At 61.1% G+C, this 56255-nt stretch carries 55 protein-coding genes (1 of these 55 running past the window's edge); 40 read left to right on the top strand and 15 right to left on the bottom strand.

All coding sequences use genetic code 11. The features are described 5' to 3' along the window. Both NX778_RS16980 and NX778_RS16975 read left to right on the top strand, forming a co-directional pair. Nucleotides 1-1162, top strand: the 3' end of a protein-coding gene (locus NX778_RS16980) for an RNaseH domain-containing protein (RefSeq protein ID WP_258812963.1). It extends 1574 nt beyond the left edge of the window; the window shows 1162 of its 2736 coding nt (coding positions 1575-2736); its start codon lies off the left edge, out of view; it ends in the stop codon at nt 1160-1162. 154 nt (nt 1163-1316) lie between these two features. Further along, complete coding sequence (locus NX778_RS16975) at nt 1317-3029, top strand: TnsD family Tn7-like transposition protein (protein WP_258812962.1); 1713 nt, start codon at nt 1317-1319, stop codon at nt 3027-3029. A gap of 91 nt (nt 3030-3120) precedes the next feature. On the opposite strand, the gene NX778_RS16970 is transcribed toward NX778_RS16975, so the two are convergent. From NX778_RS16970 to NX778_RS16955, 4 genes are all read right to left on the bottom strand, one after another. After that, a complete protein-coding gene (locus tag NX778_RS16970) occupies nt 3121-4920 on the bottom strand; it encodes a TnsD family Tn7-like transposition protein (protein WP_258812961.1) in 1800 nt (599 codons plus the stop codon). Nucleotides 4921-4935: 15 nt separating this feature from the next. Beyond that, on the bottom strand, nt 4936-6345 hold the full coding sequence (locus tag NX778_RS16965; RefSeq protein ID WP_258812960.1) for an ATP-binding protein: 1410 nt from the start codon (nt 6343-6345) through the stop codon (nt 4936-4938). Nucleotides 6346-6410: 65 nt separating this feature from the next. Beyond that, the gene (locus NX778_RS16960; RefSeq protein ID WP_258812959.1) at nt 6411-8603 is read right to left on the bottom strand and encodes a TnsB C-terminal domain-containing protein; all 2193 of its coding nucleotides are present in this window, start codon (nt 8601-8603) and stop codon (nt 6411-6413) included. A gap of 2 nt (nt 8604-8605) precedes the next feature. Then, on the bottom strand, nt 8606-9466 hold the full coding sequence (locus tag NX778_RS16955) for a TnsA endonuclease N-terminal domain-containing protein (RefSeq protein ID WP_258812958.1): 861 nt from the start codon (nt 9464-9466) through the stop codon (nt 8606-8608). A gap of 259 nt (nt 9467-9725) precedes the next feature. On the opposite strand from NX778_RS16955, the gene NX778_RS16950 reads away from it, so the two are divergent. Genes NX778_RS16950 through NX778_RS16940 form a run of 3 tightly spaced genes read left to right on the top strand, consistent with a single transcriptional unit; the run spans nt 9726 to nt 11172 of the window. Further along, entirely contained in the window at nt 9726-10223 is a 498-nt protein-coding gene (locus NX778_RS16950) for an Hcp family type VI secretion system effector (RefSeq protein WP_258812957.1), read from the top strand. A 3-nt stretch (nt 10224-10226) separates the two neighbouring features. Beyond that, on the top strand, nt 10227-10697 hold the full coding sequence (locus NX778_RS16945; RefSeq protein WP_258812956.1) for a hypothetical protein: 471 nt from the start codon (nt 10227-10229) through the stop codon (nt 10695-10697). Between the two features lie 28 nt (nt 10698-10725). Next, the gene (locus NX778_RS16940; protein ID WP_258812955.1) at nt 10726-11172 is read left to right on the top strand and encodes a T6SS effector amidase Tae4 family protein; all 447 of its coding nucleotides are present in this window, start codon (nt 10726-10728) and stop codon (nt 11170-11172) included. A 38-nt stretch (nt 11173-11210) separates the two neighbouring features. Here the strand turns inward: NX778_RS16940 and NX778_RS16935 are convergent, their stop codons facing one another. After that, nucleotides 11211-11540 carry a hypothetical protein gene (locus tag NX778_RS16935; protein WP_258812954.1) on the bottom strand — a complete coding sequence of 110 codons (330 nt, stop codon included), beginning with the start codon at nt 11538-11540 and terminating at the stop codon, nt 11211-11213. Nucleotides 11541-11716: 176 nt separating this feature from the next. Here NX778_RS16935 and NX778_RS16930 point away from each other — a divergent pair, with 176 nt between their 5' ends. After that, nucleotides 11717-13153, top strand: coding sequence for a Shedu immune nuclease family protein (locus NX778_RS16930; protein WP_258812953.1), 1437 nt, complete (start codon nt 11717-11719; stop codon nt 13151-13153). A gap of 323 nt (nt 13154-13476) precedes the next feature. Here NX778_RS16930 and glmS read toward each other — a convergent pair whose 3' ends face one another. Further along, on the bottom strand, nt 13477-15306 hold the full coding sequence (glmS, locus tag NX778_RS16925; RefSeq protein WP_258812952.1) for a glutamine--fructose-6-phosphate transaminase (isomerizing): 1830 nt from the start codon (nt 15304-15306) through the stop codon (nt 13477-13479). 159 nt (nt 15307-15465) lie between these two features. On the opposite strand from glmS, the gene NX778_RS16920 reads away from it, so the two are divergent. From NX778_RS16920 to NX778_RS16910, 3 genes are all read left to right on the top strand, one after another. Continuing rightward, complete coding sequence (locus NX778_RS16920) at nt 15466-15939, top strand: Lrp/AsnC family transcriptional regulator (RefSeq protein WP_258812951.1); 474 nt, start codon at nt 15466-15468, stop codon at nt 15937-15939. An 81-nt stretch (nt 15940-16020) separates the two neighbouring features. Further along, nucleotides 16021-16740: an ABC transporter ATP-binding protein gene (locus NX778_RS16915; protein ID WP_258812950.1), complete on the top strand. Its 720-nt coding sequence runs from the start codon at nt 16021-16023 to the stop codon at nt 16738-16740. Beyond that, nucleotides 16737-17582, top strand: coding sequence for an ABC transporter permease (locus tag NX778_RS16910; protein WP_258812949.1), 846 nt, complete (start codon nt 16737-16739; stop codon nt 17580-17582). The genes NX778_RS16915 and NX778_RS16910 overlap by 4 nt, the downstream gene beginning before the upstream one ends. Before the next feature lie 145 nt (nt 17583-17727). Here the strand turns inward: NX778_RS16910 and glmU are convergent, their stop codons facing one another. After that, a complete protein-coding gene (gene glmU, locus NX778_RS16905; RefSeq protein WP_258812948.1) occupies nt 17728-19104 on the bottom strand; it encodes a bifunctional UDP-N-acetylglucosamine diphosphorylase/glucosamine-1-phosphate N-acetyltransferase GlmU in 1377 nt (458 codons plus the stop codon). Nucleotides 19105-19175: 71 nt separating this feature from the next. On the opposite strand from glmU, the gene NX778_RS16900 reads away from it, so the two are divergent. The 4 genes from NX778_RS16900 (at nt 19176) to NX778_RS16885 (ending at nt 21887) form a co-directional block, all read left to right on the top strand. Continuing rightward, entirely contained in the window at nt 19176-20024 is an 849-nt protein-coding gene (locus NX778_RS16900; protein WP_258812947.1) for a DUF6279 family lipoprotein, read from the top strand. A gap of 286 nt (nt 20025-20310) precedes the next feature. Beyond that, nucleotides 20311-20997: a 16S rRNA (guanine(966)-N(2))-methyltransferase RsmD gene (rsmD, locus tag NX778_RS16895; protein ID WP_370661344.1), complete on the top strand. Its 687-nt coding sequence runs from the start codon at nt 20311-20313 to the stop codon at nt 20995-20997. A 110-nt stretch (nt 20998-21107) separates the two neighbouring features. Then, nucleotides 21108-21611 carry a pantetheine-phosphate adenylyltransferase gene (coaD, locus tag NX778_RS16890; RefSeq protein WP_258812946.1) on the top strand — a complete coding sequence of 168 codons (504 nt, stop codon included), beginning with the start codon at nt 21108-21110 and terminating at the stop codon, nt 21609-21611. Between the two features lie 15 nt (nt 21612-21626). After that, nucleotides 21627-21887, top strand: a complete 261-nt coding sequence (locus NX778_RS16885) for a YfhL family 4Fe-4S dicluster ferredoxin (RefSeq protein WP_258812945.1) — start codon at nt 21627-21629, stop codon at nt 21885-21887. A gap of 1 nt (nt 21888) precedes the next feature. Here the strand turns inward: NX778_RS16885 and NX778_RS16880 are convergent, their stop codons facing one another. The 4 genes from NX778_RS16880 to NX778_RS16865 form a co-directional block, all read right to left on the bottom strand. Beyond that, complete coding sequence (locus tag NX778_RS16880; RefSeq protein ID WP_258812944.1) at nt 21889-22110, bottom strand: ChaB family protein; 222 nt, start codon at nt 22108-22110, stop codon at nt 21889-21891. A 62-nt stretch (nt 22111-22172) separates the two neighbouring features. Then, nucleotides 22173-22511 carry an ArsR/SmtB family transcription factor gene (locus tag NX778_RS16875; protein ID WP_258812943.1) on the bottom strand — a complete coding sequence of 113 codons (339 nt, stop codon included), beginning with the start codon at nt 22509-22511 and terminating at the stop codon, nt 22173-22175. Beyond that, nucleotides 22504-22986, bottom strand: coding sequence for an SRPBCC family protein (locus NX778_RS16870; protein WP_258812942.1), 483 nt, complete (start codon nt 22984-22986; stop codon nt 22504-22506). Before NX778_RS16870 ends, NX778_RS16875 begins: the two co-directional genes overlap by 8 nt. Before the next feature lie 155 nt (nt 22987-23141). Further along, nucleotides 23142-23366, bottom strand: coding sequence for a hypothetical protein (locus tag NX778_RS16865; RefSeq protein WP_258812941.1), 225 nt, complete (start codon nt 23364-23366; stop codon nt 23142-23144). A gap of 149 nt (nt 23367-23515) precedes the next feature. Between NX778_RS16865 and NX778_RS16860 the strand changes: the two genes are divergently transcribed. After that, on the top strand, nt 23516-24469 hold the full coding sequence (locus NX778_RS16860; protein WP_258812940.1) for a LysR family transcriptional regulator: 954 nt from the start codon (nt 23516-23518) through the stop codon (nt 24467-24469). 148 nt (nt 24470-24617) lie between these two features. On the opposite strand, the gene NX778_RS16855 is transcribed toward NX778_RS16860, so the two are convergent. After that, nucleotides 24618-25073 (bottom strand): Lrp/AsnC ligand binding domain-containing protein, encoded by a 456-nt coding sequence (locus NX778_RS16855; protein ID WP_258812939.1) that lies wholly within the window; start codon nt 25071-25073, stop codon nt 24618-24620. A 208-nt stretch (nt 25074-25281) separates the two neighbouring features. Here NX778_RS16855 and putA point away from each other — a divergent pair, with 208 nt between their 5' ends. Further along, nucleotides 25282-28941, top strand: coding sequence for a trifunctional transcriptional regulator/proline dehydrogenase/L-glutamate gamma-semialdehyde dehydrogenase (gene putA / locus NX778_RS16850; protein WP_258812938.1), 3660 nt, complete (start codon nt 25282-25284; stop codon nt 28939-28941). Between the two features lie 39 nt (nt 28942-28980). Beyond that, on the top strand, nt 28981-30096 hold the full coding sequence (gene ald, locus NX778_RS16845) for an alanine dehydrogenase (protein WP_258812937.1): 1116 nt from the start codon (nt 28981-28983) through the stop codon (nt 30094-30096). Here ald and NX778_RS16840 read toward each other — a convergent pair. Continuing rightward, nucleotides 30066-30854 (bottom strand): 5'-methylthioadenosine/adenosylhomocysteine nucleosidase, encoded by a 789-nt coding sequence (locus NX778_RS16840; RefSeq protein ID WP_258812936.1) that lies wholly within the window; start codon nt 30852-30854, stop codon nt 30066-30068. The two genes, ald and NX778_RS16840, sit on opposite strands and share 31 nt — an antisense overlap. 629 nt (nt 30855-31483) lie before the next feature. Between NX778_RS16840 and NX778_RS16835 the strand changes: the two genes are divergently transcribed. From NX778_RS16835 to NX778_RS16740, 20 genes are all read left to right on the top strand, one after another. Beyond that, entirely contained in the window at nt 31484-33112 is a 1629-nt protein-coding gene (locus tag NX778_RS16835; protein WP_258812935.1) for a GMC family oxidoreductase, read from the top strand. Nucleotides 33113-33234: 122 nt separating this feature from the next. Beyond that, nucleotides 33235-34005 (top strand): ABC transporter ATP-binding protein, encoded by a 771-nt coding sequence (locus NX778_RS16830; RefSeq protein ID WP_258812934.1) that lies wholly within the window; start codon nt 33235-33237, stop codon nt 34003-34005. Next, nucleotides 34005-34712 carry an ABC transporter ATP-binding protein gene (locus NX778_RS16825; protein WP_258812933.1) on the top strand — a complete coding sequence of 236 codons (708 nt, stop codon included), beginning with the start codon at nt 34005-34007 and terminating at the stop codon, nt 34710-34712. Before NX778_RS16830 ends, NX778_RS16825 begins: the two co-directional genes overlap by 1 nt. A 30-nt stretch (nt 34713-34742) precedes the next feature. Next, nucleotides 34743-35948: an ABC transporter substrate-binding protein gene (locus NX778_RS16820; RefSeq protein ID WP_258812932.1), complete on the top strand. Its 1206-nt coding sequence runs from the start codon at nt 34743-34745 to the stop codon at nt 35946-35948. Between the two features lie 161 nt (nt 35949-36109). Then, entirely contained in the window at nt 36110-36994 is an 885-nt protein-coding gene (locus NX778_RS16815) for a branched-chain amino acid ABC transporter permease (RefSeq protein WP_258812931.1), read from the top strand. 10 nt (nt 36995-37004) lie between these two features. Further along, nucleotides 37005-37976: a branched-chain amino acid ABC transporter permease gene (locus NX778_RS16810; protein WP_258812930.1), complete on the top strand. Its 972-nt coding sequence runs from the start codon at nt 37005-37007 to the stop codon at nt 37974-37976. A gap of 607 nt (nt 37977-38583) precedes the next feature. Next, on the top strand, nt 38584-39345 hold the full coding sequence (locus NX778_RS16805; protein ID WP_258812929.1) for a sulfite exporter TauE/SafE family protein: 762 nt from the start codon (nt 38584-38586) through the stop codon (nt 39343-39345). 196 nt (nt 39346-39541) lie between these two features. Further along, complete coding sequence (mnmG, locus tag NX778_RS16800) at nt 39542-41470, top strand: tRNA uridine-5-carboxymethylaminomethyl(34) synthesis enzyme MnmG (protein ID WP_258812928.1); 1929 nt, start codon at nt 39542-39544, stop codon at nt 41468-41470. Further along, nucleotides 41470-42120, top strand: coding sequence for a 16S rRNA (guanine(527)-N(7))-methyltransferase RsmG (rsmG, locus tag NX778_RS16795; protein WP_258812927.1), 651 nt, complete (start codon nt 41470-41472; stop codon nt 42118-42120). The genes mnmG and rsmG overlap by 1 nt, the downstream gene beginning before the upstream one ends. Nucleotides 42121-42229: 109 nt before the next feature. Next, nucleotides 42230-43000, top strand: coding sequence for a ParA family protein (locus tag NX778_RS16790; RefSeq protein WP_258812926.1), 771 nt, complete (start codon nt 42230-42232; stop codon nt 42998-43000). Between the two features lie 18 nt (nt 43001-43018). Further along, nucleotides 43019-43888: a ParB/RepB/Spo0J family partition protein gene (locus NX778_RS16785; RefSeq protein WP_258812925.1), complete on the top strand. Its 870-nt coding sequence runs from the start codon at nt 43019-43021 to the stop codon at nt 43886-43888. A 507-nt stretch (nt 43889-44395) separates the two neighbouring features. Then, the gene (locus NX778_RS16780) at nt 44396-44740 is read left to right on the top strand and encodes an ATP synthase subunit I (protein WP_258812924.1); all 345 of its coding nucleotides are present in this window, start codon (nt 44396-44398) and stop codon (nt 44738-44740) included. After that, the gene (atpB, locus tag NX778_RS16775; RefSeq protein WP_258812923.1) at nt 44737-45612 is read left to right on the top strand and encodes a F0F1 ATP synthase subunit A; all 876 of its coding nucleotides are present in this window, start codon (nt 44737-44739) and stop codon (nt 45610-45612) included. Before NX778_RS16780 ends, atpB begins: the two co-directional genes overlap by 4 nt. 67 nt (nt 45613-45679) lie before the next feature. Then, entirely contained in the window at nt 45680-45922 is a 243-nt protein-coding gene (gene atpE, locus NX778_RS16770) for a F0F1 ATP synthase subunit C (protein ID WP_258812922.1), read from the top strand. Nucleotides 45923-46001: 79 nt separating this feature from the next. After that, a complete protein-coding gene (locus tag NX778_RS16765; RefSeq protein WP_258812921.1) occupies nt 46002-46472 on the top strand; it encodes a F0F1 ATP synthase subunit B in 471 nt (156 codons plus the stop codon). 2 nt (nt 46473-46474) lie between these two features. Further along, a complete protein-coding gene (locus NX778_RS16760; protein WP_258812920.1) occupies nt 46475-47008 on the top strand; it encodes a F0F1 ATP synthase subunit delta in 534 nt (177 codons plus the stop codon). Between the two features lie 64 nt (nt 47009-47072). Next, complete coding sequence (atpA, locus tag NX778_RS16755; protein ID WP_258812919.1) at nt 47073-48614, top strand: F0F1 ATP synthase subunit alpha; 1542 nt, start codon at nt 47073-47075, stop codon at nt 48612-48614. A 62-nt stretch (nt 48615-48676) separates the two neighbouring features. Next, the gene (atpG, locus tag NX778_RS16750) at nt 48677-49552 is read left to right on the top strand and encodes a F0F1 ATP synthase subunit gamma (RefSeq protein ID WP_258812918.1); all 876 of its coding nucleotides are present in this window, start codon (nt 48677-48679) and stop codon (nt 49550-49552) included. Nucleotides 49553-49584: 32 nt separating this feature from the next. Further along, nucleotides 49585-50988: a F0F1 ATP synthase subunit beta gene (gene atpD / locus NX778_RS16745; protein WP_258812917.1), complete on the top strand. Its 1404-nt coding sequence runs from the start codon at nt 49585-49587 to the stop codon at nt 50986-50988. Between the two features lie 25 nt (nt 50989-51013). After that, the gene (locus tag NX778_RS16740; protein WP_258812916.1) at nt 51014-51436 is read left to right on the top strand and encodes a F0F1 ATP synthase subunit epsilon; all 423 of its coding nucleotides are present in this window, start codon (nt 51014-51016) and stop codon (nt 51434-51436) included. A 95-nt stretch (nt 51437-51531) separates the two neighbouring features. On the opposite strand, the gene NX778_RS16735 is transcribed toward NX778_RS16740, so the two are convergent. Next, the gene (locus NX778_RS16735) at nt 51532-52140 is read right to left on the bottom strand and encodes a peptidoglycan recognition protein family protein (protein WP_258812915.1); all 609 of its coding nucleotides are present in this window, start codon (nt 52138-52140) and stop codon (nt 51532-51534) included. A gap of 129 nt (nt 52141-52269) precedes the next feature. Between NX778_RS16735 and NX778_RS16730 the strand changes: the two genes are divergently transcribed. The 3 genes from NX778_RS16730 (at nt 52270) to NX778_RS16720 (ending at nt 53876) form a co-directional block, all read left to right on the top strand. Next, nucleotides 52270-52707, top strand: a complete 438-nt coding sequence (locus NX778_RS16730) for a CoA-binding protein (RefSeq protein ID WP_258812914.1) — start codon at nt 52270-52272, stop codon at nt 52705-52707. A 5-nt stretch (nt 52708-52712) separates the two neighbouring features. Beyond that, complete coding sequence (locus NX778_RS16725; RefSeq protein ID WP_258812913.1) at nt 52713-53309, top strand: glutathione peroxidase; 597 nt, start codon at nt 52713-52715, stop codon at nt 53307-53309. Between the two features lie 120 nt (nt 53310-53429). Continuing rightward, nucleotides 53430-53876 carry a GNAT family N-acetyltransferase gene (locus NX778_RS16720; protein ID WP_258812912.1) on the top strand — a complete coding sequence of 149 codons (447 nt, stop codon included), beginning with the start codon at nt 53430-53432 and terminating at the stop codon, nt 53874-53876. Between the two features lie 166 nt (nt 53877-54042). On the opposite strand, the gene NX778_RS16715 is transcribed toward NX778_RS16720, so the two are convergent. Further along, nucleotides 54043-55410 carry a hypothetical protein gene (locus tag NX778_RS16715; RefSeq protein ID WP_258812911.1) on the bottom strand — a complete coding sequence of 456 codons (1368 nt, stop codon included), beginning with the start codon at nt 55408-55410 and terminating at the stop codon, nt 54043-54045. Nucleotides 55411-55591: 181 nt separating this feature from the next. Between NX778_RS16715 and NX778_RS16710 the strand changes: the two genes are divergently transcribed. Then, the gene (locus NX778_RS16710; RefSeq protein WP_258812910.1) at nt 55592-56203 is read left to right on the top strand and encodes an OmpW/AlkL family protein; all 612 of its coding nucleotides are present in this window, start codon (nt 55592-55594) and stop codon (nt 56201-56203) included. Nucleotides 56204-56255 lie beyond the last annotated feature (52 nt).

Genomic DNA, 56255 nt, shown 5'->3' with positions numbered 1-56255 from the left:
GAGCCGCTTTGCCCAAGAAAACCAGTTTGACGATAAGACCATGGTCCTGGTGCAGGCCGCTGACTGGTACGAATTTGAAGGGAGTAAGCAGCCCGACGACAGTATCAACAAGCCGGCATGCCGTCGCGCGCTGGCAACTGAGACCGGGGCGGTTGTTCAATACCTGTTGCCAGCACGAGAGCACAAGCTGGACAACTACCTGATGCGATTGCAAGCGGCCATCTTGGATCTGGTGTATGGCCACAGTGGTTGCGTGCTCGGTCTCTCCGCGGCCGTCACCGCCTGCTTCCCGGCGGCGGAAAGCCGGCCCACGCACGTTCTCGCCATCGGGCCGGTCAACGTAGAAATGGGCACGCGTCAGGGAACGGTCTTCGCCGCGATTCGCTACGACGTGATGAGTGGGCGACCTGAAATCCGCTTGGCGCACTTGGAAGCCGAACCGGTGCATTCCGAATGGATGACGTTCACGGAGGGGTTGCGCTATGTGGCTCGGCGTGCGCGTCTTGAAGTCGCCAAAGGTCAGCAAGCTCCCGCCCAATTTCAACGGTTTCTCGCGGACGTCCTCGACGACACTGCCCGGATCGATCCCCACGCGGTGGTCTTTCTTGATTCCACCCGACTGGCCAGCTTATGGCGAAGACTCGGTGACAAAGGAGCGCGTTTTGGGATGCAGGCACTTGACGTGGAAGCGGCCGCGCGCCCAGGGTGGGCCAAGTTACGCTTGATTCGGGTGCGGGAACAGGCGCCGGTCATGGTCAATGTACGTAAGGATGGCCCTGTCTCGCCATCGGGCGCGCCAGTCGAGGTCGCTACCTCCGTCAAACGGCTTTTCGCGGTCGCTGACGCGTCAGCGCCAACGTACTGGTCGTACGGGCCGCCCGGTCAGCAAAAGCGAGGGTTGAGTTGCTATCGGACTATGCTGTTGCCGGATAAATCGCGAACATCGACCGTTGAGGTCAAGGCCGAGTATGGACAACACCGCACCCCCCGCGGCACGGAATTCGTTATCCTGCAGGCCCAAAAGGAAGACGACCCCAACCAACTGGCACGGTTTTCCGAGCGGTTGCGACTTGGGGTGGTACAGGCCCGTGGCGACATCTGGGTCAAGGTCCCGTCGCCCCTCTTCACGATCGGTAAGCTCGCCGATTACATGGGGTACTGAAGTAGGCACATAAGACAAGGAAGCACGTCCGCACGACATACAAGACACAGCCGCCTCAGCTCGCGTATCATGCTGCCCGCTGACCTGTTCGCCCAACGAAAGCTTCTTGGCGAGGCGCTGCTGGCCGGCTCTCCTGACGTGTCTCATCGAATACATGCATCATCCACTGCCGTTTTTCCCAGCAAGCCTCCCTGACGAAACATTGTTTTCGCGAGTTTCTAGATATCACCTCCTTCGAGGGAACAGAACAGATCAGCAGACGTTCGATGAATTATTCAGCCAAAAACCGTTCATCCTCAGTCGGGTCGTTCCGCCATTCACCGACGTGCTGGCAGCTCGTTTGCCTGGCTCGCAAACGGCGAATCTCCAATCAATCATTAACCAGAACACTCTCTTCCCGCTCTTCCGGCCGTTTCTTGGGCGCGTAGACTCTGGCGAGAAGTTCAGGCCCAGCGTATCTGCTGAGGAAGTCCAGATTAACCACATGCCGAGCCACGTCGTCGGGATGAGCGGCGACGCCAAACTCTGCCTCTCTTGCGTTCGCGAAGATGAAGAAAGGCATGGGGTCGCCTACTGGCACCGTGCTCATCAGATTCCAGGTGTCACGACCTGTTGCAAGCATAACGAACTGACGATCAGCAGTTGTCCGCATTGTGAGCGACCGTTTCAACGGCTTACGAAGCTCCTAAAAATGCCGTGGGTTGCATGCGAGTGCAAAGAAGGCTTACGAGAGATGACGGGAAAGAAGCCGCACTTTGAACTCGAGCACCGATTCGCCAAGTTCACGTACGAGATGCTCACTGCCGAAATTCCACCGATTAGGCCAAGTACGCTCGCAACCGTGTATCGCGACCGCATAAGAAAGCGCGGGTTCGTGCGGAAAACCCTGCCGGCGGTTGCCGCGTTCACACAGTCGATGATCGAGACATGCGGCGAGGACTTCATTCGCTTGGTCGACCCGGCCTACTCATCAAATAGGATCCGCTGGTGGCTCCGCTTTACCTTCCTAGATTCTGGCTTGGACCTGCCAATCACCCGCCATATGTTGCTTGGGATGCATCTGTTTGGGAGACCTGCAGAGTTCGCTGCAGCCATTGCGGCCACAGAAGCAGGTGGCGAAAAGCAGCACGAGATTAAGGTCCCGGAAGGCGAGAGCGACGACATCGAGCTACGCGATCAGCATCGAAAGCGTGTGCTCGACGAGCTACGTCGTGATCCAAAGGTCTCAATGGAAAAACTATGGAAGAAGAATTACCGCACTACCGCTTGGTTGTTTGACAATGATAGGACATGGTTGAAAAAGATCGTTAGCGGCGCTAAAGCAGAAGACCGCACGATGGCCTATAGCTTGGAGAAAGAGCGCGCACAGAGGGACAAGGAGTACGCGGACATTGTCGAACAATTCGCGTCGCGACTGTTCAAGCAACCGGGAAAGCCGTCGCTTATAACGATGGAGAAAATGTTCAACGCGTTACCGAAACGTATGGGTTGGTCAGCCGAAGAAGAGGAGCAGTATCCACTCTTATACTCTCGAATTTCACAGTGCCGAGAATCGACTTGGTGTTTTCGGGCCCGGCGAATACTGTGGGCAATTTCTGAGCTAAAGCGGCTCGATATGTCCCTGACTGCAGGGAACATCGCACCCTTCTCTCGCGTGGGCTACAACGCGGTGGTCCAAATCCTCCACTTCGCCCGCTGGGATTGCGAGGCATTGGCAGCGAAAAAATTCCAGGTGGCCGATGAACTTGCAAAGGCTGGGATTGGGCGTACATGGCGCGGCCCTTCGGAGCTAATGGATAGCGCACCTATCGGGGGCCGGGGCTATCGCGCCACGCACAGACGTAGCCGAAATATACTTGACACCTGAGGCGAAAACGCAAAGAGTCGCGAGTTCAGTTGAGAGTGCAATCCACCGACATATTTTTTTACTTCGATCATCGCCGATGCCCGCAAACGATCTAATGTTCGTCCTCCAGCTGCACTGCTTTGGCGAGCTGTCTGATTCCGGCTTGACGTAATATCCTCCAGCGCACAAGCGGCACGTGTTCGAGTGCGAGTGCACGTTTAGCCCACTGTAGCCTACGCTGTTGCCATTGCTCAAACGACTCAGCGTGCTTCGCCAATGCGTCGTGCGTCTTCGGCAGCGACTCTGCGTAACGTTCAAAAACCTTTGCACTTTTGAGTAATCGCCCGATCGCTGCGCGGCTAACCCAAATAGGCTTCCCATCCAAGAGCCGAAGACGTTCTGCACATGCCTGTACAGCCAAGGCGTAGACTTCGTCCCTATTAGCCCAGTTCACGCGCTCGGTAACTGATCCGTGACGGTCTCTTTTAGTCGCAAGATGCGCGTCCAGCCATTTCCGATCATTCCGGCGAAGCCACGAATAATCTGCACATTTTCTGGTGGCCGTTGTTTCCGAGTCGTTCAGAAACCGCGCGCGTCGCAGCGACTTCTCTCGCTCCTTCGCGTCGGAGCTCCGGGCAGAGGCCATCTCCGCACGCATTCTCAGTATCCGATAAGCCGAAGCAATAGAGACGTTATGTTTCACAGCCACGCTCGCCACTGGATCTCCAGCCCTCAAAGACTCTTCGATTTTATCGACCAAAGCACGCGTCAACTTCTTGGGCTTAGCCTTAACTGGAAGTTCGAGGCGAGCCGCCTCGACACGCACTGTTGTTGTACTCAAGCCTAGCTCACTGGCACATCTGCTTAGCGTATATCCGTTGTCGACAATAAGGCTCCGAAGTGTGGCTGTATCGAGCCTATCAGCCTTGTCATGAGGGGCTTGGAGGGGCAGATCTGCCGTGTCAGCTACAGAACGGTGAAAGTCGTGCGTGACCAAATCCTTCCAACACCCCCCTAGCCAATAAAGAAGGAGCATATGCTTGAAAGGATGTGTCGCACGCGGCCTCGGTTTTCGCATCAGGCGAAGTACCCACTGGAGGACGTCGCCGTGATGTAAAAACCGGAACTCGCCGGCATGTGGCAACAATGCCGCACGGCTTGCCAAGTATCGCTCCAACTCCTGTACGTCGATTCGGCCATTCGATCTGATGAGATCTATCTTCTGTGAGAGATTTCGGTAGGTACGATTCCAGGGTGTGGGCGCATCGTCCAGGTTGGCAAAGCGTAGGGCGTCGGCATTTAACCTAGCTAGGGCGACCAAATCACGAACCTGTGTTGCCGCGATTACGATTAGCTTGGAGTTGTGTTGAACAGCATCTGAGTCAGGAAGCAAAAGCCGGTGACGTTTCAGCGCGACAAAGCTGGGATCCACCTCCCATAGTGGAAGAGCATGACGCGGGCATAGCCAAACCCCCGGCAACTGATGGGCTCGGTGCCAATACGCTTGTTCTCGTTCCGATTCTTCGTGCAGGCATGCGCCACAATACCGGTAGGTGTTATGACAGCCAATCCGGCTCGCTACCAGGCCGATGCGCATCTTCAGCCCACCGGAATTATCCCCCAGCATTGCGGCCATTACCGCAGCTTTCCCCTGGAGAGACAGAAAACTCGCGAAATAGGGAAAAAGGGTATGCTCAACAATTAATTGCTCCGCAGTCTTCGTGCCCGGGGGGAGCGACGAGGCAAGCATGCTGATCGAGCTGGGCAAGTGGGACGTGATAACGTGCGTATGCGTCGCAACGAGATCCCCGAGTGATTGCCTGTCATCAGGGTTGCCAGAAAGGCGATGGTATCTAGCCATCAGGCTGTAGAGGGACTCATCGTCATACGCGGCGGGGAAGAAGGGGAGCATGAACTTGCTCCCTTATCACGCGGCCCGATATGCAGGAGTAAATTCAAACGGATCCTCCAGCAGCCAGCTCGCGTCCTTTAGGACCTGTACAGGATCTGCGACCTCTGCGATCGTCGACGATATAGTGACAACGGTCGCTCGAGATGCTTGCTGTGACACGATCGACACGGGAGGGTTCGCCACTTCCACACTGCTTTCTTGGTCCTTCGATTCGGCCTTGCCCTGGAGCCCTTCAAGCAACGCTAATCGTCCCAAATAAACCATCTCGTCGTCATTCATCATTGCGGCAAGTTTGTCGTCGGGAGGAAGCAGGTCCTCAAATTTTGCCATCCGTACTGGATCACGGCTACGAAGAGCTGCAAGTGCTGGCTGTAGTAACTTCATCTTCGTCGCAGCGACATGCTTGAACACGGTCGCGTCGAGCCGTTCTTTGCCAGACTGGATCGCATATCGCTGCCCAAGAATCATTAGCTTTGTTAGAAAATCGGTCACCCCTTGAGTAAGATCATACAAAAGAGCGGTTATTGCAGGGGACAACGGTTCAACTTGCCTCACCCACTGATAACGCCACACAGCTTTCACCAACAACGCCCAAGAGGAGTCCTCTTCATCTGGTTGCTCGAAGTGTAGCAGGCCAAGGCCTGAGGCTCTTCGCGCGTTCCGAAAGACCGTTGAAAACAGACCAATCATCGAATTCGTGCCAATAAACACGACGGGGATGCCGATGTTGTTTATAAGATTAACGAAGAAATTCAACATATTGTCCTTCCCACCAGTCTTCGCTGTGCGGAGATGTTGAAGTTCATCGATAAACAGTCCACCGATGAAGTAGGTGCTCGCAATCTGTTGCATCCTTTGAATCAGTTCTTGAACACCGCCCTTTCCACGATAGCGTTTTGCGTAACGATCTTCGCCCGTCGCTTTATCGACTGCCTGAAAAAAAGCGTGGCAGAGACCGGAAAGCGATCCATCAAATGGACACTCAAGCTTCAGCCAGACGATTTGCGTATGTATGAACTCGCGCCCTTGGTACTCGCGATGTGCGAGCACCTGAGGGTAGAGCCGCAGAACGGCGTCAAGCGCCGTGCTCTTGCCAATGCCGCTGAGGCCGACGAGGCTAAACGTGGACGCTGTAGAATTGAACTTGGGCGCCGGTGTTCTTTGAGCAGACAACGCATGCAAATGCTGCCACGTAATCCCGTCCATTGGATTACGTCCCACGTAGCCGCTACGCAGGATTGACGAGATAGAGCTCTCAAGTTCCAGATGAATCGCCAGGGGTTGGATTAGGTGAGTTAAGCGGTTGGTGCAGTGCAGACGCACCTCTCCCGGCAAGTCGCGCTCTGACTCGGGCAGCGGCGGGTACATGCCGATCCTGACCGCAGCCTCGGCTTCCGAGAGAATGGCAGGCATTGCTTCGATCAACGGGTTTCCGCAATACTCTGCAACCGGCGATTCTGTATATTTAGCCTCAATTCTGGCCGCCGAAGTCATTTCGCCAGTCCCCCTCTTTCATGCAGCCTGCTCAGCAAATCGATAACTTCACCGCTACGCTCACCCGCGTATGTTTTCGCACTCCCATCGGTCGAGCGCGCTGGACGATCGCTGAGTTCTGGACGAGAAGTAGCTACAGGCGAGCGTTTCGCAGCGATGACCCTTTCCGCTTCCCGTTCTAGTGCCCGGTTTGCCCGGATGTCGGCGATGCGCGCCGCATTAGAACGCTTCACCTGACTTTCCTTTTTCTCCGCCGCTGCGGTCGCAATCGTAGTCTCAACAAACTCGTCCAACTGAACCTTACTGTTCAAGTCCGCGTAGTGAGCGACTGCTTCGGTCTGCTTGGTTATTTCAAGCATATCGAGCACCTCTTCGAGGCGGCGATTTCGATACCGTCCCTCTGTGCTGTGCAACATGCATCTAACCAAGGACTTGTCAGGTGCCTGTATCCATATGTAATCGACCGTGCCTGGCTCATACCAGACATCGATCGCACGGCGCCCGAAGGCACGGGCGTGAGCAGCGGTCATTCCATCCGGATCCAATGGGTTGAGGTAGTGCATGCCCTTGAAAGTAATTCCTCTGGCCTGCAATGTGGCCCGTTCGCGCGGCAGCAGATGCAAGTAGACAGCGTCATCCGACTGGACGTTCGGCTCGCCCATGCCTTGCTCGATTCCCCAGTTCCATATGCCGAGAGGCGTGGAAGGAATATTTTCGCTAATCATCGCCTTGCTTAAGCGGCCTGGGGCGCGGCTGTGCTGGTTATAGTGAAGAACACTCTTGAGCAAGATTCGAGTGAACTTTTCCATGTCCAACGTGGCGTCGAGGCGATAGTCGCGCTCCCCCCGTTCCTTCATCCGGGTTCTAACGCCACCTGGCGTCCAGTGAACCTGGGTTAATTGGTTCAACAACCTGAACTTGGACTCAACAATAGATTTCCAGTCCGGTCGAAATGGAGGCATGATCGCGAGATTAATGTTAAGACCCGTGACGATGCCGGTTGCGGCGCTTCCTAGCATCTCGCCGCGGTCTGCAACCAATTCTTGAGGAAGATGATGGCACGGCCATTCCTCTTCGGTAATCGTAATCCCGTGACGCGCGCAAAACGCGACCTTGTCACTGAACGCGTTGAAGAGAGCATGCCGGGCGCCGTTCCAGCTCGGGCCTTCCAAGCCCACGTACACCCCGACGATCATTCGAGAAAATACGTCGACGACAACATACACAACCGGGCGGCCAATCAGCCATTCCCGGTTGTATCGGCTAACAAGATAGATGTCGGCAATCGTGGCATCAATCTCGTATCTATGGCATGGACCATGTAATCGGTCGTGAGCCCGCCCAACAAGTGGTCTATGGTTCATCGCCCACCTTCTATCGCCGCTCCGCCCGCGCAAGACGGAGATCTCGTCGTAAGCCTTCTTGCCCCAATACTTAAACTGCACAATGTTCGGGAGTTCACCGGCGGGCTTCAACCGCGTGTCGTCGTCAGTCCCATCGGGCGAGGGGTGCTCGACTCGATAGAACCTGTTAAGCGTCTTCGTATACGCATCAGTTATCGTCTTTGTCTTGTTATCCCGATACAGCGCGTAACCAATTTTGATGATCTGCTTGTCTTCGTCCGTTAAGATTTTTGCCCTGGTGTCTGAGAGCTCGCCGAGGTACTTGGGAGGGCGGCCAGGCAACTTGCCTTTAACGAAAACACGTGGCTGGCCGGATGCACCCGAGTTTTCATATTTTGGAAGGAAGGCGTTTTGCGTCGCCCCGTGAAGCCAGTAGCGATAGAGGAGCCGGTAGATGGACTTTCGGTCCAAGCCGGTAGCCTTGGAATGGGCCGCGACTAGTCGCCCCATTGCATGGGGATAGTAAATCTCGCCTGCGAAAGAAGTCTCTATAAGCGGCCTGATACGGTCCCAGTTTTTCTGCCGAATGGTTTTCTGTTCTGAGCTTAGCTCGTCCTCCGACTGAAGCATGAACGAAGACGTGCGGACCTTTGTAGGTCGGACATTCCCGGACGCAACTGCCCCCTTTAGTTCTGAGAGCGGCATGTGCCAGGGTGGGGCAGGCGGCTCCTCTATTGTCATCATTGTTACGAAATCATCTGCACAACTGATCCAAAGGACGCGCGCGGGGCGTTCGAAGGGTGCAGATTCCGTTAGCGATTCGAAGACGTCATTGATCGCAATCATGGTTAGGCTGCCGTACGTTCAAGATGCACTGCTGTCGAATGCGCGTTCAACCGAAGTGTTGGTAGCGTCTCCGATAGGTCAAGACGCGTGTTCGCAATATCGAGAGTAATGACTTTGTTCCACACTAAATTCTTAAACATAGAAACCGCATCTGTGTATTGGACATGGATCCCCTTCCCAATAGTTCGAAGGACCGACGATAAGGTTCGATCGGTCCCGTCGAAATAATCAAGACCATCAAGAAAGCGCTTTTGCAGTTCAGGCTGTTGAAGCTCGCGCGCGATGACGGCGCGTTTGTGAATCCAGTCGAGATTGTCAACGAGAGTATTGGTAATGACTCGGTCCGTCACAAGCTTCCAATCCGAGTGACCGTTGGCCCGCCAGATAGCCTTCTCAAGCTCAAGCTTTTCAATCGTACGAGCTAACTCAGGTTGCGGAAGAAGCTCTTCCTCATACTTGCAAGTTCGGATCCCCAGGCGCTGCGTCCCGTCAGGATTTCTAAGAGTGACCAAGAAATCTGCAGTCATTACATACGGAACTTGTGTGTGCTTGTAGACGGGATAACGAATCCCTAGTTCGGCAGCGATACGTTTCGTTGTAGCGGTGGGGAAGACCGGGAACTGCTCACGGATGTCCACCACTTCGTCTGAGAACTCAAGCAGCAATAGGTAACCGTACTCGAGGTTTGACAATGTATGGTAGATCCGCCCCGTCTTGATACCGCGGGTCTCCCTGGACTTGCCCCGCGAAGACACATCTTGAACTCGGATCCACGGCATGTAACTGGCTCCCTCGCCTTGACCGTAGCCTTGACGGACATAGTTGTCGATGTCAGCTTGGGTCTTGAAGCGCCTCTTTCTCATACTTTTCCTCTGTAAATCAGCGCGGAAGCTCGAAGTTTTTTTCCTCCAAGGCAATCACTGCCGCGGGCGGCGAAGGCCGGTATCTTACTCGTCTGTTAGATGCTCAGCAAAGGAGTTCGTTCGCTATTTCTGCGGAAGCGGAGGTGCTTTGCAGCGATAAGTATCTGTAGCCGAACGCATCTTGCGCGCCGCCAACTCGCCCTTGTCCATGCAGAGCCAGAATGGCTGCTCTACTACCGATAACTGTACGAGGCTAGCCATGATCGACGTGTACCTGCAAATCGACGGCATCAAGGGTGAATCGCAAGACGACAAGCACAAAGGCTGGATCGAGTGCATGGGCGTCCACTGGAACATAGTGCAGCCGAGGAGCGCGACATCATCGACCGCCGGCGGCCACACTGCTGAACGAGTCAACATGAGCGAGGTAAGTTTCATCAAGCTGGCTGACCTCTCATCACCGATCCTGGCTCAATACTGCGCGATGGGGAAGACTATCCCAAAGGCAGTTTTCGAGTTCATGCGCGCTGACGGAAACGGGACTCCAATCTGCTACTTCCGCATGGAGCTGAAAAACGTATTGGTGTGTCAGGTCAGCCCAAGCATCGCAGGGGGCGGCGGCCACATTCTCCAGGAAGGCATTGGCCTCAAGTTCTCCGAGGTCAGGTACAAGTACACCCAGCAGCAGATTGGTGGCGGCTCTGGCGGCAACACGGCCGGCGGCTGGGACCTGGCGAAGAACACTGTGGCGACCTGACCCATGAGGCGACTGGCCCTTTCGCTCTCCCTTGTCGCCGCGACAAGCTACGCGCAGCTACCGCTGCAACCTCCAGCCCCGCCCGACGAGCACCCGCCTATCATTGACGGCGTCACGCCGATCCCGCCCGCCGTGCGTCCTCCCACGCCGTGGATGACGGTCGCTCAGTTGCTCCAGCTCCTCGACCCGCCGGCCCGCGCTCACGATCGCCAGGCGGCGATCGATGCCGGCACACGCTATGTGATGGGTGTCTTCGACACGGCAGTGGGCAAGGACTTCTGCTACATGGACTACCACGACCTCAGACGCAATCCGGCCCGAAAGCCGTCGCCGGCTGCCTTGCGGGCCACGGTCGTTGCCGGCCTGCGCGCGCCGCCGCCTCCCGGCCACACCCTCAACGACCGAGCGTCTGCCGTGCTCATTCGAATTTTTCAAGGGCCATGGGCTTGCCCGCCGGAGGGATGCTGTGACTAGACCGAGACCGCCTTTTACGCTGCTACACATGCACTACCCAGATCCCGCAAACGTCTCGACCGATGAGCTATACAAGTGGATCGGGCACGAGGAGAAGCTACAGGACCCGCGGTGGCATAACACGTGCGCTATCCGCGTCAGCTTGGCGCTGCTCGGGGCGGGCATCCCCTCCATCACCAGCGGTAAAACAACGGTCATGGCCGGGAAATACGCCGGCCGGACCATCGACGCCAGTCAGAAGCGGCTTAGCGAATGGCTGGCGAAGGAGTGGGGCGAGCCGGAGAAATTCGGCGCGGCGCTGGCTTTCGACAACATCGGCCAGCGGAATGGCGTGATCAGCTTTTATCAGCTATGGGGGCCATTTGACAATCAGGGGCACATCGACCTGGTTGCGCCCCACTGGAAGTACCGCCTGCTATGTGAGGGATACTGCTATATGCAATCAGTAGAATGTTGGTTCTGGGAGTGCGACTAAACCGCCGGGTCGTAGCTGCCGATAGGCCCGCGACGTCATCAGCGAACGTTTTTATTGAGAAGGTCGCGCCATAAGAGTCCGTTGGCGATGCAGTGGTCGATCATTTCTGGGCCATGAGCCAAACTGTGCTCACCACGGTAGAAGGCCTCGATCATCTCGATCGCTTTCTCATGAGTGAAACGCCAGCCCGGTTCATTGCCAACTTCGCTCGGAAACCTTGCTGCAGCGACGGTTTTTCCACCCAAAATAACCCAGTAGTCGGTGTGATTATGTTCGATTTCGTAATTCACGCCCGGATCGCACGGCGACGTGTACCTCTGCCACTCATGTCCGCCGCGGCTTGTTCGCTGAACATTCGACTTGCTCATGTCGGCTCCCATGCTTTTTCTCACGCGAGGATCCTCCCCGCTTCAGTACAGTCACAAACCCCTCTTGCCATGCGATCAACATCCGCCGTACGATCTGAGGATGACGTAGAGCGAGGATGGTCACGCACGCTTGATTATCCGCCATCCAAGATAATAACTCCAAGAAGGGCTACCAAATGGAAAGTGAAAGAGGTAGCGGCGCTGCGGTCGCGCCGCAGACGTTTAGCGATGACGAGGTGATGCAAGCCAGTTTTCGTCTGGAAGCTGGGACCGTGGGCGCCGAGCCGGCACGTAAGCTCTTCCTCCGAACGTATACTCTTTCCAACGCTCGGGCTCGTGTTTGGCATGCAATGCCAGAGGAAGAATGGCCGCTGCTAGCGACTATCCTTCGCAACCGTATCATCATGAGGCCGATCCATGCCAATCCGCACGCCCAACGCTACCTGAAACCCAAGAATGGGGGTTTCACCACGGTCATCTATGTCGACAATTTCGGCGATGAATTGGTGGATGATGCGGATGCTGCGGCGGAGCGCATCGAATTGCGCCTGGCCTGGCGCCTTTTTGACCCTCCCCGCTATGGTCTCGGTTTGAGCCGGAACCTTGATCCAGTGTGGCAAGGCCTGTCGCGGATTAAAGACAGAGATATCCTCGTGATCAGCCGAGATCCGGGAATGTACACTGAAGACGGGGTGGTTTCGATTGGCACTGAGGAAGTCGACAAGCTGCGCCGCGCCTTTGATCGGATCACGAAGAATGGCCGTAAATTGATTCGGGAAACAAAGCATGGTGTGGTGCACGACGATGTGCTCACAAGGCTTGATCCCGAGCGATTTCAGCGAATCGTGCGCGCGGGTCCACCCTTAGTCGAAGTAAGACGTGAGGGTTCGAAGCAGGCATTAGCTCGAGAGCGTGCAGAGCGTCAGTCCAATGTGAAGGCAGTGCGCAGGCACCTCGGTGAGTTAGTAATGGAGACTCCCCAAGAGCTGATGAAGTTGCATACAGAGATTGAACGCGTGACGCTCGCAAAGATGATCGAGGCATTCAGGGCGAAGCTCGACACTAAAGTTACCGAACTACATTGGCAGGCATTCTTTGAGCAGAACAAGTTCGTCTTAAGTCTGGCATTTGCGCGTCCCGTTGAACTAACTCGCACCCAATTCCATGCAAAGGGCTCTACTTTGACCGGTGCCGGCGCTCAGATCGGCGATTTCCTGTTCAAGGAATATGGGCAAGCACTCGCCATTGTTGAAATAAAAACGCCGGAGACTTACTTGCTACGAGGCACAGCGTATCGCGGCGAGGAGGTATTTGGTCCCCATTCTGACCTTTCCGGCGCAGTGACCCAAGTGTTGTTTCAACAGAGCGAGCTTAGACAACGCTGGTATACGCATAAGAATGACAACCCGGCCCTGAACCTGTCTGGAGCCGATGTCATCAGGTGCGTAGTCGTTGCAGGTCGCCTGCCCAGTGATTCAAAGAAACTACGCAGCTTTGAGGTTTTCCGAAACGCCTGCAAGGATGTTGAGATCATTACCTTTGACGAACTTCTAGCAAAGCTTGAGCTCTTGGAGAAGCAATTGGCTCCGAAGCCGGAACCAGATTTGTTCTGACGACTTATAACACCGTTCGAACGCCTGCTTGGGCCAGCAGATCGTCCAGCGATAACGTGCCCATAGAGTGACCATTTTTTCCAGGTCCTGCGCTCGGTGGCGACGAAAACTTGGTTACGTGCTCTACGGCTGCGCACCGTGTCTTCCGAAACCGCATAGGCCGGCGTTAGGCGGCTCGTGCGCCCCGACCACAGCTTCCTGCACTGCCTTACTGGAGCCTGCAGCAAGCTGTGGCAAACTTTATTATCCGCGTGGCAGACTTTATTATCTTGTGGCGAACTTTATTATCGCTCCACACCTGACATAAGCAGGACGCGTCGCCTTTACTCGACGGTAACGGACTTGGCCAGGTTGCGCGGCTTGTCCACATCCGTCCCACGCGCCAGCGCCGTGTGATAGGCCAGCAGCTGCAACGCCGCCACGTGCAGGATCGGCGACAGCAGGCCGTAGTGCTCAGGCAGGCGGATCACATGCACGCCGTCGCTCGAGGTGATGCGCGAGTCGACGTCGGCGAACACATACAGCTGGCCGCCGCGGGCGCGCACTTCCTGCATATTGGATTTGAGCTTTTCCAGCAGCGCGTCATTCGGCGCGATCGTCACCACCGGCATTTCCTCGGTCACCAGCGCCAGCGGGCCGTGCTTCAGCTCGCCTGCCGGGTAGGCTTCGGCATGGATGTAGGAGATTTCCTTGAGCTTGAGCGCGCCTTCGAGCGCGATCGGGTAGTGCAGGCCGCGGCCCAGGAACAGGGCGTTTTCCTTGCGCGCGAATTCTTCCGCCCAGGCGATGATCTGGGGCTCCAGCGCCAGCACCGAGCCGAGCGCGACCGGCAGGTGGCGCATTTGCTTCAGGTACATGGCTTCTTGTTCATCGTCGAGGCGGCCGTTGACTTGCGCCAGCGCCAGGGTCAGCAGGAACAGGCCGGCCAGCTGGGTGGTGAAGGCCTTGGTCGAGGCGACGCCCACTTCGATGCCGGCGCGGGTGATGTAGGCCAGCTGGCATTCGCGCACCATGGCGCTGGTGGCGACGTTGCAGATGGTGAGCGTGTGGTGCATGCCGAGGCTGCGCGCGTGCTTGAGCGCGGCCAGGGTGTCGGCCGTTTCGCCGCTTTGCGAGATGGTCACGACCAGGGTGTTGGGGTTGGGCACGCTGGTGCGGTAGCGGTATTCGCTCGCGATCTCGACGTTGACCGGCACCTGCGCCACCGATTCGATCCAGTATTTGGCGGTCAGGCCGGCGTAGTAGCTGGTGCCGCAGGCCAGGATCAGCACGCGGTCGATCTGCTTGAACACCTTGTAGGCGCCGTCGCCGAACAGCTCGGGCATGATGGCGGTGACGCCGTCCAGGGTGTCGCCGATGGCGCGCGGCTGCTCGAAGATTTCCTTCTGCATGAAGTGGCGGTAGGGGCCGAGCTCGGCCGCGCCGGTGTGGGCGTGCACGGTCTTCACTTCGCGCTGGACCGGGCGGCCGTCGGCGTCGACGATCCAGTAGCGCGACAGTTGCAGGTCGACCACGTCGCCTTCTTCCAGGTAGATGATCTGGTCGGTGGTGCCGGCCAGCGCCATCGCGTCCGAGGCGACGAAGTTTTCGCCGTTGCCGACGCCGACCACCAGCGGCGAGCCCTGGCGCGCGGCGACCACGCGGTGCGGCTCGTCGCGGCAGAACACGGCGATCGCGTAGGCGCCGTGCAGGCGCTTGACGGCTTGCTGCACGGTGTCGAACAGGTCGCCGTTGTACATGTGGTCGACCACGTGAGCGATCACTTCGGTGTCGGTCTGGCTCTGGAAAACGTAGCCGAGCCCGGTCAGTTCGGCGCGCAGCTCGTCGTGGTTTTCGATGATGCCGTTGTGGACCAGGGCGATGCGGGCCGATTCTTCGCTCGGGGAGAAGTGCGGGTGGGCATTGTGCGAGGCCGGGGCGCCGTGGGTGGCCCAGCGGGTGTGGGCGATGCCGGTGAAGCCGGCCAGCTCGGCGCTCTTGACCTGAGACTCGAGGTCGGCCACGCGCGAGGTGCTGCGCGAGCGGCGCAGGCGGCCATCGATGTGCAGCGCGACGCCGCAGGAGTCGTAGCCGCGGTATTCCAGGCGTTTCAATCCCTCAAGAAGAATTGGTGTAATGTTGCGTTGCGCTACTGCTCCGACGATGCCGCACATGATTCGCTCTCCCGTTGAATTCCTTACGGCCTCCAATGTAGAGCAGGCGCGATGAAATATGCTTTCAGTGCGCGGCTATTTTTGATAGATTATTTCATGCGTTTCGTTGGACGAAATATTCTTTCAAATGAACGCGCTAACTGAACGATTATTTCAAACATGCCCGAGATTCATCATCCTCTGGACGACCTCGATCGTCGCCTCCTGACCACACTCCAGGCCGATTCGTCGCTCACCAATGCCGAACTGGCCGAACGGGTGCACGTTTCGCCGCCGACCTGCCTGCGCCGCGTCAAGCAGCTGACCGACAGCGGCGTGATCCAGCGCCAGGTGGCCATCCTCGACCCGGCCAAGGTGGGCGCCGGGATCACCGCCATCGTCGAGATCACGCTGGACGTGCAGGCGGCCGAGCGCATGGACGCGTTCGAGAAGCTGGTCGCGGACGAGGCCGCCGTGCTGCAGTGCTACCGCACCGCGCCCGGGCCGGATTTCGTGCTCGTGCTGCAGGTACGGGACATGCCGGCCTATCATGAGCTGGCGCATCGATTGTTCGCGACCCACGCCAATGTGCGCAACGTGCGCGCCTATTTCTCGACCTTCCGCAGCAAATTCGAAACGCGCATCCCGCTCTAAAATTTCCACTGAGCAACATCAACCACGCCCGTTCGGATTGGATATTTACTGGCAACAGTAAAACAAGCGAGCGAGGCGGACGTGGATGAGCAAAACGCGCTTCTGCGCATGGTGAAAGTGCACCGGCGATATGGCGCCGGCGACAAGGTGGTCCATGCGCTGTACGACATCGACCTGTGCGTCGAAGCGGGCGAGATGGTGGCTGTGTGCGGTCCTTCCGGCCACGGCAATACGGCCCTGGTCAACCTGCTGGGCTTGCTCGACCTGCCGAGCGCCGGGCGCATCTATGTGCAGGGCGTCGACACCTGCACCCTGACCGAGCGGCAGCGCCAGCGCCTGCGCAGCGAACACATCGGCATCGTGTTCCAGCATCCGGCCCTGCTGCCGGCGCTGACGGCGCTGGAGAACACGCTGCTGCCGGTGCTGCTGGGCCCGCACGTGGACCGCAGCGCGATCGAATTCGCGCCTGAACTGCTGGCCCGGCTGGGGCTGGCCGTCCAGCTGCACAAGCATCCGGACGAGCTCGATGCCAGCCAGCGCCAGCGGGTGGCGATCGCCCGCGCGCTGGTGCTGCGTCCGGCGCTGGTGGTGGCCGACGAGCCCGCATCGCGCCTGGACAGCGGCAGCGAACGGATGGTGGCCGACCTGTTCAGCGCTTGCCAGCGCGAGCACGGCACCACGTTCATCATGGCGACGCGCGACCAGCGCCAGCTGCTGCGCGCCTCGCGCACCCTGCAACTGAGCGAAGGCCGCCTGCTCAGCGTCCCCGCCGACACGCCCCGCCGGGCCCTGCGCGCATGAACGCCGTCCAGCTCGCCTTGCGCAACCTGATCTGCTTGCGTCCCCGCACCATGGGTCCGCTGGTGGCGATCGCGCTGCTGCTGTGTGCGCTGGACCTGTTCGCCGGCAGCCGGCGCATGCAGCTGCAGCGGGTCGAGCAGCAGGCGGCGTTCGAGCAAGGATATGGGCATCTTGCGGTCTTGCCGCTCGGCGGCGGCTTCGGTACGGATGCCGAGGCCGTGCGCCGGCTTGCGGCGGCTACCCCGGGCGTCACGCTGGTGGTGCCGCGCACCGGTCCGACAGGGGAACGGCAGCGCTTCGCGGCCTACCTGGCCCGGCCGGAGGGTGCGGAGCGGGCGTTGGACCAGCTTGCGGCCAGGCTGAGGGATGCCGGACTGCATGCGGAGGTGCGGCGCGGGGAGAGTTTGTCTGGGCATTATGTGGCGCTCCGCGATGCGGTGAATGCCGAGCTGGCGGCGGCCGTGCTGGCGATGCTGGTGCTGGCGGGAGCGATCACGTTTGCGGTGGCGACCGTCAATTGCGTGGAGCGCAGGCGGGAGCTGGCGGTATTGCGGGCGTTCGGGCTGCCCAGGGGCGGGCTGGTGGCGCATGTGATGGCCGAGGCGCTGATGGTGGGGCTGGGAGCGATCGTGCTGGCGGGGGGAATCGGCTCGTTTGGGCACTGGGCGATTGGGCAGTGCTCGTGGCTGGGGAGTGCGGGGGTGGCGATCGAGCTGGAGCCGGGGAGGGTGCTCCTGGCTTTGTTGGCTGTGATGAGTGTGGTGGGTGCGGCGGCGTTGAGGCCGGCGCTGAAGGCGGCGGGGGTGGAGGTGACGGCGGGGTTGCGGGAGTGTGAGGTTTGAGCGTTTTGCGGCCACAAGGCAGCTTTACGACGGCCCACATTGTCTATGGGTCCCCGCCTGCGCGGGGAGTCGTTTCCGGCAGTGCCGGGAACGACGGTTTTAAAACTGTCGTTCCCGCGCAGGCGGGGCCCCATGCCGAGTATGCTTACTTCTTCACTTTCACGGGCCGCTGCCACCCCTCAATGGTCATCTGCTTCGGGCGCGAAATGGTCAGCTTGCCCGCCGGCGCATCCTTGGTCAGCGTCGTGCCTGCTCCCAGCGTCGCACCTTTGCCCACGGTCACCGGCGCCACCAGCTGGGTATCGCTGCCGATGAAGGCGTCATCCTCGATCGTGGTACGGAACTTGTTCGCGCCGTCGTAATTGCAGGTAATGGTGCCGGCGCCGATGTTCACGCGCGAGCCGACATCGGCATCGCCCACGTACGCCAGGTGATTGGCCTTGCTGTGCGCCGCCACCTTGCTGTTCTTGATCTCCACGAAATTGCCCACGTGGACGTCCTCGGCCAGCTCCGTGCCCGGACGCAGCCGCGCGTACGGACCGATGAGTGATTTGCCGCCCACTACCGCATCCTCGAGATGGCAGAAGGGCTTGATCTGCGCGCCGGCCCCGACCTTGGTGTCCACCAGTACGGAGTGAGCGCCTACTGTCACGCCATCGGCCAGCTCGACACGGCCTTCGAACACGCAGCCGACGTCGATCGTGACGTCGCGGCCGCAGACCAGCTCGCCACGTACATCGATCCGGGCCGGGTCCATCAGGGTCACACCTTTTTCCAGCAGGCTGCTGGCCACGTTCAGCTGGTGGCGGCGCTCCAGCTCGGCCAGCTGGACCTTGCTGTTGACGCCCGCCACTTCCCACTCGGCGGACGGCTGGGCCGAGACCACCTCGACGCCATCGGCCACGGCCTGGGCCACGATGTCGGTCAGGTAGTACTCGCCTTGGGCGTTATTGTTGGACAGTGCGTCCAGCCACTTTTTCAGGTGGCCGGTCGGGATCGCCATGATGCCGCTGTTGATCTCGCGGATCGCGCGCTCGGCGTCGGTGGCATCCTTTTCCTCGACGATGCGCACGATACGGCCGTTTTCACGCACGATGCGGCCCAGGCCGAAGGGATTGGAGAACTCGACGGTGAGAATACCCAGCTTGTCCTTGCCGGCCGCGTCCACCAGCTTGCGCAGCGAGGCAGCCGTGGTCAGCGGCACGTCGCCGTACAGCACCAGGGTCGGGGCGCCCTCGTCCAGCTTGGGCAGCGCCTGCATCACGGCGTGGCCCGTCCCCAGTTGCGGCTCCTGCAGGGCGGTATCGATGCCAAGCTGCATCGATTCGGACCATCGGCCGACGGCCTCAGGCACCGCTGCGCCGCCATGCCCGTAAATCACGCATAATTTGCCCGGGGCAAGGCTCCGTGCCGTTTCAATCACATGCTGCAATAGCGGCTTTCCCGCCAGCGGATGCAAGACCTTCGGCAGCGCGGACTGCATCCGCTTTCCCATGCCAGCGGCGAGGATGACTACGTTCATAAGCCGTGTGTATTCGTGAAGTTGAAAAGATGAAAAAGTTTAACACGCAGCTTTTTTTAAACCGCGTACGAATGCTGTTCCTGCTTGGCCTGGTCGCGCTCGTGGCCGCTTGCAGCACGGTCCGGTTCACCTACAACCATGGGGACACGCTGCTGTACTGGTGGCTGAACACCTACATCGATCTCGACAGCGACCAGACGGGCTGGGTCAAGCAGGACATCGACCGCCTGTTCCAGTGGCACCGCCAGACCCAGCTGCGCGATTACGCGGGCGTGCTGACGACCATGCAGCGCCAGTTGGCGGGCAATCCGACGCAGGCCGACCTGCTGACCGACTACCGCGACATCAAGGCCCGCACCGAGCTGCTGGCGTTCAAGGCCCTGCCGGACCTGGCCGACCTGGCGCGCTCGATCAAGCCGGATCAGATTGCCCAGATCGAAAAAAAGTTCAACCGCAACAATGAGGATTTCCGCAAGAAGTTCATGAGCGGGGATGTGGACAAGCAGCACAAGGTGCGCTTCGAGAAGGCGATGGACCAGTTCGACCTGTGGTTCGGATCGTTCTCGTCGGAGCAGAAAGCGATCCTGCGCAAGGCATCGGATGAGAGGCCGCTGGACAACGAGATCTGGCTGCAGGAGCGCAAGATGCGGCAGCAGAAGATCCTGGCGCTGCTGCGGCGGGTGCAGCAGGAGAAGCTGAACAAGGAGCAGGCCATGGCGGCGATCCACGACCTGCTGCGGGATTTCTTCGACCGCTTCGACGCGCCGGACCGGAAGCTGTTCTTCGATGCGTATATCGACAGCACCTCGAGATTTATCCTGACCGCGGTCCGCATCGCGACGCCGGAGCAGAAGGCGCATGCGCAGAAGCGGATGCAGGGATGGATTAATGACTTTAATACCTTGGCCAACAATCGCTAGTCGTTAGCGTCGAGAGCGCTCACTGACTTTAGCCCGTCATACAACAGGTAAATTGTTACCCTCAAAACCGTCGTCCCAGCGCAGGCTGGGACCCATAGAACGCGTGCGCTGTCGAGAGCTTACGCCGCAGGCACGTTAGCTCAGCATGGAGGATCAATGCCGGGAGCATTGATCCTGGCCTTCGCCGGGACGACGCGGCTAGTTGAGGTTGGTGCTTTAAAGGCGATACGACTGCACTTCGGTTCCATGGGTCCCCGCCTTCGCGGGGACGACGTTCGGATTGTTCATGGGATGGCGGCTGATTCCCCTCTACCGGCATGTTATAGTCCGCGCCATGCAAACCAAGCCAGCCAAACGCCCCCAGCACCGTTCCCCTCCGCCGCAGCAAGTCCGCATCATCGGCGGCATGTGGAAGCGGACGCCGCTGCCCGTGCTGGACGCGCTCGGCCTGCGCCCGACGCCGGACCGGGTGCGCGAAACCGTGTTCAACTGGATTAAGCACCTGGTCGACGCCGACTGGGACCAGCTCGACTGCCTCGACCTGTTCGCCGGCAGCGGCGCCCTTGGCTTCGAAGCCGCCAGCCGTGGCGCGGCATCCGTGACGATGGTCGACAGCCATCCCGCGGTGATCCGCCAGCTCGAGCAAAACAAGAGCAAACTGAAAGCCGACAACATCCGCCTGCTGCGCGCCGACGCCATCAGCAGCGCGCGCGACTTGGCCCTGCGCGGCCAGCGCTATGACCTCATCTTCTTGGACCCACCCTACCAGCAGGAGTTCCTGAGCCAGGCACTCCCCCTGTGCAAAGGGCTGCTGAAAGAGGGCGGCCTGGTGTACGCCGAATCCGGCTTGCCCCTGCCTTTCGGCGTGCTGCAACGTCCCGAATGGCTGGACGGCTGGGACTGCATACGCAGCGATAAAGCCGGCATGGTTCACTACCAGTTGTTGCAGTTGCACAAAAATAGCGCGTCATGACAAAAAAGACGCCCATTTCCTGTGCGGAGGGAGCCCCCGCATAGGGCGACTGCCGTGTTTTCAGGCATAATGCGCGTTCTGAACGCCTCTTTTTGCCCGCAGGAGCCGCAATGGTTGTAGCCGTCTATCCCGGAACCTTCGATCCGCTCACCCGCGGTCACGAAGATTTGGTGCGCCGCGCATCAGGTCTGTTCGACACGCTGGTGGTCGGTGTCGCGGACAGCAAGAACAAGCGGCCGTTCTTCTCGCTCGCCGAGCGCCTGGAGATCGCCAACGAGGTGCTTGGCCACTATCCGAACGTCAAGGTCGAGAGCTTTTCCGGCCTGCTCAAGGATTTCGTGCGCCAGCATGACGCGCGCGTGATCGTGCGCGGCCTGCGCGCGGTGTCCGACTTCGAATACGAGTTCCAGATGGCGGGCATGAACCGCTATCTGCTGCCCGACGTCGAAACCATGTTCCTGACCCCGTCCGACCAGTACCAGTTTATTTCGGGCACCATCGTGCGCGAGATCGCCCAGCTGGGCGGCGACGTGTCCAAATTCGTTTTCCCTTCGGTGGAGCGCTGGCTGCACAAGAAACTCGCAGCCAACCAGGCAGCGGCGCCGAAAACCTGAGCTTTCAGCAGTGCCATGGCTTTATTGATTACCGACGAATGCATTAACTGCGACGTCTGCGAACCCGAGTGCCCGAACGACGCCATTTCGATGGGCGAAGAGCACTACATCATCGATCCGCACAAGTGCACCGAATGCGTCGGCCACCACGATGAGCCGCAATGCGTGGCGCTGTGCCCGGTCGCGTGCATTCCGTTCAACCCGGAATGGCGCGAGACGCGCGAAGAGCTGCAGGCCAAATACGAGCGCCTGACGCAGGAAAAAGCCAAGGCCTGAGCTAGTCGTTCAGGTCCCACTTTCCGGTTTTTTCGTTCTTGTGGTACTTGTGCTTGACCGCGGCCCAGCCGACCTTGAAGGCGGTGACCTCGCGCCCTTCCGGCCCGCGCTCCGCATAGTCATCGTAGGCGCTGTTGAAGGCGTCCTTGAAGATCTCCTGCGCGTGGCTGGGCAGCACGCCACGCACACTGTCCGGCAAGTCCGCTATCGATTTGTACGGCATCTCCAAACCTCCCGAATGACGCCATAGTGTGCGGCATCGCCGCACACCATGGCGCACCCATGTCAGGTCGATTCGGCGAAGGCCTTGAGCCGTCCCAGCGCCCGTTCCCACGCCTGCCCGATCGCCTCCAGCGAACGGCGCGCCTCGTCGATGCGCTCCGGCTCGATCTGCCACAGCCGTTCGCGCCCGACCTTGACATCGCGCACCACGCCGGCCTCGGCCAGCGTGTGCAGGTGCTTGGTCACGGCCTGGCGGCTCACCTCCGTGTTGGCGGTCAGGTGGGTGATGGAAAACGCGCCGCCGGCCGCCAGCACCGCGATCAGCTTGAGCCGGGTGACGTCGCCCAGCGCCGCGAACACGCCGGCCAGCGCCTCGCTGGGCTGCAGGTCCTTGTCAGCCATGGAGGTGGCGCACGATGTTTTGCAACTGCGCTTCCCAGCCGCGGCTGTTCATGCGGAACGCTTCCTCGCGGCGCTGCGGCGGCACCTTGTCGAAGCCGGACTCGACCACGGTGAGCAAGGTGCCGTTGCCGGGCGCCTCAGCCAGCGTGAAGGTGACGAGGGTCGGCTCTTCCTTCGAATAGTCGACGTTCTGCTCGACCGCGTAGGGGTGCCAGAGGTAGGACAGCAGGGTCGGCGGCTCGACGCGGTCGATGACGGCCTCGAACACGACGTGCTCGTAGCCGGGGTGGGTGATGTTGCCGCGCGCCTTCTGGCCCGGCTCGAAGCGGCGGAGCCCCTGCAGGTTAACGCCGAACCAGGTGCCGAATTCTTCCGCGTCCGCGATCGCGCGCCAGACGCGCTCGCGCGGGGCGTTGATGACGATGCTGCGCTCGATGCGATCCGTTTGCGAAATGACTTGCTCTTCCTTGCTCATGACCGGTCTCCTTTTATGCAACCAAATGGTTGCGCGAGAACCCAGTATGCGCCGGCTTTCCGAGAAATGCAACCATAACGTTGCGTATTTGCGCAAACAAAAACGCGGCGCCGGAAATCCGGTCGCCGCGTTGTCTGCGGGGAAGCGGGCTGAGGTCAGCCGCGGGCTGCGACCACGCGCTCGGCGTGCAGGGCGCGGCGCTGGGCCAGTTCGGCGCGGGCGGTGATGCGCTGGCGGATCACCAGCACGAAGGCACGGCCGATGCCCTTGAGCAGCGGGCGGAAGATCATCGCGATGGAGGCCAGCACGGTCATCAGCAGCATGCCATGCATCGCCTCTGCGAAGGACATGCCCTGGATCATGGTTTCACTGAAAGACATTTTCTCTACTCTGTTTCGATTCGTTGACAGTTGGAACTATAGTGCGTTGCAACATATAAATCTAATTCTGTTTCCAAATGAGGCTTATATCGATTGTGAATGGAAAAACGGGTACACTTGGGATCCTCCCAACCGCTCGCTGACGCCACATGAGTTTCCTGACGCTTGACCTGAACCTGCTGCGGGTGTTCGACGCCGTGATGACGGAACAGAACCTGACCCGCGCGGCCGGCCATCTGGCGATGACCCAGCCGGCCGTCTCGAACGCGATCAAGCGCCTGCGCGAGACCCTCGGCGACGAACTGCTGATCCGCACCGCCTACGGCGTCAAACCGACCCCGCGCGCGGAAGCGATGTGGCCGCAGGTGCGCGCCGCGCTGGCGTCGATGGAGGCGGCGGTGATGCCGGAAACCTTCGATGTGTCGAAGGCCCAGGCCACCTTCCGCCTGGCGATGGCGGACGCCACCGCGGCCTACTGGCTGCCCTCGCTGATGCGTTCGATCGAGCGGGAGGCGCCGGGCGTCAATATCCGCATGATGCCGCTGACCACGCGCGAGCCGCGGCCGATGTTGCTGCGTGGCGACATCGACCTGGCGGTGGGATTTTTCCCGGGCGTGGCAGCCCAGCTCTCGTATGAAACCGGCTCGCCGATCCGGCACGAGCGCCTGTACTCGGGCGAATACGTGTGCGTGATGCGCAAGCAGCATCCGCTGGCGCGCGGCAAGCTGGATCTCGATGGCTATTGCAAGGCCAACCACTTGCTGGTCAGCTTTTCGGGGCGGGCGCACGGCCTGGTCGACGAAGCGCTGTCGCAGCTGGGCCGCGAGCGGCGCATCCTGCTGACCGTGAACCAATTCTTCACGGCAGGACGGGTGGTGGCCAATTCGGACCTCGTGACGGTGCTGCCCAAGCACCTGATGGTAGCGACCGGCATGGCCGATTCGCTGGTGTGGCGCGAGCTGCCCTTCGCGATGCCGGCCGTGCACCTGGACATGCTGTGGCACGAACGCGACGGCCGCAGCCCGGCCCACCGCTGGCTGCGCCAGAACCTCGAGAGCATGGCGAACAATGCGCAGCCGAAGCCGGAGAAGAGGGCGGCTTGATTGCTGCGTGCGCTAACTGAAGCACGCAAAATGGGATTCCCGCTTGCGCGGGAACGACGGCCGCTCTCAGGCCAGCGCCAACAATAAAGAGAACGTCTCCCCGCAGGAGCGGGAATCCCGTTTTGCAGCGCAGCGTTAGCTCACGCGCTCACTTGATCGGCAACTTGGTGGTGTTCTTTACCTCTTCCATCACCGCATACGTGTGCGTCTCCCGCACCCCCTTCTGCAGCAAGGTCTTGCCCAGGAACTCGCGGTACGCCGCCATATCCTTTACGCGCGCCTTGACCAGGTAGTCGAAGCCGCCAGCCACCATGTGGCACTCCAACACCTCGGGAATTAGCTGTACACTCTGCTTGAACGCATCGAAGACCTCGGGCGTAGTGCGGTCCAGCACCACCTCGATGAATACCAGCAGCGACACATCCAGCAACTGCGGATTGAGCTGCGCCGTATAGCCCATGATGTAACCGGCTTCGTGCAGCTTGCGCACCCGCTCCAGGCAGGCCGCAGGCGACAGGTTCACCCGCGCGGCCAGCTCCACATTGCTGATCCGCCCATCGCTCTGCAGCTCGGCAAGGATTTTCTTGCTTATCTTATCCAGCATCTCGGCTCTCTCTCGGCAATAAATATTATTTGGTGAAATTCTCTCACCAAAAACTATCTTTTGCCAGTCTTCTGTAAATCCAGAATAAATCCAGAAGATTGTCCTCTACAATCGAATCATCTATCCGCAATAAATATCGCGCCCGGCCGCCATGAGCAGCCCGGCGCGTTTTGCTGCAACCCCCATTCGATATTTTTGAAGAGTACACATGCACATCGCCGCCGCCCCGGGCTCCCTGTTCGTTCCTTTCGACGCACTCCAGGCTGAAATCAAGCGCGAGCAGAGTCCGCTGCGCGCCGCCATCACCGCCGCTTACCGCCGTGACGAAACCGAAGCCGTCGAATGGCTGCTGGCCCAGGGCGCGCGCGCCAGCGGCGATGCCTACATGCTGGCACACCGGCTGGTCTCGAGCGTGCGCAGCAAGCGCACCCGCGCCTCCGGCGTCGATGCGCTGATGCACGAATTCTCGCTGTCGTCGGAAGAAGGCGTGGCGCTGATGTGCCTGGCCGAAGCGCTGCTGCGCATCCCCGACATCGCCACCGCCGACCGCCTCATCGCCGACAAAATCAGCAAGGGCGACTGGAAGCGCCACCTGGGCGAATCGCCCTCGCTGTTCGTCAACGCCGCCACCTGGGGTCTGCTGATCACCGGCAAACTGGTGTCCTCCAGCAGCGAAGGCGGCCTCGGTTCCGCGCTCACGCGCCTGATCGCGAAGGGCGGCGAGCCGCTGATCCGCAAGGGCGTCGACGTCGCCATGCGCATGCTCGGCAACCAGTTCGTCACCGGCCAGACCATCGAGGAAGCGCTCAAGAACAGCCTCGACAACGAAGCGCGCGGCTACCGCTATTCCTACGACATGCTGGGCGAGGCCGCGCTGACCGAAGCCGACGCCAGCAACTACTACGCCGCCTACGAAACCGCGATCCACGCGATCGGCAGGGCCTCCAACGGGCGCGGCATCAAGGACGGCCCCGGCATCTCGGTCAAGCTATCGGCCCTGCACCCGCGCTACAGCCGCGCCCAGCACGAGCGCGTGATGAACGAACTGCTGCCGCGCCTGCGCAGCCTGCTGCTGCTGGCCAAGCACTACAACATCGGCCTGAACATCGACGCCGAGGAAGCCGACCGCCTCGAGATCTCGCTCGACATGATGGAAGTGCTGGCCTTCGATCCGGAACTGGCCGGCTTCGACGGCATCGGCTTCGTCATCCAGGCCTATTCCAAGCGCTGCCCGTTCGCGATCGACTACATGGTCGACCTGGCCAAGCGCAGCGGCCGCAAGTTCATGATCCGCCTGGTGAAGGGCGCGTACTGGGACGCCGAAATCAAGCGCGCCCAGGTCGACGGCCTGCCCGGCTACCCGGTGTACACGCGCAAGGTCTACACCGACGTGTCCTACCTCACCTGCGCGCGCAAGCTGCTGGCGGCGACCGACGTCATCTATCCGCAGTTCGCCACCCACAACGCGCACACCCTGTCCGTGATCTACACCTGGGCGCGCGAGGAAGGCGTCACCGATTACGAATTCCAGTGCCTGCACGGCATGGGCGAAACGCTGTACGACCAGGTGGTCGGGAAGGAAAACCTCGGCCGTCCCTGCCGCATCTACGCGCCGGTCGGCTCGCACGAGACGCTGCTGGCCTACCTGGTGCGGCGCCTGCTGGAAAACGGCGCCAACAGCTCCTTCGTCAACCAGATCGTCGACGAAAGCGTGCCGATCGACAGCCTGCTGGCCGATCCTTTCGACACCGCGCGCAGCTACGGCTGCAAGCCGCACCCGGCGATCGCGCTGCCCGTGAACCTGTACGGGGACACGCGCCGGAACTCTGCAGGCACCGACCTGTCCAACGAAGACACCCTGCGCCGCCTGGCGCTCGAACTCGGCAAGCAACGCAGCTACGACGCCGGCCCGCTGGTCGCGGGAGACGTGCAGCCGGCGGCGCCTGCCAATGTCGTCAATCCGGCCCAGCGCGCGGACGTGGTGGGCCAGATTCGCGAAGCGTCTCCTGCGGACGTGCAGGGCGCGCTCGCTGCCGCCGCCGCATTTGCCGGCGAATGGCAAGCCACGCCTGCCGAAACGCGCGCCGGGCTGCTCGAGCGCACCGCCGACCTGTTCGAGCGCGACCACGCCGAACTGATGGCACTGGCCGTGCGCGAGGCCGGCAAGTCGCTGCCGAACGCCATCGCTGAGCTGCGCGAGGCCGTCGACTTCCTGCGCTACTACGCGCAGCAACTGCTGCTTGAGTCGCCGAAGCAGGGCGGCCTGGCTGCGCTTGGCCCGGTCACCTGCATCAGCCCGTGGAACTTCCCGCTGGCCATCTTCACCGGCCAGGTCGCCGCAGCCCTCGCGGCAGGCAATGTGGTGCTGGCAAAGCCGGCCGAGCAGACCCCGCTGATCGCGCACCGCGCCGTCGAGCTGTTCATCGAAGCCGGCTTGCCGCGCGCGGCACTGCAGCTGCTGCCAGGCCGCGGTGAAGTGGTGGGCGCCGCACTCACCGCCGATCCGCGCATCAAGGGCGTGATCTTCACCGGCTCGACCGAAGTGGCGCAGCTGATCAACCGCACGCTGGCCGAACGCGGCATCAAGGAGGGCTGCGACATCGCGCTGATCGCCGAGACCGGCGGCCAGAACGCGCTGATCGTCGATTCCTCGGCACTGCCGGAACAGGTGGTGAACGATGTGCTGAGCTCGGCCTTCGACAGCGCCGGCCAGCGCTGCTCGGCGCTGCGCGTGCTGTTCCTGCAAGAAGAAATCGCGGACAAGACCATCCGCATGCTCAAGGGCGCGATGTCGGAACTGCGCGTCGGCAGCCCGGACCGTCTTGCGATCGACATCGGCCCCGTGATCGATGCAGAAGCCCAGCAAAACCTGCTCGGTCACATCGAGCGCGTGAAGGGCGAGGCCAAGGACTATTTCGCGGTCGACCTCCCGGCCCCGGTCGCGGCCCAAGGCACCTTCGTGCCGCCGACCATGCTCGAGATCGACTCGCTGGCCCAGCTCAAGCGCGAAGTGTTCGGCCCGGTGCTGCACATCGTCCGCTACCAGCGCGCCGACCTCGGCAAGGTGGTCGACCAGATCAACGGCACCGGCTACGGCCTGACCCTGGGTGTGCATTCGCGCATCGACGAGACCATCGATTTCATCACCGCGCGCGCCCACGTCGGCAATATCTACGTGAACCGCAATATCGTCGGCGCGGTGGTCGGCGTGCAGCCCTTTGGCGGCGAAGGCAAATCGGGCACGGGTCCGAAGGCCGGCGGCCCCTTGTATCTCAAGCGCCTGCAGCAGCATGCGGCGCCGCTGATGCAGCACGAACGCCGGGCCGATCCGGGCGTCGCCGCGCTGATCGGCTGGGCGCGTTCAAATGGGCATACCCAGGTGGCCGCACTGGCGGAGAATTATGCACAAGAGGCCCTGGCCGGCGTCACGCTCGAGCTGCCGGGACCGACCGGCGAGCGCAACCGCCTCGCATTCACGCCACGCGGCAACATCCTGTGCGCGGCGGCGACCGCGGAAGGCTTGCTCAACCAGCTGGCCGCCGCCCTGTCCGCAGGCAACCGCGCACTGGTGCCGATCGCCGGCCGCGACCTGCTCAAGGCTGAACTGCCGGCGCAGGCGCGCGACCGGATTCGTTTCCTGAAGGACGAGGAAGTGGCTGGCGCCGAGTTCCAGGCAGCACTGCTGGAAAACGGCATCAATCCGAACATCCGCACCCAGCTGGCGGCCCGTCCGGGGGCGATCGTCGCGCTCATCGATACCGATGCGCAGGACGCAATCCCGGTCTGGCGACTCGTTGCGGAACGTGCTCTCTGCGTCAACACGACGGCGGCTGGCGGTAACGCAAGCCTGATGACGCTGGGTCTGTAATGATGGCGTAGTTTTTATTATTAAAACTTGGAGGCAGACATGTTAGTTGGTGTTCCGAAAGAAATTAAGAACAATGAATTCCGTGTCGGCCTCACGCCGCCATCCGTCCACGAGCTGGTCGCCCATGGCCACAAGGTCATGGTCCAGCAAAATGCCGGCGCCGAAATCGGCCTGACCGACGACCAGTATGTGGCCGCCGGCGCCAGCATCGTCACGACCGCGAAGGAAATCTTCGACAAGGCCGAGATGATCGTGAAGGTGAAGGAACCGCAGCCGACCGAGTGCGCGATGCTGCGGCCCGGCCAGATCCTCTACACCTACCTGCACCTCGCACCGGATCCCGAGCAGACCGCGGCCCTGATCAAGTCCGGCGCCATCTGCATCGCCTACGAAACCATCACCGGCCCCGGTGGCGGCCTGCCCTTGCTTGCCCCGATGAGCGAAGTGGCCGGCCGGATGTCGATCCAGGCAGGCGCCAGCCACCTCGAGAAATCGAAAGGCGGCATGGGCTTGCTGCTGGGCGGCGTGCCGGGCGTCGCTGCCGGCCACATCGTCATCATCGGCGCCGGCGTGGTCGGCACCAATGCGCTGCAGATGGCGGTTGGCACGGGTGCCCGCGTCACCGTACTGGACAAGAACATCGACCGCCTGCGCCAGCTCGACCTGATCTTCGGCAACCGCATCTCGACCCTGTATTCGAATGCGCATGCCATCGAAGAAGCCGTGCTGTCGGCCGACCTGGTGATCGGTGGCGTGCTGGTACCGGGCGCGGCAGCGCCGAAACTGGTCACCCGCAGCATGATTTCACGGATGAAGAAGGGTGCCGTAGTGGTGGACGTGGCGATCGACCAGGGCGGCTGCTTCGAAACCTCGCACCCGACCACCCATGCCGAACCGACCTTCGTCGTCGACGGCGTGATCCACTACTGCGTCGCCAATATGCCGGGCGCGGTCGCCCGTACCTCGACCTTTGCGCTGAACAACGCCACCATCGGTCACGCCGTCGCCCTGGCCAACAAGGGCTGGCGCCAAGCCCTGAAGGACGATGCCAACCTGCGCAATGGCCTGAACGTCTGCCAGGGCAAGGTCACCTACGCAGCCGTGGCCAAAGATCTGGGCTACGACTACGTGCCGGCGGAATCGATGCTCGGATAATCCGCGCCAGCCTGCTCGCAAAAACGCCGGACGATATGGAAGGCGTACTGCGCGGCCACTGACTTCACGAAACGCATGAAGTCGGTGGCCGCGTTTTCATTGGCGTTGTCCGAAATGGCACGGATGACGGCGAACGGCACCCCGAGCTCATGGCAGGCCTGGGCAACGGCGGCGCCCTCCATTTCCACCGCAAGCAGCCCGGGCAGCTCGCCATTGAGCTTGTTCAGGTGTTCCTTGTCCTTCATGAACAAATCACCACTGGCAACCAGGCCGCGATGAATGCGTGGCTGGGCCAGCTGGAATGCCGCCCTTTCGGTCTCGCTGATCGCTTCCTCGAGATGATTGTCCAGGAACCATTGCGCGGCCTCCAAGAGGCCCTGGCCAAGCCGATGGTCAGCCATGAAATGCGTCCGACCCGTCAGCGGCACTTCGAAACGCGGGAACAAGGGACTGGCGTCCATATCGTGCTGGACCAGCGATTCCGCGATCACGATGTCGCCCACCTTGATGTTTTTGTCACCAGCGCCTGCAACGCCGGTAAAGAGAATGTGGGTAACTCCGAATTTTTCCACAAGGGTTGTCGCTGTCATGGCGGCAGCAACCTTGCCAATTCGCGATAAAACGCACACAGCGTCGATTTTCCAGAGCTGTCCGACAAAGTACTCGCGTTTGGCATGGATGAGCCTGGAGGGGCTTTCCATGGCTTCCACGAGACCTTGCTGTTCTTCAGCCAGGGCGCTGATGATTCCGAGACGCATATTGTTGTGCCGGCTGTGGCCGGTAGGAAGAGGAAAAACCGCTGGCAGCGGAGTTCTCCATATATAAGTTAAAAGATGAGTATACGAAGATGGTAGTGATAGTAAACGCCGCGGGAACTGTGGACAAGTTCGTTTTTCTCCACAACATCAGTAGTTTACGGTCCCGCAAACTTGCTGGACAAATGCTGCGTCTGGCTTGAACGTAAACTGGACAAAAAATCCAGCCTCGCCAGAAACCAGCTTTTTTCACATCTCATCCTGTGGATATGCAGTTGGTTTTCCACAATCAACCCTGAAAACGGGCCGAAACACTGGCTCACAGCCGCTCATCTGTGAACAACTCATTGAATATCCACAGCATGACTTGTGAAGAAACCTGCATTCGGGAAGTCGTCCATTTTTTGTTCAGTTTACGTTCAACGCCCGTGCACGCGTTGTTCAGCCAGTTCTGGATGACGTAAACCATTGACGCTGTGGAGAAAATCGAACTTATCAACAGTTTGGTGCGCGTTTACTATCACTATCAACTTCGTATACACATCTTTTAACTTATATATGGAAAAGTCGGTTCTGCTATCCTTGCCAAGCAGGAATCTTCTGAAGCGCAGTGCCCTGAAAGGACGAGCAGCGTGGAATCAGCAGGTGAATACGACTACATCATCATCGGTGCAGGCACCGCTGGCTGTGTTCTTGCCAACCGTCTCAGCCAGAACCCACAGCTCCACATCCTGCTGATCGAAGCTGGCGGTAAAGACGACTACCTCTGGATCCACATCCCTGTCGGCTACCTCTACTGCATCGGCAATCCCCGCACCGATTGGCTGTTCAATACCGAACCCGATCCCGGACTCGCTGGCCGCTCCTTGATCTACCCTCGAGGCAAGGTCCTGGGCGGTAGTTCCTCGATCAACGGCATGATCTACATGCGTGGCCAGAAGCCGGATTACGATCGCTGGGCAGAACTGTCTGGCGATGCGTCCTGGCGATGGGAAAACGTCCTGCCCATCTTCAAGAAGAGTGAAGACCACCATGGCGGTGACAGTGAACTGCATGGTGCTGGTGGCGAATGGCGCGTCGAAAAACAGAGACTGTCCTGGTCCATCCTGGATGCTTTTCGCGACGCTGCTGAACAAACCGGCATCGCCAAAATCGATGATTTCAATGGCGGAGATAACGCCGGCTGTGCTTATTTCGAAGTCAACCAGCGCCGTGGCATCCGCCTGAATACGGCGAAGGCTTTCCTCAAGCCTGCCGGCAAACGATCCAACCTGACGATCATGACCGGCTGTCACGTCGAACGGCTGCTGCTCGAGAAGACGGAACAGGGCACGCGCTGCAAGGGCGTGCAATTCGCCGGTGGTGGCAAGGTGTTCACGGCCATCGCACACCGCGAGACGCTGCTCTGCGCCGGCGCCATCGGTTCGCCGCAGATTCTCCAGCTATCCGGCATCGGCCCAGCTGAGCATTTGCATCGCAACGGCATCGAGCCGCTGGCCGATTCGCCAGGCGTGGGCGAAAACCTGCAGGATCATCTGCAGCTGCGGATGGTTTTCAAGGTCACGGGCGCCAAAACCCTGAACACGACTGCGGCGAACTGGTTCGGCAAGATGCGCATCGGCCTGCAATACGCGATGTTCCAGAGTGGCCCGATGTCGATGGCGCCATCCCAGCTCGGCGCCTTTGCCTATTCGGATTCCAGCCAATCTTCACCGAACCTGGAATACCACGTTCAACCGCTTTCGCTGGAAAAATTCGGTGATCCGCTTCACGCCTTCCCGGCATTTACGGCGAGCGTCTGCAACCTGAGGCCGACCTCGCGCGGCCATGTACGCATCGCCTCCAATGACAGCTACGCCGCACCCAAAATCACGCCAAATTACCTGAGCACGACGGAAGACCGAAAGGTCGCCGCACAATCGCTGCAGCTCACGCGAAGGATCGCCGCCGCTCCCGCGCTCGCCAAATACAAGCCGGAAGAGATCAAGCCGGGCGTGCATCACCAGACCGAAGAAGAGCTGGCAGCAGCCGCTGGCCTGATCGGCACCACGATTTTTCATCCTGTCGGCACCTGCAAGATGGGCGCGCCGGATGATCCGATGGCCGTGGTCGACAGCCAGTTGCGGGTGAAGGGAGTCGATAGATTGCGCGTGGTCGATGCATCGATCATGCCGTTCATCACGTCGGGCAATACCAATTCCCCGACCCTGATGATCGCGGAGAAGACGGCGGCACAGATCCTGGCGAATCACCCGCGCTAAAGCCCTGGGAAAATTCGCACACCCGGTCTGCGCCGAAGCGGGCGCACGCGCACGGCAGTTTATTTGTGACCCCCTGACGATATTGGTATTATTTCTTAAACAAGAAACGCACGGGAGACACGATGGCGGACGCCATTCTGGAAACGCGGCACCTGAGCAAATCCTTCAAGGGTTTCACCGCCGTCCATGACGTCAGCCTGAACGTGCAGCGCGGCCACATCCACGCGCTGATCGGCCCCAACGGCGCCGGCAAGACGACCTGCTTCAACCTCCTCACCAAATTCCTTGTCCCGACCGATGGCCAGATCCTGTTCAACGGACGCGACATCACCAATGCCAAACCGGCCCACATCGCCCGCATGGGCATCATCAGGTCTTTCCAGATCTCCGCGGTCTTCCCGCACCTGACAGTGCTCCAGAACGTCCGTATCGGCCTCCAGCGCGAGTTAGGCACCACCTACCAGTTCTGGCGCAGTGAACGCAGCCTGGACCGTTTAAACGATCGTGCGATGGCCTTGCTGGCCGAGGTGGACCTGTCCGCTTTTGCCGACACCGTCACCGCCGACCTGCCGTACGGCCGCAAGCGCGCCCTCGAGATCGCTACCACGCTGGCGATGGAACCCGAGCTAATGCTGCTCGACGAGCCGACCCAGGGCATGGGCCACGAGGACGTGCACCGCGTGACCAGCCTGATCAAGAAGGTATCGGCCGGCCGCACGATCCTGATGGTCGAACACAATATGAACGTGGTGTCCGGCATTTGCGACCGGATCTCGGTGCTGCAGCGCGGCTCCGTGCTGGCGGAAGGAAGCTACGACGAGGTATCGCGCAATCCGGAGGTCATGGAAGCCTATATGGGCACCGCGGGCGGCGAACTGGGAGGCGTGCACTGATGGCGGCCGCCCTCGAGATCGCCGGCCTGCAGGCCTGGTACGGCGAATCGCACATCCTGCATGGCATCAACCTCACCGTGAACCCGGGCGAGGTGGTGACGCTGCTGGGCCGTAATGGTTCCGGACGGACGACGACGCTGCGCGCAATCATGGGGCTGACAGGAAAACGTACCGGCTCCATCAAGATCAATGGCGTGGAATCAATCGGACTGCCGACCCACAAGATCGCGCACCTGGGCCTTGCTTATTGTCCCGAAGAGCGGGGGATTTTTGCCTCGCTGTCCACCGAAGAAAACCTGATGCTGCCGCCGATGCTGGCCGACCGCAGTGCCGCCATGCCGGTGCAGGAGATTTACGAGATGTTCCCGAACCTGCTGGAGCGGCGCAACAGCCCCGGCACGCGCTTATCCGGCGGCGAGCAGCAGATGCTGGCGGTGGCCCGCATCCTGCGCACCGGAGCGCGCCTGCTGCTGCTGGACGAGATTTCGGAAGGCCTGGCGCCGGTGATCGTGCAGAGCCTGGCGCGCATGATCACGACGCTCAGGCAAAAGGGCTACACGATCGTCATGGTCGAACAAAACTTCCGCTTTGCCGCGCCGCTGGCGGACCGCTTTTATGTCATCGAACACGGACAAGTCGTCGAAACCATCGCCGCACAAGACCTGAATGCCAAGATGCCCGTGCTGACCGAACTGCTCGGCGTTTAACCAACCCATCTTTATTCGAACGGAGACAACATGAATCGCAAAGCAATCGCTCTCGCCGCCGCTGCTCTTGCCGCCGGCATGTCGGTGTCGGCCCAGGCGCAAATCTCCAACAATACGATCAAGATCGGCTTCCTGACCGATATGTCGGGCGTGTATGCGGACGTGGACGGCAATGGCGGCGCCGAGGCGATCAAGATGGCGATCGCCGATATGGGCGGGACGATCAATGGCAAGAAGATCGAATTCATCTCGGCGGACCACCAGAACAAGGGCGATATCGCATCGACCAAGGCGCGCGAGTGGTTCGACCAGCAGGGCGTGGATCTGCTGATCGGCGGGACCAATTCGACCGCGAGCCTGGCGATGGCCAAAGTGGCGCAGGAAAAGAAGAGGGTGTTCATTGTGAGCGGCGCCGGCGCTTCCGCGCTGACCAATGAACAATGCTCGCCCTACACCGTGCATTACACCTACGACACCGTGGCGCTGGCGCGCGGCACCGGATCGGAAATCGTGAAGCAGGGCGGCAAGAGCTGGTTTTTCCTGACCGCGGATTATGCCTTCGGCCAGTCGCTGGAGAAGGACACGGCCGATGTCGTCAAAGCCAGTGGCGGCACGGTGCTGGGCAGCGTCAAGCATCCGCTGGGCGCGTCGGATTTCTCGTCCTTCCTGCTGCAGGCGCAATCGTCCAAGGCGCAGGTGCTCGGCCTGGCCAATGCCGGCGGCGATTTCATCAATTCGGTGAAGGCGGCCAATGAATTCGGCATCACCAGGAAAATGAAGATCGCCGGGCTGCTGGTATTCATCAACGATATCAACACGCTCGGATTGAATACGACCCAAGGCTTGTACCTGACCGATGGCTGGTATTGGGACCAGAGCGCGGAAAGCCGCGCCTGGGCCAAGCGCTATTTCGCCAAGATGAAGAAGATGCCGTCGATGGTGCAGGCCGGCGACTATTCCCTGACGATGGCTTACCTGAATGCCGTCAAGGCCACCGGGACCGACGATGCGGACAAGGTCATGGCCTACCTGAAGAAAACCAGGATCGACGACATGTTCACCAAAAACGGCGTGATCCGTCCCGACGGCCGCATGGTGCATGACATGTACCTGATGCAGGTGAAGACGCCGAAGGAATCGAAAGGGGCGTGGGACTACTACAAGCTGGTGGCGACCATTCCGGGTGATAAGGCGTACACGACCAAGGCCGAATCGAAGTGCACGGCGTGGAAGTAATCGTTACTCCTGCTATATCCACAGTCGTTGCTCCCGCGAACGGGCTAGGCGCCCCCCGGAGAACCCCATTTTGCTCGCGGGCCGTAGTAAGCGTTATCACCGCTTACGCAAAATGGGGCTCCCGCGTTCGCGAGGGCGACGGCAACTAATCAGTACTGAGCATGGAAATCTTCGGCGTCCCCCTGCAAGCCATGATGAGCCAGCTCCTGCTCGGCCTGGTCAACGGCTCCTTCTACGCGATGCTGTCGCTGGGCCTGGCCGTCATCTTCGGCCTGCTCAACGTCATCAATTTCTCGCACGGCGCGCTCTACATGACCGGCGCCTTCCTGGCCTACATCGGCGTCACGTCCTTCGGCCTGAACTACTGGGGAATGCTCGTGATCGCCCCGCTGCTGGTCGGCCTGTTCGGCATCCTCATCGAGCGGACCATGCTGCGCTGGCTGTACAAGCTCGACCATCTGTACGGATTGCTGCTGACCTTCGGCATCACGCTGTTGCTGGAAGGCCTGTTCCGTTCCTTCTTCGGCGTGTCTGGCCAGACCCTCGAGGTGCCAGAGCAACTGGCCGGCGCCACCGACCTCGGCTTCATGATCCTGCCAAACTATCGCGCCTGGGTGGTCGCCGCCTCGCTGGTGGTCTGCCTCGCCACCTGGTTCGTGATCGAAAAGACCCGCCTCGGCGCCTACCTGCGCGCCGGCACCGAGAACCCCAAACTGGTGGAAGCCTTCGGCATCAACGTTCCCTTGATGGTGACGCTGACCTACGGTTTCGGCGTCGCGCTGGCCGGGCTGGCCGGCGTGCTGGCCGCGCCCGTCATCAACGTCACGCCGCTGATGGGCTCCAACCTCATCATCGTCGTGTTCGCGGTGGTGGTGATCGGCGGCATGGGCTCGATCCTCGGCTCGATCGTCACCGGCCTGGCCCTCGGCGTGATCGAGGGCCTGACCCGGGTCTACTACCCGGAGGGCTCGGAAGTCGTCGTGTTCGTGGTGATGGTGATCGTGCTGCTGCTGCGTCCGGCCGGCCTGTTCGGCAAAGAGAAATGAAAGGGCAGGGATGAACAAGAAAATCGGCTATGCGCTGGCGCTGGTGATCGTCCTTGCCGCGCCCTTCATCGGCTACCCGGTGTTCCTGATGAAGATGCTGTGCTTCGGCCTGTTCGCCTGCGCGTTCAACCTGCTGATCGGCTACACCGGGCTGCTGTCCTTCGGCCACGCGGCATTTCTCGGCACGGCTGGCTACATCGCCGGCCACGCGCTGGCGGTGCTTGGCCTGCCGTTTGAAGCCGGCATCCTGCTCGGCGTGCTGGGCGCGGCGTTGCTGGGCCTGGGGATGGGCTTGCTGGCCATCCGCCGTCAGGGCATCTATTTCGCCATGATCACGCTGGCGCTGGCCCAGATGGTCTATTTCGCGGCCCTGCGCATTCCCTACACGCATGGCGAGGATGGCCTGCAGGGCGTGCCGCGCGGACGCCTGCTGGGCCTGCTCGACCTGTCCAAGGACCTGACCATGTACTATGTGGTCCTCGCGATCTGCATCGGCGGCTTTGCCCTGATTGTGCGCACCGTGCATTCGCCGTTTGGACAGGTACTCAAGGCAATCCGCGAAAACGAGCCCAGGGCGGTTTCTTTGGGTTATGACGTGGATCGCTACAAACTGCTCGCGTTCGTGCTTTCTGCGGCCATTGCGGGCCTCGCAGGGGCCACCAAAGCCGTTGTGCTCGGCTTCGAAACGCTGACGGACGTGCACTGGACCCTGTCCGGCCTCGTCATCCTGATGACGCTCGTGGGCGGCATGGGGACGCTGTTCGGACCGGTGCTGGGCGCCTTTATCATCGTCGCGCTGGAAAACAAGCTGGGCGACCTGGGCAATTTCCTGGCGCGGCTGACCGGGGTCGACTGGTTCTCGACCTTGGGCGATTCGGTCGGCATCGTGACCGGGCTGATCTTTGTGGCCTGTGTGCTGCTGTTCCGGCGCGGCATCGTCGGTGAGCTCGCCGGCTTCGTTCGGGCCCGAAGCAAGGCTTGAGCTATTGCTGCTATGCAACAAGAGGGCGGCTTGGCCGCCCTTGCTTTTTGGCCCGTCAGCGCTGTTAACAACTTTGTGGATAAGGACGCCGCACTGTTGCTCCTCGGCAGCTACTGCAAAATCATATTTTGTGTCAGGACAGGCGCGAGAATTTCTGCGAAAACCCTGCTTTGGCTCCCCAGCCAGGAAGCAATCCGGTTTGCTTGCAGATAATACCTGGGCGTGCCTGAAAATGGCCCTGCCCATGGTACCGCCTTTTCCTGGAATCCCTATTTCCCTAGGCTTTCTTTCGCAGCACGGCCGAAACAAGTCCATCCCTTCGGCCGTCGCTTCCCGGTTCGAAAAACATAAATGAACGCGGATCGGGTCGTGCCTTGGCCTCGTCTTTAATTGTTTCATCCTCCGCGAAAGTGCTGCCGAGTGTATCGATTTACGGGGACTTCGCTGGCCGTGATTATCGCTTTCGTCGCTGTGGGTAACTTTGTGGATAGCGACGCCGATGGGTGCCTGGCACGATCGCTCGTCTGCTGAAATTGCGGGCAACCAACTCGCCTGCTGACCTTGCCTTACAATTGCTTACTCTTCGCTGTTCGCCAGAAAGTTGTTGATGCTTGAAATTGCTTTGCTCGGCCTCGCGTCCTTCGGCGCCGGCCTGGTCGATTCCGTTGTCGGCGGTGGCGGCCTGATCCAGCTCCCCGCCGTGTTCGCCCTGCTCCCCAACCAGACCCCGGCCACGCTGCTGGGCACGAACAAGCTGGCCAGCATGTTCGGCACGACCTCGGCGGCGGTCAGCTATTCGCGGCGCGTTCGTGTTGCCTGGAGCGCCGCGGCGCCGGCGGCCATTGCGGCCTTCATCGCCTCCTTCTTCGGTGCCTGGACCGTGAGCAAAGTTCCGGCCGATTTTGTCCGCGGACTCTTGCCCTTCGTGCTGGTCGCAGTCGCTGTCTACACCTTCCGCAAGAAGGACCTGGGTTCGGTCCACGCGCCCTTGCACAGCGGCTGGAAGGAAATGGCTTTGGCCATCGTGCTCGGCGGCGTCATCGGCTTCTACGACGGCTTCTTCGGTCCGGGGACCGGTAGCTTCCTACTCTTTCTGTTCGTCCGCTTTTTCGGCTTCGATTTCCTTGGCGCTTCCGCGGCGGCCAAGGTCGTCAACGTCGGCAGCAACCTCTCGGCCCTGATCTGGTTCGGCTACAGTGGCCACCTGATGTGGCAGCTCGGGCTGTCGATGGCCGTGTGCCAGGTGGCGGGTTCCATCGTCGGCACCCGCCTTGCACTGAAGCATGGTACTGGCTTCGTCCGTAAGCTCTTCCTCACCGTTGTCTCCGTGCTAATCGTAAAGACGGCTTACACGGCCTTCCTCGGCTGACTCTGCTGTTCCACGTGAAACAAACCGGCCGACCCGGCGCTGGATGTTTCACGTGGAACATAATGCGTTGCAGACACCATAGCCACAGAAAACTGTTCCACGTGGAACATATTTCGGCGCTTTTCTCGGCGGCACGGCTTTCGCAAACAAAAAGCCTCTATAATCCCTTCTCGTACTCCTCGCAACACAATCCACCATGCTATTTCCTACTGAATTCGACGTGATTGTCGTCGGCGGTGGCCATGCCGGCACCGAAGCCGCGCTCGCTTCTGCCCGTACCGGACAGAAGACGCTGCTGCTCACGCACAACATCGAGACCCTCGGCCAGATGTCCTGCAACCCGTCCATCGGCGGCATCGGCAAGGGTCACCTGGTCAAGGAAGTCGATGCGCTGGGCGGCGCGATGGCGATCGCCACCGATGAATCCGGCATCCAGTTCCGTATCCTCAACTCGTCCAAGGGACCGGCCGTGCGCGCCACCCGCGCCCAAGCCGACCGGCTGCTGTACAAGCAGGCGATCCGTTCCCGCCTGGAAAACCAGCCCAATCTGTGGCTGTTCCAGCAGGCCGTAGACGACTTGATGGTGGAGGGCGACCGCGTGGTTGGCGCGGTGACCCAGATCGGCCTGCAGTTCCGTTCGCGCGCCGTTGTGTTGACCGCCGGTACTTTCCTAGACGGGAAGATCCACGTTGGCCTGCAGAATTACTCGGCGGGCCGGGCAGGGGATCCGCCCGCGCTGTCGCTGTCGGCGCGCCTGAAGGAACTCAAGCTGCCGCAAGGCCGCCTGAAAACCGGCACGCCGCCGCGCATCGACGGCCGCAGCATCGACTTCTCGGCCCTGACCGAACAGCCGGGCGACCTCGATCCGGTGCCGGTGTTCTCGTACATGGGCAACGTGGCGATGCATCCGCGCCAGGTGCCGTGCTGGGTCACGCACACCAACGCCCAGACCCACGAGATCATCCGCAATGGCCTCGACCGCAGCCCGATGTACACCGGCGTGATCGAAGGCGTCGGCCCGCGCTACTGCCCCTCGATCGAGGACAAGATCCACCGCTTCGCCTCCAAGGAATCGCACCAGATCTTCCTCGAGCCGGAAGGGCTGACCACCAACGAGTTCTACCCGAACGGGATCTCGACCAGCCTGCCGTTCGACGTCCAGATCAACCTGGTGCGCTCGATGCGCGGCCTGGAGAATGCGCACATCCTGCGCCCCGGCTACGCGATCGAATACGACTACTTCGACCCGCGCGGCCTCAAGGCCTCGCTCGAAACCAAGGCCATCCAGGGCCTGTTCTTCGCCGGCCAGATCAACGGCACCACCGGCTACGAAGAAGCCGCCGCACAGGGCCTGCTGGCCGGCCTGAACGCCGCCCTGCAGACCCAGGGCAAGCCGGCATGGACTCCGGGCCGCCACGAGGCCTACCTCGGCGTGCTGGTCGACGACCTGACCACGCAGGGGGTGGCCGAGCCCTACCGCATGTTCACCAGCCGCGCCGAATACCGCCTGTCGCTGCGCGAGGATAACGCCGACATGCGCCTGACCGAAGCCGGCCGTAAGCTGGGTGTGGTCGGCGACGCCCAATGGGCCGCATTCGAAGCCAAGCGCGAAGCGGTGGAGCTGGAGCTGCAGCGCCTGCGCTCGACCTGGGTCAACCCGCGCATCCTGGCCGCCGCCGAATCCGAGCGCGTGGTGGGCCAGGCGATCGAGCGCGAATACACGCTGGCCGACCTGCTGCGCCGCCCCGGCGTCGAGTACGACAAGCTGATGACCATGCAGGGCGTCGAGGGCGCCGCGCTGGCCGGCCCCGGCGTCGAGGATCCTGCGGTGCGCGAACAGGTCGAAATCCAGATCAAGTACGCCGGCTACATCGACCGCCAGGCGCGCGAAGTGGAGCGCCACGACCACTACGAAAACCTGAAACTGCCGCAGGAACTGAACTACCACGAGATCACCGCGCTCTCGATCGAAGTGCGCCAGAAGCTCGACAAGCAGCGTCCGGAGACCCTGGGCCAGGCCTCGCGCATCTCGGGCGTCACGCCGGCGGCGATTTCGCTGCTGCTCGTGTTCCTGAAGAAGAAGGGCTTCAAGGGCTTCACCACGCAGGGCGAGGAGGCGGCTTGATGCGGGGAGGATTCGATCGGCCGGCACTGGAAAAAGTGCTGGAGCAGGGCATCAGGCAACTTGGCCTGGACCTGACGGCAGCGCAGCAAAAACAGCTGATGGACTACCTGGCCCTGATGGCCAAGTGGAATGCCGTCTACAACCTCACGTCCCTGCGCGACCCGATGCAGATGGTGACCCACCACCTGCTCGATTCGCTGGCCGCGGTGCCGGCATTCGCCGGCGCCCGCAACGTGCTGGACGTGGGCGCGGGCGGCGGCCTGCCCGGCATCGTGCTGGCGATCGCACGGCCGGACATGAAGGTCTCGATGATCGACACCGTGCACAAGAAAACCGCCTTCCTCAAGCAGGTGAAGGCGGAACTCGGCCTGGCCAACGCCAGCGTGCACACGATGAAGGTGCAGGACCTGGAAGTGAGCGACAAATTCGACGTCATCACCTCGCGCGCCTTCGCCGACCTGTCCGATTTCCTGGACTGGTCGGGACACCTGCTGGCCGAGGGCGGGCGATTCATTGCGCTCAAGGGAGTGGCCCCGAAAGACGAGCAGGAGAGGGTGCCGGCAGAGTGGAAAGTAAGCGAGGTCCAGGCGCTGCGGGTGCCAAGCCTGGAAGCGGAGCGGCACCTGGTATTCATCGAGCGGGCAGCGTAATACAATAAACGGTATAAATAGTTTATACCGTTTATACAGTAGAAATTATTTCAATAGTATAAACGGTATAAAACCGTAGAGCGGTTGCGTCCAAAAGGATAAGGGATACATGGCCAAGATATTTTGCGTTGCAAACCAAAAGGGCGGCGTCGGCAAGACCACCACCACTGTCAACCTGTCGGCCGGCCTCGCCAAGCTGAACCAGCGCGTGCTGCTGGTCGACCTGGACCCGCAAGGCAATGCCACGATGGGCGCGGGCATCGACAAGGCCGGCCTGAGCGCTTCCACCTACGAGGTGCTGCTCGGCAGCGCCGAGGTCGAGGCCGCGCGCCAGCGTTCGGAAGCCGGCCGCTTCGACGTCCTGCCCTCCAACCGCGAGCTGGCCGGCGCCGAAGTCGAGATGGTCGAGCTGGACAACCGCGAGAAGCGCCTGAAGGACGCGCTGGCCAAGGTAGACAAGGACTACGACTTCATCCTGATCGACTGCCCGCCCGCGCTGTCGATGCTGACCCTGAACGGCCTGTGCTCCGCGCACGGCGTGATCATCCCGATGCAGTGCGAGTACTACGCGCTCGAGGGCCTGTCGGACCTGGTCAACACCATCAAGAAGGTGCACGCCAACCTGAACCACGACTTGAAGATCATCGGCCTGCTGCGCGTGATGTTCGATCCGCGCATGACGCTGTCTCAGCAGGTCTCGGGCCAGCTGGAACAGCACTTCGGCGACAAGGTGTTCAAGACCATCATCCCGCGCAACGTGCGCCTGGCCGAAGCGCCGTCCTACGGCATCCCGGGCGTCACCTTCGATCCCTCGTCCAAGGGCGCGCAGGCTTACATCGCGTTCGGGGCCGAGATGGTCGAACGCATCAAGACAATGTAATCGGAAAGACCAAAGAACATGGCAACCAAAAAAATGAAGGGCCTCGGCCGCGGACTGGACGCGCTGCTGGGCGGCGACGCCGAACTGCCGGGGCCGGGCTCCAACCTGCCGTCGGCGCTGCCGGTCGGCCAGCTGCAGGCCGGTAAATACCAGCCGCGCACGCGCATGGACGAAGGCGCGCTGGCCGAGCTGGCCTCCTCGATCAAAACCCAGGGCATCATGCAGCCGGTGCTGGTGCGTCCGGTGAACGGCGGCCGCTACGAGATCATCGCCGGCGAGCGCCGCTTCCGCGCCGCCCAGCTGGCTGGCCTGGACGAGATCCCGGTGCTGGTGCGGGAGGTCGACGACCAGCAGGCCGCCGCCATGGCGCTGATCGAGAACATGCAGCGCGAGGACCTGAACCCGCTGGAGGAAGCGCAGGGCATCGCGCGCCTGATCTCGGAGTTCGACTTCACCCACGAGCAGGCCGCGACCGCGGTGGGGCGCTCGCGCAGCGCCGTGTCCAACCTGCTGCGCCTGGTGAACCTGGCCAGCCCGGTCCAGACCATGCTGATGGCGGGCGATATCGACATGGGCCACGCCAGGGCCCTGCTGGCGGTCGACGCCGCCAAGCAGATCGCGCTGGCCAACCAGGTGGTGGCCAGGCGGCTGTCGGTTCGCGAGACCGAAAAGCTGGTCGCGCGCGCGATCGAGGAGCGCAACGCGCCGGCGGTGGCGCCGCGCGCCAAGGACAAGCCGGGCGACATCGTGCGGCTGGAAGAGGAACTGTCGGACAAGCTGGCCACCCCGGTCCAGTTCAAGATGGGCGCGAAGGGCAAGGGCCAGATGATCATCGACTTCGCCGACCTCGACGTCCTCGACGGCGTGCTCGCCCGTTTGCGCGCATAAAAAACACTACTAAGCTCCGAACCGTCATCCCGGCGAAGGCCGGGATCCATGCTGAGCTAACAGGCCTGCGGCGTCAGTGCTCACCCGCTCAACCGTTCTATGGGTCCCGGCCTACGCCGGGACGACGGTTTTACGTGTACCGGTGGAACAAAGTTATCCCAACTTATTAACAAAGTTTCCCCACGTTATCCCCACCTTATCCCGCCCCATCCCGGTGCTTATCCCCAATGTATGCACCACGACGTTGCGCGATCCCGACGCATCTGCGATCAACGCCCCGACTTTTTATTGGCCATGTTGTTTTGCCATGTCGCGTCACTTACCCCCGAGTTGGCAGCGAATTCACGTCAGTTTTAGCGATTTTCTGCCGTGTTTACCCGGCTGGAACGCGCGGATTGACGACCGGAATCGTTTGACGTGCTTCCGTATAAACACTTATAATCGTCGGGATAAATGTAACTACCGCACCGTTACCGGCGTCTCTGGCTAGCGCGAAGAACTAGAAAAATGTTGCGCATAGTCTCCCTGCAAATGATGGCGACAGCAGTTGCCGGCCTGGTGGCCGCCCTGCTGGGGGGGATGCCTGCGATGTTCTCGGCTGTACTCGGTGGCTTGTGCTGCGTGGTTCCCAACGCGTTGTTCGCGCTGCGGCTGTTCGCCGGCGCGCACCGTCCGGGCGCCGCGAACCCGATCACGTTTTTCATCGGGGAATTTATCAAGATTGCGTTGACGGTGGCTTTTCTTGGCGCCACCGCCTGGTTGTACCACGACCTGAACTGGCTCGCCCTGATTGGCGGCTTCATCGTGGCGCTCAAAAGTTACATCATCTTATTGTTTAGGCACCAGAAATGACAACTGAAATTGCTGCGGGAGTTCCCGCCGAGCATGCGGTCACCGCGGGTGAGTACATCAAGCACCACCTGCACCACAACGCATCGCACCTCCAGAACGGGCCGATCGATTTTTCCGTTATTCACTACGATACTATTTTCTGGTCGGTCTTGCTGGCCGTGGTCTCGGCGATCCTCCTGATCTCCGCCGCGCGCCGCGCCACCGCCGGCGTCCCGACCCGTTTCCAGGCCTTCGTGGAAATGATCGTCGAACTGGTTGAAGACCAGTCCAAAGCCATCGTGCATGGCGACCGCTCCTTCATCGCCCCGCTGGCCCTGACCGTGTTCGTCTGGGTCGTGATGATGAACTCGATGGACTTCCTGCCGGTCGACCTGTTCGCCGCCACCTTCCGCACCCTCGGCATCCACAACGCCGAAGGCCACGAGATGTTCTTCCGCGTCGTCCCGACCGCCGACCTGAACGGCACCCTGGGCATGTCGCTGGTGGTGCTGGCCCTGATGCTCTACTACAACGTGAAGATCAAGGGCTTCGGCGGCTTCGTGCACGAGCTGTTCAACGCACCGTTCGGTTCCCACCCGGCCCTGTGGATCTTCAACTTCGGCCTGAACCTGATCGAATTCGCCGCCAAAACCGTGTCGCTGGCAATGCGACTGTTCGGCAATATGTTCGCGGGTGAGCTGATCTTCCTGCTGATCGCGCTGCTCGGCGCCCAGTTCGTGGGCTTTGAACCGAAGAGCCTGGCGCTGTCCGGCCTGCATATCTTCGCCGGTTCGATCTGGGCTGTGTTCCACATCCTGATCGTGCTTCTCCAGGCTTTCATTTTCATGATGCTGACGCTGGTGTACCTCGGCCAGGCGCATGAAGGTCACTAAGCAGCATCTCGTTTTTGCAGTATTTGTTTTTAACTTTTCATTTTTTTGATTATCTAAGGAGTTTTTGATGACTAACGTCGCGTTCGTTGCACTGGCTTGCGGTCTGATCATTGGTCTGGGCGCCATCGGTGCATGTATCGGTATTGGTGTGATGGGCGGTAAGTACATCGAAGCTTCGGCACGTCAGCCTGAACTGATGAACACCCTGCAGACCAAGATGTTCCTGCTGGCCGGCCTGATCGACGCAGCATTCCTGATCGGCGTCGGTATCGCAATGATGTTTGCCTTCGCAAACCCGTTCGGCGCCTAATCCCGGGATACTTGGATAGCCGGGCCGCGCGTGTCAACACCGCCGGCCCGGCGTACTTCATTCTGAGAAGGAAAAAGCTGTGAACTTAAACGCTACAATGTTCGTGCAGTCCATTGTGTTCCTCATCCTGGCATGGGTCGTGGCGAAATTCGTCTGGCCGCCGGTGGTGGGTGCACTGGATGCACGCGCGAAGAAAATCGCTGAAGGTCTGGCCGCGGCCGACCAGGGCAAGCAAGCGATGGCCGCCGCCGAGAAGCGCGTTCAGGTCGAGCTGGCTTCCGCACGTGACGAAGGCGCCAAGCGCATCGCCGATGCCGAGAAGCGCGCCCAGCTGGTCGCCGACGAGATCAAGGCCAACGCCCAAGCCGAAGCCGCGCGCATCGTCGCCCAGGCCAAGGCCGAAGCCGAGCAGCAAGTGACCCGTGCCCGCGAAGAACTGCGCGGCCAGGTGGCAACACTGGCCGTCAAGGGTGCCGAGCAGATCCTCAAGCGCGAGATCAACCCGCAAGCGCACGCCGACCTGCTGAACCAACTGTCGACCGAGCTCTGATCATGGCTGAACTCGCGACCGTTGCCCGTCCTTACGCTGAAGCGCTGTTCCGCGTTGCCCGCGCCGGCGACCTGGCGGCCTGGTCCAACCTCGTGTCGGAGCTGGCCCAGATCGGCGCCAACCCGGATGTGCAGGCTTTTTCCAGCAACCCGAACGTGACCCCGGCCCAGCTGGCCGACACGATCGCGTCGCTGGTCAAGGCGCCGCTGTCCGCCGAAGCGAAAAACTTTATCGCGATGCTGGCCGAAAACGGCCGTATCGCCCTGTTGCCGGAGATCGGCGCCCAGTTCCACGCGCTGGCCAATGCCCTGGTGGGTTCGGCCGACGCGCAGATCGACAGCGCCTTCGATATCTCGGCGACCCAGCTGCAAGCGCTGGTCGCCACTCTGGAAAAGAAATTTGGCCGCAAGCTGAACCCAACGGTAACAGTGGACCCTTCGCTGATCGGTGGTGTGCGCGTGGTGGTCGGTGATGAAGTGCTCGATACCTCGGTCCGTGCCAAGCTGCAGCAGATGCAGATCGCACTGACCGCCTAAGGATCGCATTTCCGCCGGCGTCCCCGCCCTGGCCCAACGCATCAAGAAACTATTAGGAGTTAGCATGCAACTTAACCCATCTGAAATCAGCGAACTGATCAAGAGCCGCATCCAGGGCCTCGAGGGTTCGGCTGATGTTCGTAACCAAGGCACGGTGATCTCCGTTGCCGACGGCATCTGCCGCATCCACGGCCTGTCGGACGTGATGCAGGGCGAAATGCTGGAATTCCCGGGCAACACCTTCGGCCTCGCGATGAACCTCGAGCGTGACTCCGTCGGCGCCGTGATCCTGGGTAACTACGAGCACATCTCGGAAGGCGACACCGTCAAGACCACCGGCCGCATCCTGGAAGTGCCGATCGGTCCGGAACTGCGTGGCCGCGTCGTCAACGCCCTGGGCCAGCCGATCGACGGCAAGGGCCCGATCAACGCCACCCTGACCGCCCCGATCGAAAAGATCGCACCGGGCGTGATCGCGCGCGAGTCCGTGTCGCAGCCGATGCAGACCGGTATCAAGTCGATCGACGCGATGGTGCCGATCGGCCGCGGCCAGCGCGAGCTGATCATCGGCGACCGCCAGACCGGTAAATCGGCTGTCGCAGTCGACGCGATCATCAACCAGAAGGGCCAGGACGTCACCTGCGTGTACGTCGCCATCGGCCAGAAGGCCTCGACCATCAAGAACATCGTGCGCTCGCTCGAGCAGCACGGCGCGATGGAATACACCATCGTGGTCGCCGCTTCCGCGTCGGAATCGGCCGCCATGCAGTACATCTCGGCCTACTCGGGCTGCGCGATGGGCGAATACTTCCGCGACCGCGGCCAGGACGCCCTGATCGTGTACGACGACCTGTCCAAGCAGGCCGTCGCCTACCGCCAGATCTCGCTGCTGCTGCGCCGCCCGCCGGGCCGCGAAGCGTACCCGGGCGACGTGTTCTACCTGCACAGCCGTCTGCTGGAGCGCGCCGCCCGCGTGAACGCCGACTACGTCGAGAAGTTCACCAACGGCGAAGTCAAGGGCAAGACCGGCTCGCTGACCGCACTGCCGATCATCGAAACCCAGGCCGGCGACGTGTCGGCCTTCGTGCCGACCAACGTGATCTCGATTACCGACGGCCAGATCTTCCTGGAAACCTCGCTGTTCAACGCCGGTATCCGTCCCGCGATTAACGCCGGTATCTCGGTGTCGCGCGTCGGTGGCGCCGCCCAGACCAAGGTCATCAAGGGCCTGTCCGGCGGTATCCGTACCGACCTGGCACAGTACCGCGAGCTGGCTGCGTTCGCGCAGTTCGCCTCGGACCTGGACGAAGCGACCCGCAAGCAGCTGGACCGTGGCGCGCGCGTCACCGAACTGCTGAAGCAGCCGCAATACTCGCCGCTGCCGATCTCGCTGATGGCCGTGTCGCTGTTCGCAGTGAACAAGGGCTTCTTCGACGACATCGATGTCAAGCAAGTGCTGGCATTCGAATCGGGCCTGCACGGCTACATGAAGACCAAGCACGCCGACCTGCTGGCCAAGATCGATCAGACCAAGGCGCTGGACAAGGATGGCGAAGCAGCGATGGCCGCTGCGATCGGCGACTTCAAGAAGTCGGGCGCATTCTAATCACGTCACGTTTGGACCGCCGCGCACGCTGAACCGCGCGGCGGACCGAAGAGGAAGAACTCATGGCAGCAGGCAAAGAGATACGTGGCAAGATCAAGAGCGTAGAGAATACGAAGAAGATCACCAAGGCGATGGAAATGGTCGCCGCGTCCAAAATGCGCAAGGCGCAGGACCGGATGCGCGCCGCCCGTCCCTACAGTGAGAAGATTCGTAACATCACCGCCAATCTCGCCACGGCAAACCCGGAGTACACGCACCCGTTCATGGCCAAGGCCAATGGCGGCAATGCGAAGGCGGTCGGTTTCATCGTCGTCACCACCGACAAAGGTCTGTGCGGCGGCATGAACACCAACGTGCTGCGCCAGGTCACGCAAAAGAGCCGCGAGCTGGAAGCGGCAGGCAACCGCATCGAAGCCATCGCCATCGGCAACAAGGGCCTCGGTTTCCTGCACCGCGTCGGCGTCAAGATCGCCGCGCAGGCAACCCAGCTGGGCGACACCCCGCACCTGGACAAGCTGATCGGTCCGGTCAAGGTGATGCTCGATGCTTACCAGGACGGCAAGATCGACAAGGTCTACCTGTGCTACACCAAGTTCATCAACACCATGAAGCAAGAGCCGGTGATCGAGCAGCTGCTCCCGCTGCCGGCCAAGCAGCTGGAAGCCGACAAGACCGCGCACGCGTGGGATTACTTGTACGAGCCGGACGCCGCCACGGTCATCGATGAACTGCTGGTGCGCTACGTCGAAGCGCTGATCTACCAAGCGGTCGCCGAAAACCTCGCATCCGAGCAATCGGCGCGCATGGTGGCGATGAAGTCGGCAAGCGACAACGCAGGCAATGTGATTGGCGAGCTCAAGCTGGTCTACAACAAGACCCGCCAGGCCGCGATTACCAAAGAACTGTCCGAGATCGTCGCTGGTGCAGCGGCCGTCTAAACAAGAATTTAACTATTACTGAAGGAACGAACATGGCTGATGGCAAAATCGTTCAGTGTATCGGCGCAGTGGTCGACGTGGAATTCCCGCGCGACGCCATGCCGAAAGTCTACGACGCACTGAAAATGGAAGGCTCGGAACTGACGCTGGAAGTGCAGCAGCAGCTGGGCGACGGCGTGGTCCGTACCATTGCTCTGGGCAGCTCGGAAGGCCTGCGTCGCGGCATGAGCATTCAAAACACCGGCAAGCCGATCACCGTGCCGGTTGGCCCGGCGACCCTGGGCCGCATCATGGACGTGCTGGGCAACCCGATCGACGAGCGCGGTCCGGTCAGCCTCGAGCGCACCGCTTCGATCCACCGCGAAGCGCCGAAGTACGACGAGCTGTCGCCGTCGCAAGACCTGCTGGAAACCGGCATCAAGGTGATCGACCTGGTCTGCCCGTTTGCCAAAGGCGGCAAGGTCGGCCTGTTCGGCGGCGCCGGCGTCGGCAAGACCGTGAACATGATGGAGCTCATCAACAACATCGCTAAAGCGCACTCGGGCCTGTCCGTGTTCGCCGGCGTCGGTGAGCGTACCCGTGAAGGTAACGACTTCTACCACGAGATGGCCGATTCCAAGGTCGTCGACCTGGAAAACCTGGGCAACTCGAAAGTGGCCATGGTCTACGGCCAGATGAACGAACCGCCGGGCAACCGCCTGCGCGTGGCGCTGACCGGCCTGACCATCGCGGAATCCTTCCGTGACGAAGGCCGTGACGTGCTGTTCTTCGTCGACAACATCTACCGCTACACCCTGGCCGGTACCGAAGTGTCGGCACTGCTGGGCCGTATGCCGTCGGCAGTGGGCTACCAGCCGACCCTGGCCGAAGAAATGGGCCGCCTGCAAGAGCGCATCACCTCGACCAAAGTCGGCTCGATCACCTCGATCCAGGCCGTGTACGTCCCTGCGGACGACTTGACCGACCCGTCGCCGGCCACCACCTTCGCCCACCTGGATTCGACCGTCGTGCTGTCGCGTGACATCGCCGCCCTGGGTATCTACCCGGCAGTGGATCCGCTGGACTCGACCTCGCGCCAGCTGGACCCGCTGGTCGTCGGCCAGGAGCACTACGAGACCGCGCGCGCCGTGCAGGGCACCCTGCAGCGCTACAAGGAACTGCGTGACATCATCGCGATTCTGGGCATGGACGAACTGGCGCCGGAAGACAAGCTGGTCGTGGCACGCGCTCGTAAGATGCAGCGTTTCCTGTCGCAGCCTTTCCACGTCGCTGAAGTGTTCACCGGCTCGCCGGGCAAGTACGTTTCGCTGAAAGACACGATCAAGGGCTTCAAGATGATCGCTTCGGGCGAACTGGACCACCTGCCGGAGCAGGCCTTCTACATGGTCGGCACGATCGAAGAAGCCATCGAGAAAGCCAAGAAACTGGCTGCCTAATCGGCTTCCTCACTGAAGGACACACATGGCACATACTATTCACGTTGACGTGGTATCGGCGGAAGACCTGATCTTTTCGGGCGAAGCCGAGTTCGTCGCGTTGCCGGGTGAAGCGGGTGAGCTGGGGATCTATCCCAAGCACACCCCGCTGATCACGCGCGTCAAGCCGGGTGCTGTGCGGATCAAGGTGCCTGCTCGCAACGACGAAGAGTTCGTCTTCGTCGCCGGCGGCATCCTGGAAGTGCAGCCGAACCGCGTGACGGTGCTGGCCGACACCGCGATCCGTGGCGCCGACCTGGACGAAGCAAAAGCACAGGAAGCCAAGAAACGGGCCGAAGAGCTGATGCAGAATAAGGACGCGGCGATCGACTACGCGAAAGCGCAGTCCGAACTGGCCGCAGCAATCGCGCAACTGGCAGCGATCCAGAAACTGCGCGCGAAGCGTTAAGCTTTAGCCGCAGAAACAAGAAAGGCAGCTTCGGCTGCCTTTTTTTCGTCTGGCTCAAGGGCCACGAACCCTCGCATAAATTCTCTTGGCTGGCCCTATTTACCTTCGAGCCGCTCCGCTACCTTTTTGCGGAAATACCCTTCCTGCACATAGCGATACAGATTCTTGCCCGGGCAAACCGTCTGCGCCGAATAATCGCGATGGCTGGCGATATGGTCGACCGGCACCTTGTACTTCGCTGCCAGCATCGCCATCAAGTCGACGACCGCATCGAGCTGCTTCTGGTTCGGCTCCACTTCCTCGAAATTACCCACCACCTCGATCAGCGCATGCCCCATCGGGTCGTATTCCGTGTTGGTGTCGCCGGCGTAATTGATATCGCGCCCCGCATAGATCTTGCCATCCAGGTCGATGATGTAATGGTAGGGAATGTCGAGCCAGTGCTTGGTCGTGCGCGACCAGGTCTGCAAGTTGCGCAGGTACTGGACCGGATCTTTCCCCTGCGGGAAAGGCTCGCCCTGGTGATGCAGGGTGATGTAGCTGATCGTCTGCGGCTGCGCCTGCGCCGGATTGGCCGGCGTGCCGCCCCAAGCGGACACGGAAACGATGCCGCGTTCGACATCGGCCAGCGAGGGCTGGGCGCCGGCGCCGGTGGCGAGCGAGAACAGCAGAGCGGTGCAGGCAAGGGCAGGGAACAGGCGCATGGTCGGCTTTTCGTTGGATCAGGAGCCCGCATCTTTCCACACAACCGGTCAAACGTGCAATGACCATGCTCGCGCCAGCCCCGAATGCGAATCTGATAAGCTTCTACGATATCCCGGATTAAACAAAACATGAAAACCATAACGCAGATTCTTCAGGAGAGCAAAATAGTGGCCGTGGTCGGCCTGTCGAACAAACCGGACAAGCCGAGCCATGAAGTGGCCGAGTACCTGCAGGAAAATGGCTACCGCGTCGTGCCCGTCAACCCGACCTATGCCGGCAGCCAGATCCTCGGCGAAACCGTCTACGCCAGCCTGCAGGACGCTGCTGGCGCCCTGGCGCTGCATGGCGAGCGGATCGACATCGTGGACTGTTTCCGCAAGTCGGAAGACATTCCGCCGCTGGCGAAAGATGCAATCGCCGTGCGCGCGAGCTGCCTGTGGATGCAGCTCGGCATTGAGAACCAGGCCGCCGCCGATCTGGCGCGCGCGGCCGGGCTGGACGTGGTGATGAACCACTGCATCAAGATCGAACACAGGGAATTGCACGCCGTACCAAAAGGGGACTGAAAGAGATGAAAACAACGATTCTGATTGCCGAGCTCGCCCTGTGCGGCCTCGCGAGCGCACTGTCGGCACCCGCCTTTGCCGAAACGCCGGCCGCGCCTGCCGCCATGCCCGCCGCCGCAAGCTGCCCGGCCGTGCTGCACCACACCTTCAAGCGCCTGCAGGACGACGCGCCGCAGGACCTGTGCCAGTACGCCGGCAAGGTCGTGCTGGTCGTGAACACCGCCAGCTACTGCGGCTTCACCCACCAGTACAAGGGTCTTGAGGAACTGTACGCCAAGTACGGTTCGAAGGGCCTGGTGGTGTTGGGCTTCCCGTCCAACGACTTCGGCAAGCAGGAGCCGGGTAATTCCAAGGAAATCGCGGACTTCTGCTACAACACCTACGGCGTGAAGTTCCCGATGTTCGCCAAGAGCGACGTGATCGGCCCGCAGACCAACCCGCTGCACGTCGAGCTGGCCAAGGCCACCGGCCAGGCGCCGAAATGGAACTTCACCAAGTACCTGATCGACCGCCAGGGCAAGACCATCGAATACTTCCCAAGCAAGGTCGCGCCGGAAGACAAGGAATTCGTGGCGAAGATCGAGCAGGCGCTGGCGATGTAAACACGCTGCGTCAGGACAGGCGATGCAAGTACCGCGCCGGCGGCATGGCGCGGTATGATGGCTTGCATAAAACAAAAGGTTGAACAATCAACCATCGACCCCTGTACTGAAAGCAGACCCATGATCACTGTCCGCCGTGCCCAGCTGGCCGACGTTGCCGTCGTCGCGCCGCTGTTCGACGCTTATCGCCAGTTTTACGGCCGATCACCCGATCCCGAACTGGCGGCCCGCTTCCTCACCGAACGCATCGCCAACGGTGAATCCATCGTCTACCTGGCGGAAACGCGCGAGGGCGAGGCGGTTGGATTCACCCAGCTGTATCCTTCGTTTTCGTCGGTTTCCGCGCGGCGCATCTACATTCTCAATGACCTGTTCGTTGTGCCGACGGCGCGGCGCGCCAATGTCGGCCGTGGTCTGCTGCACGCGGCGGGCGAATTCGCGCGCGGCAAGGGCGCGCTACGCCTGGCGCTGTCGACCGCCAAGTCGAACGAGAAGGCGCAGGCGCTGTATGAATCGGAAGGGTGGGTGAGGGACCAGCAGTACTACCACTACTCGCTCGAGCTTTAGTCCAAAGTTAAGTTACCGTCGTTCCCGCGCAGGCGGGAAACCCATTTTGCTAGCGTATCCGCTCGTGTGCATGCACCTCGGAAGCTCAACGAAATGGGGTTCCCGCCTGCGCGGGAACGACGATCTCTTTGTTTAAGACTGTCCGGTGTCCTCTACGTAAAGCCCCTTAGCGCGACAAGACTTCCTCCGCCTTGCGCTGCAGGACGTTCTTGAACACATCGAACGCGCTCTTCTTGACGGCCTCGACTGCCTCGTTTGTGCCGTCCTGCGCCGCCTTCGCCTGTTGCGGCTGCTTGGCCGCGACAGGCGCGCTGCCGGCCTCGCCGCCGCCCATGGCCGCGTTCATGGCCGACATGCCCGGCATCAGCGACGCCACCGACTTGCGGCGCACCTTGACGTCCCACTGCGGCTCCCAGGTCACCTTGGGATCTTTCGGCCTCGGCGGATACGCCATGTTCAGCTCGTCGCCGTAAGCGATCACATGCAACATCGCCATCGCGCTGACCGCTTCCTTCGGCGCCACGCACTCGGTCGCGCTGGCGGGCAAAATCACCTTCTCCTTCTGCCACTTGGCGATCGCGCTGTCCGGCTGGTAATTGATCAGGCCCATGCCCATATCCGGCAGCTCGCTCGAGCTCCAGTACACCATCTCGATCTCGCCTTCGCCCGCGGCGGCCGGGTCGCGCATGCCCATCGCCTGCACGAACCAGCCGGTCGCCTGCGGCATCGCCTTCCACTTGAACAGCACGCCGCCCGCGCTGTCGCTGCGGTTCGCTTCCACCGCCGGCATCAGGTCATGTGCGCCGTCGATATTGAACTTGAAGCCTTCAGGCAGCCCTTCGCCGCTGAAGGCGTGTTCGCCGGCCACGCTCGCGCCTTCCGGCAGCAGGCGGTCGTCGGCCTTGTTGGGCCAGGCCGGACGGCCCGGCGCCGGCGCCGGCAGGTGCTGGGTCGCGCTGCGGTTCTGGAAGAACTTGCTGTACTGCGCCGGATCCATCTTCGCCAGGTCGAGCACCAGCGGCTGTCCCTTGCGCACCTCGGCGCCGCAGCCCCAGTACAGGTACATCTTCCCCTTTGGCATATTGTTGTCGCCCATGCCCGTGACCTGTTCCATGTTGCCGTCGCCGCCAGGCTTCTCCAGTTCCGGCGCCTGCAGGTTCAGTGACGGCGCCAGTTTGCTGCCGGCCGGGACCGCCTGCGTCGCCGCCTTCAGCTTCGGATTCTCGCGAGTCAGCAAAGTCACGTCCATCCAGCGGCCCTGGCCCTGGCCCTGCGTCTGGCCGAAGGTGTTGCCGCGCTCCGCGTTTTTCGCGGCGCCCACCCCGCCGCCGAACAGGCCGCCCAGCATGCCGGTCACGCCGCCCATGCCTGCCATGCCGGCCGCCGGCGATGGCGCGCCGCCGGTGAAGGTCGCAAGGTCGATATAGGCCTGGCTGACGGGCGGTTTGACTTTCTGGACGACTTCCGCGGCGGACGCGGACGAGAACGCAAACAGGCCGGAGACGGCGAGCGCGAGCGGTTTGAGCGGGGACACGTGAACTCCCTGGTTGACGAAAGACGCGAATTCTAGCGCGCGAAAGTCAATACAAAACCGCCTCGGCCCCCGATTCCCCCAAGCTTGGGGTGGTTATTTTGATGCACATCAACGACCTTATTGCGGCGCATCAATATCCTTCTTTCTCAGCGAATTACACAACGAGCGAAAGAAGAAAAAAATGAGGAAGTCGATCCTGAAACTGATGGTCGCCGTAGTAGGACTGGTGGGCGCGAACGCGATGGCGCAAGAGTCGCCGTGGCTGGTCCGGGCGCGCGCCGTCTACCTCGATCCGGCAAACAAGTCGGGCCCCGTTGCCGGCGTCGGCGCGGATGACCGCATCCACGTGAGCACCAAGACGATTCCCGACGTGGACGTCTCGTATTTCTTTACCCCGAACATCTCCGCCGAACTGGTCCTGACCTATCCGCAGAAGCACGACGTGACGCTCGACGGCGCCAAGATCGGCACCTTCAAGCACCTGCCGCCGACCCTGACCGCGCAGTACCACTTCCTGCCGGGCGCCGACATCAACCCCTACGTGGGCGCCGGCGTCAACTACACGCTGCTGTCGAGCGTGAACCTGCTGAACGGCGCGGGCCGTCTCGAACATGACAGCGTCGGCCTCGCCCTGCAGGCCGGCGTGGACTTCAAACTGGACAAGAATTGGTCAATCAACCTGGACTTGAAAAAGGTCCAGATTCGCAGTGACGTGTACATTTCCGGCGCCCGCGCAAGCGACGTCAAGGTGGACCCGCTGCTCATTGGAGTGGGGGTGGGATACAGATTCTGAATTAACGATAAATACAGCTTCCAGCAAAAGCAGAAAACCGGCCCTCGCGGCC

Origin of the sequence: Massilia terrae, from assembly GCF_024753145.1 — a bacterium.
Lineage (GTDB): Bacteria > Pseudomonadota > Gammaproteobacteria > Burkholderiales > Burkholderiaceae_D > Telluria > Telluria terrae.
Note: the sequence above shows the minus strand (reverse complement) of the source record. Positions and strands in the feature narration are given on the sequence as shown.

What these genes read in the sequence shown, in the direction of transcription:
- NX778_RS16760 (WP_258812920.1), top strand. Translation starts at nt 46,475, where the DNA reads ATGGCTGAACTCGCGACCGTTGCCCGTCCTTACGCTGAAGCGCTGTTC.
- NX778_RS16865 (WP_258812941.1), bottom strand. Translation starts at nt 23,366, where the DNA reads ATGTCTTTCAGTGAAACCATGATCCAGGGCATGTCCTTCGCAGAGGCG.
- NX778_RS16970 (WP_258812961.1), bottom strand. Translation starts at nt 4,920, where the DNA reads ATGCTCCCCTTCTTCCCCGCCGCGTATGACGATGAGTCCCTCTACAGC.
- NX778_RS16910 (WP_258812949.1), top strand. Translation starts at nt 16,737, where the DNA reads ATGAACGCCGTCCAGCTCGCCTTGCGCAACCTGATCTGCTTGCGTCCC.
- NX778_RS16830 (WP_258812934.1), top strand. Translation starts at nt 33,235, where the DNA reads ATGGCGGACGCCATTCTGGAAACGCGGCACCTGAGCAAATCCTTCAAG.
- NX778_RS16780 (WP_258812924.1), top strand. Translation starts at nt 44,396, where the DNA reads ATGTTGCGCATAGTCTCCCTGCAAATGATGGCGACAGCAGTTGCCGGC.
- NX778_RS16825 (WP_258812933.1), top strand. Translation starts at nt 34,005, where the DNA reads ATGGCGGCCGCCCTCGAGATCGCCGGCCTGCAGGCCTGGTACGGCGAA.
- atpA (WP_258812919.1), top strand. Translation starts at nt 47,073, where the DNA reads ATGCAACTTAACCCATCTGAAATCAGCGAACTGATCAAGAGCCGCATC.
- NX778_RS16975 (WP_258812962.1), top strand. Translation starts at nt 1,317, where the DNA reads ATGCATCATCCACTGCCGTTTTTCCCAGCAAGCCTCCCTGACGAAACA.
- NX778_RS16840 (WP_258812936.1), bottom strand. Translation starts at nt 30,854, where the DNA reads ATGCGTCTCGGAATCATCAGCGCCCTGGCTGAAGAACAGCAAGGTCTC.
- putA (WP_258812938.1), top strand. Translation starts at nt 25,282, where the DNA reads ATGCACATCGCCGCCGCCCCGGGCTCCCTGTTCGTTCCTTTCGACGCA.
- atpB (WP_258812923.1), top strand. Translation starts at nt 44,737, where the DNA reads ATGACAACTGAAATTGCTGCGGGAGTTCCCGCCGAGCATGCGGTCACC.
- glmS (WP_258812952.1), bottom strand. Translation starts at nt 15,306, where the DNA reads ATGTGCGGCATCGTCGGAGCAGTAGCGCAACGCAACATTACACCAATT.
- NX778_RS16805 (WP_258812929.1), top strand. Translation starts at nt 38,584, where the DNA reads ATGCTTGAAATTGCTTTGCTCGGCCTCGCGTCCTTCGGCGCCGGCCTG.
- atpG (WP_258812918.1), top strand. Translation starts at nt 48,677, where the DNA reads ATGGCAGCAGGCAAAGAGATACGTGGCAAGATCAAGAGCGTAGAGAAT.
- NX778_RS16900 (WP_258812947.1), top strand. Translation starts at nt 19,176, where the DNA reads ATGCTGTTCCTGCTTGGCCTGGTCGCGCTCGTGGCCGCTTGCAGCACG.
- NX778_RS16710 (WP_258812910.1), top strand. Translation starts at nt 55,592, where the DNA reads ATGAGGAAGTCGATCCTGAAACTGATGGTCGCCGTAGTAGGACTGGTG.
- NX778_RS16860 (WP_258812940.1), top strand. Translation starts at nt 23,516, where the DNA reads ATGAGTTTCCTGACGCTTGACCTGAACCTGCTGCGGGTGTTCGACGCC.
- NX778_RS16725 (WP_258812913.1), top strand. Translation starts at nt 52,713, where the DNA reads ATGAAAACAACGATTCTGATTGCCGAGCTCGCCCTGTGCGGCCTCGCG.
- NX778_RS16720 (WP_258812912.1), top strand. Translation starts at nt 53,430, where the DNA reads ATGATCACTGTCCGCCGTGCCCAGCTGGCCGACGTTGCCGTCGTCGCG.
- NX778_RS16730 (WP_258812914.1), top strand. Translation starts at nt 52,270, where the DNA reads ATGAAAACCATAACGCAGATTCTTCAGGAGAGCAAAATAGTGGCCGTG.
- atpE (WP_258812922.1), top strand. Translation starts at nt 45,680, where the DNA reads ATGACTAACGTCGCGTTCGTTGCACTGGCTTGCGGTCTGATCATTGGT.
- NX778_RS16870 (WP_258812942.1), bottom strand. Translation starts at nt 22,986, where the DNA reads ATGAGCAAGGAAGAGCAAGTCATTTCGCAAACGGATCGCATCGAGCGC.
- NX778_RS16880 (WP_258812944.1), bottom strand. Translation starts at nt 22,110, where the DNA reads ATGCCGTACAAATCGATAGCGGACTTGCCGGACAGTGTGCGTGGCGTG.
- NX778_RS16930 (WP_258812953.1), top strand. Translation starts at nt 11,717, where the DNA reads ATGGAAAGTGAAAGAGGTAGCGGCGCTGCGGTCGCGCCGCAGACGTTT.
- NX778_RS16815 (WP_258812931.1), top strand. Translation starts at nt 36,110, where the DNA reads ATGGAAATCTTCGGCGTCCCCCTGCAAGCCATGATGAGCCAGCTCCTG.
- NX778_RS16810 (WP_258812930.1), top strand. Translation starts at nt 37,005, where the DNA reads ATGAACAAGAAAATCGGCTATGCGCTGGCGCTGGTGATCGTCCTTGCC.
- NX778_RS16950 (WP_258812957.1), top strand. Translation starts at nt 9,726, where the DNA reads ATGATCGACGTGTACCTGCAAATCGACGGCATCAAGGGTGAATCGCAA.
- NX778_RS16885 (WP_258812945.1), top strand. Translation starts at nt 21,627, where the DNA reads ATGGCTTTATTGATTACCGACGAATGCATTAACTGCGACGTCTGCGAA.
- NX778_RS16940 (WP_258812955.1), top strand. Translation starts at nt 10,726, where the DNA reads ATGCACTACCCAGATCCCGCAAACGTCTCGACCGATGAGCTATACAAG.
- NX778_RS16945 (WP_258812956.1), top strand. Translation starts at nt 10,227, where the DNA reads ATGAGGCGACTGGCCCTTTCGCTCTCCCTTGTCGCCGCGACAAGCTAC.
- NX778_RS16955 (WP_258812958.1), bottom strand. Translation starts at nt 9,466, where the DNA reads ATGAGAAAGAGGCGCTTCAAGACCCAAGCTGACATCGACAACTATGTC.
- NX778_RS16820 (WP_258812932.1), top strand. Translation starts at nt 34,743, where the DNA reads ATGAATCGCAAAGCAATCGCTCTCGCCGCCGCTGCTCTTGCCGCCGGC.
- NX778_RS16875 (WP_258812943.1), bottom strand. Translation starts at nt 22,511, where the DNA reads ATGGCTGACAAGGACCTGCAGCCCAGCGAGGCGCTGGCCGGCGTGTTC.
- NX778_RS16790 (WP_258812926.1), top strand. Translation starts at nt 42,230, where the DNA reads ATGGCCAAGATATTTTGCGTTGCAAACCAAAAGGGCGGCGTCGGCAAG.
- atpD (WP_258812917.1), top strand. Translation starts at nt 49,585, where the DNA reads ATGGCTGATGGCAAAATCGTTCAGTGTATCGGCGCAGTGGTCGACGTG.
- NX778_RS16740 (WP_258812916.1), top strand. Translation starts at nt 51,014, where the DNA reads ATGGCACATACTATTCACGTTGACGTGGTATCGGCGGAAGACCTGATC.
- glmU (WP_258812948.1), bottom strand. Translation starts at nt 19,104, where the DNA reads ATGAACGTAGTCATCCTCGCCGCTGGCATGGGAAAGCGGATGCAGTCC.
- coaD (WP_258812946.1), top strand. Translation starts at nt 21,108, where the DNA reads ATGGTTGTAGCCGTCTATCCCGGAACCTTCGATCCGCTCACCCGCGGT.
- rsmD (WP_370661344.1), top strand. Translation starts at nt 20,311, where the DNA reads ATGGGATGGCGGCTGATTCCCCTCTACCGGCATGTTATAGTCCGCGCC.
- NX778_RS16785 (WP_258812925.1), top strand. Translation starts at nt 43,019, where the DNA reads ATGGCAACCAAAAAAATGAAGGGCCTCGGCCGCGGACTGGACGCGCTG.
- mnmG (WP_258812928.1), top strand. Translation starts at nt 39,542, where the DNA reads ATGCTATTTCCTACTGAATTCGACGTGATTGTCGTCGGCGGTGGCCAT.
- NX778_RS16735 (WP_258812915.1), bottom strand. Translation starts at nt 52,140, where the DNA reads ATGCGCCTGTTCCCTGCCCTTGCCTGCACCGCTCTGCTGTTCTCGCTC.
- rsmG (WP_258812927.1), top strand. Translation starts at nt 41,470, where the DNA reads ATGCGGGGAGGATTCGATCGGCCGGCACTGGAAAAAGTGCTGGAGCAG.
- NX778_RS16960 (WP_258812959.1), bottom strand. Translation starts at nt 8,603, where the DNA reads ATGATTGCGATCAATGACGTCTTCGAATCGCTAACGGAATCTGCACCC.
- NX778_RS16920 (WP_258812951.1), top strand. Translation starts at nt 15,466, where the DNA reads ATGCCCGAGATTCATCATCCTCTGGACGACCTCGATCGTCGCCTCCTG.
- NX778_RS16935 (WP_258812954.1), bottom strand. Translation starts at nt 11,540, where the DNA reads ATGAGCAAGTCGAATGTTCAGCGAACAAGCCGCGGCGGACATGAGTGG.
- ald (WP_258812937.1), top strand. Translation starts at nt 28,981, where the DNA reads ATGTTAGTTGGTGTTCCGAAAGAAATTAAGAACAATGAATTCCGTGTC.
- NX778_RS16855 (WP_258812939.1), bottom strand. Translation starts at nt 25,073, where the DNA reads ATGCTGGATAAGATAAGCAAGAAAATCCTTGCCGAGCTGCAGAGCGAT.